Annotated in this window: 53 protein-coding genes (2 of these 53 only partly in view); 30 read left to right on the top strand and 23 right to left on the bottom strand. The window is 69.6% G+C overall.

Annotated elements, in window-relative coordinates; genetic code table 11:
• The 8 genes from ACZZ98_RS03250 to ACZZ98_RS03215 all read right to left on the bottom strand — a co-directional run.
• A protein-coding gene (locus ACZZ98_RS03250) for a VIT1/CCC1 transporter family protein (RefSeq protein WP_463514924.1) crosses the window boundary here: on the bottom strand, positions 1-157 show its beginning. It extends 566 nt beyond the left edge of the window; 157 of the gene's 723 nt are visible here — the first part of the coding sequence; the start codon lies at positions 155-157; its stop codon lies beyond the left edge, outside the window.
• Positions 150-458: a 4a-hydroxytetrahydrobiopterin dehydratase gene (locus tag ACZZ98_RS03245; RefSeq protein WP_463514923.1), complete on the bottom strand. Its 309-nt coding sequence runs from the start codon at positions 456-458 to the stop codon at positions 150-152. Before ACZZ98_RS03245 ends, ACZZ98_RS03250 begins: the two co-directional genes overlap by 8 nt.
• A 146-nt stretch (positions 459-604) precedes the next feature.
• Positions 605-1462 (bottom strand): trypsin-like serine protease, encoded by an 858-nt coding sequence (locus tag ACZZ98_RS03240; RefSeq protein ID WP_463514922.1) that lies wholly within the window; start codon positions 1460-1462, stop codon positions 605-607.
• Between the two features lie 88 nt (positions 1463-1550).
• The gene (locus tag ACZZ98_RS03235) at positions 1551-2702 is read right to left on the bottom strand and encodes an ABC transporter ATP-binding protein (protein ID WP_463517712.1); all 1152 of its coding nucleotides are present in this window, start codon (positions 2700-2702) and stop codon (positions 1551-1553) included.
• Positions 2703-2722: 20 nt separating this feature from the next.
• Complete coding sequence (locus ACZZ98_RS03230; RefSeq protein ID WP_463514921.1) at positions 2723-3760, bottom strand: ABC transporter ATP-binding protein; 1038 nt, start codon at positions 3758-3760, stop codon at positions 2723-2725.
• A gap of 7 nt (positions 3761-3767) precedes the next feature.
• Positions 3768-4787: an ABC transporter permease gene (locus tag ACZZ98_RS03225; RefSeq protein WP_463514920.1), complete on the bottom strand. Its 1020-nt coding sequence runs from the start codon at positions 4785-4787 to the stop codon at positions 3768-3770.
• Between the two features lie 4 nt (positions 4788-4791).
• Positions 4792-5802: an ABC transporter permease gene (locus ACZZ98_RS03220; protein ID WP_463514919.1), complete on the bottom strand. Its 1011-nt coding sequence runs from the start codon at positions 5800-5802 to the stop codon at positions 4792-4794.
• A 171-nt stretch (positions 5803-5973) separates the two neighbouring features.
• A complete protein-coding gene (locus ACZZ98_RS03215; RefSeq protein WP_463514918.1) occupies positions 5974-7572 on the bottom strand; it encodes an ABC transporter substrate-binding protein in 1599 nt (532 codons plus the stop codon).
• A 196-nt stretch (positions 7573-7768) separates the two neighbouring features.
• Here ACZZ98_RS03215 and ACZZ98_RS03210 point away from each other — a divergent pair, with 196 nt between their 5' ends.
• Genes ACZZ98_RS03210 through ACZZ98_RS03185 form a run of 6 tightly spaced genes read left to right on the top strand, consistent with a single transcriptional unit; the run spans position 7769 to position 15117 of the window.
• Entirely contained in the window at positions 7769-8224 is a 456-nt protein-coding gene (locus ACZZ98_RS03210; RefSeq protein WP_463514917.1) for a (deoxy)nucleoside triphosphate pyrophosphohydrolase, read from the top strand.
• A 25-nt stretch (positions 8225-8249) separates the two neighbouring features.
• Positions 8250-10151 carry a translational GTPase TypA gene (typA, locus tag ACZZ98_RS03205; protein ID WP_463514916.1) on the top strand — a complete coding sequence of 634 codons (1902 nt, stop codon included), beginning with the start codon at positions 8250-8252 and terminating at the stop codon, positions 10149-10151.
• 40 nt (positions 10152-10191) lie between these two features.
• Positions 10192-11997, top strand: a complete 1806-nt coding sequence (locus tag ACZZ98_RS03200) for an ABC transporter substrate-binding protein (RefSeq protein ID WP_463514915.1) — start codon at positions 10192-10194, stop codon at positions 11995-11997.
• Positions 11994-12860, top strand: a complete 867-nt coding sequence (gene mshB, locus ACZZ98_RS03195) for an N-acetyl-1-D-myo-inositol-2-amino-2-deoxy-alpha-D-glucopyranoside deacetylase (RefSeq protein WP_463514914.1) — start codon at positions 11994-11996, stop codon at positions 12858-12860. The genes ACZZ98_RS03200 and mshB overlap by 4 nt, the downstream gene beginning before the upstream one ends.
• 23 nt (positions 12861-12883) lie before the next feature.
• The gene (locus ACZZ98_RS03190; RefSeq protein WP_463514913.1) at positions 12884-13363 is read left to right on the top strand and encodes a flavin reductase family protein; all 480 of its coding nucleotides are present in this window, start codon (positions 12884-12886) and stop codon (positions 13361-13363) included.
• 38 nt (positions 13364-13401) lie between these two features.
• Positions 13402-15117 (top strand): VanW family protein, encoded by a 1716-nt coding sequence (locus ACZZ98_RS03185; protein WP_463514912.1) that lies wholly within the window; start codon positions 13402-13404, stop codon positions 15115-15117.
• A gap of 8 nt (positions 15118-15125) precedes the next feature.
• On the opposite strand, the gene ACZZ98_RS03180 is transcribed toward ACZZ98_RS03185, so the two are convergent.
• Positions 15126-16175 (bottom strand): GNAT family N-acetyltransferase, encoded by a 1050-nt coding sequence (locus ACZZ98_RS03180; protein WP_463514911.1) that lies wholly within the window; start codon positions 16173-16175, stop codon positions 15126-15128.
• A gap of 20 nt (positions 16176-16195) precedes the next feature.
• On the opposite strand from ACZZ98_RS03180, the gene fdxA reads away from it, so the two are divergent.
• From fdxA to ACZZ98_RS03165, 3 genes are all read left to right on the top strand, one after another.
• Positions 16196-16522, top strand: coding sequence for a ferredoxin (fdxA, locus tag ACZZ98_RS03175; protein ID WP_353952951.1), 327 nt, complete (start codon positions 16196-16198; stop codon positions 16520-16522).
• Between the two features lie 11 nt (positions 16523-16533).
• Positions 16534-17670, top strand: coding sequence for a succinyldiaminopimelate transaminase (gene dapC, locus ACZZ98_RS03170; RefSeq protein WP_463514910.1), 1137 nt, complete (start codon positions 16534-16536; stop codon positions 17668-17670).
• Positions 17671-17783: 113 nt separating this feature from the next.
• Positions 17784-19082: a citrate synthase gene (locus ACZZ98_RS03165; protein ID WP_463514909.1), complete on the top strand. Its 1299-nt coding sequence runs from the start codon at positions 17784-17786 to the stop codon at positions 19080-19082.
• A gap of 143 nt (positions 19083-19225) precedes the next feature.
• Here the strand turns inward: ACZZ98_RS03165 and ACZZ98_RS03160 are convergent, their stop codons facing one another.
• The 4 genes from ACZZ98_RS03160 to dapD form a co-directional block, all read right to left on the bottom strand.
• Positions 19226-21592 (bottom strand): MMPL family transporter, encoded by a 2367-nt coding sequence (locus ACZZ98_RS03160; RefSeq protein ID WP_463514908.1) that lies wholly within the window; start codon positions 21590-21592, stop codon positions 19226-19228.
• An 84-nt stretch (positions 21593-21676) separates the two neighbouring features.
• On the bottom strand, positions 21677-22258 hold the full coding sequence (locus tag ACZZ98_RS03155) for a TetR/AcrR family transcriptional regulator (RefSeq protein ID WP_463514907.1): 582 nt from the start codon (positions 22256-22258) through the stop codon (positions 21677-21679).
• A gap of 265 nt (positions 22259-22523) precedes the next feature.
• On the bottom strand, positions 22524-23384 hold the full coding sequence (locus ACZZ98_RS03150) for a hypothetical protein (protein WP_463514906.1): 861 nt from the start codon (positions 23382-23384) through the stop codon (positions 22524-22526).
• A gap of 20 nt (positions 23385-23404) precedes the next feature.
• The gene (dapD, locus tag ACZZ98_RS03145) at positions 23405-24328 is read right to left on the bottom strand and encodes a 2,3,4,5-tetrahydropyridine-2,6-dicarboxylate N-succinyltransferase (RefSeq protein WP_463514905.1); all 924 of its coding nucleotides are present in this window, start codon (positions 24326-24328) and stop codon (positions 23405-23407) included.
• Positions 24329-24457: 129 nt separating this feature from the next.
• Here dapD and dapE point away from each other — a divergent pair, with 129 nt between their 5' ends.
• Both dapE and ACZZ98_RS03135 read left to right on the top strand, forming a co-directional pair.
• Positions 24458-25540 carry a succinyl-diaminopimelate desuccinylase gene (gene dapE, locus ACZZ98_RS03140; protein WP_463514904.1) on the top strand — a complete coding sequence of 361 codons (1083 nt, stop codon included), beginning with the start codon at positions 24458-24460 and terminating at the stop codon, positions 25538-25540.
• A gap of 81 nt (positions 25541-25621) precedes the next feature.
• Positions 25622-26356 (top strand): LOG family protein, encoded by a 735-nt coding sequence (locus ACZZ98_RS03135; protein WP_463517711.1) that lies wholly within the window; start codon positions 25622-25624, stop codon positions 26354-26356.
• A gap of 82 nt (positions 26357-26438) precedes the next feature.
• Here ACZZ98_RS03135 and ACZZ98_RS03130 read toward each other — a convergent pair whose 3' ends face one another.
• On the bottom strand, positions 26439-26654 hold the full coding sequence (locus ACZZ98_RS03130; protein ID WP_463514903.1) for a hypothetical protein: 216 nt from the start codon (positions 26652-26654) through the stop codon (positions 26439-26441).
• Here ACZZ98_RS03130 and ACZZ98_RS03125 point away from each other — a divergent pair.
• From ACZZ98_RS03125 to ACZZ98_RS03105, 5 genes are all read left to right on the top strand, one after another.
• Complete coding sequence (locus ACZZ98_RS03125) at positions 26653-27072, top strand: SRPBCC family protein (protein ID WP_463514902.1); 420 nt, start codon at positions 26653-26655, stop codon at positions 27070-27072. The two genes, ACZZ98_RS03130 and ACZZ98_RS03125, sit on opposite strands and share 2 nt — an antisense overlap.
• On the top strand, positions 27069-29192 hold the full coding sequence (locus ACZZ98_RS03120) for a glycosyltransferase family protein (RefSeq protein ID WP_463514901.1): 2124 nt from the start codon (positions 27069-27071) through the stop codon (positions 29190-29192). Before ACZZ98_RS03125 ends, ACZZ98_RS03120 begins: the two co-directional genes overlap by 4 nt.
• A complete protein-coding gene (locus ACZZ98_RS03115) occupies positions 29189-30490 on the top strand; it encodes a hypothetical protein (protein WP_463514900.1) in 1302 nt (433 codons plus the stop codon). The genes ACZZ98_RS03120 and ACZZ98_RS03115 overlap by 4 nt, the downstream gene beginning before the upstream one ends.
• A 122-nt stretch (positions 30491-30612) precedes the next feature.
• Complete coding sequence (locus tag ACZZ98_RS03110) at positions 30613-30789, top strand: DUF3117 domain-containing protein (RefSeq protein WP_082569572.1); 177 nt, start codon at positions 30613-30615, stop codon at positions 30787-30789.
• 76 nt (positions 30790-30865) lie between these two features.
• A complete protein-coding gene (locus ACZZ98_RS03105) occupies positions 30866-32380 on the top strand; it encodes a leucyl aminopeptidase family protein (RefSeq protein ID WP_463514899.1) in 1515 nt (504 codons plus the stop codon).
• A 386-nt stretch (positions 32381-32766) separates the two neighbouring features.
• Here ACZZ98_RS03105 and ACZZ98_RS03100 read toward each other — a convergent pair whose 3' ends face one another.
• Complete coding sequence (locus ACZZ98_RS03100; RefSeq protein WP_463514898.1) at positions 32767-33402, bottom strand: O-methyltransferase; 636 nt, start codon at positions 33400-33402, stop codon at positions 32767-32769.
• 102 nt (positions 33403-33504) lie between these two features.
• Here ACZZ98_RS03100 and sigE point away from each other — a divergent pair, with 102 nt between their 5' ends.
• Genes sigE through ACZZ98_RS03080 form a run of 4 tightly spaced genes read left to right on the top strand, consistent with a single transcriptional unit; the run spans position 33505 to position 36661 of the window.
• Entirely contained in the window at positions 33505-34152 is a 648-nt protein-coding gene (gene sigE, locus ACZZ98_RS03095) for an RNA polymerase sigma factor SigE (protein WP_463514897.1), read from the top strand.
• Positions 34149-34718, top strand: coding sequence for an anti-sigma factor (locus ACZZ98_RS03090; RefSeq protein WP_463514896.1), 570 nt, complete (start codon positions 34149-34151; stop codon positions 34716-34718). Before sigE ends, ACZZ98_RS03090 begins: the two co-directional genes overlap by 4 nt.
• On the top strand, positions 34715-36229 hold the full coding sequence (locus ACZZ98_RS03085; RefSeq protein ID WP_463514895.1) for a S1C family serine protease: 1515 nt from the start codon (positions 34715-34717) through the stop codon (positions 36227-36229). The genes ACZZ98_RS03090 and ACZZ98_RS03085 overlap by 4 nt, the downstream gene beginning before the upstream one ends.
• A 27-nt stretch (positions 36230-36256) precedes the next feature.
• Entirely contained in the window at positions 36257-36661 is a 405-nt protein-coding gene (locus tag ACZZ98_RS03080) for a Sec-independent protein translocase family protein (RefSeq protein WP_463514894.1), read from the top strand.
• A 90-nt stretch (positions 36662-36751) separates the two neighbouring features.
• Here the strand turns inward: ACZZ98_RS03080 and ACZZ98_RS03075 are convergent, their stop codons facing one another.
• The 4 genes from ACZZ98_RS03075 to ACZZ98_RS03060 form a co-directional block, all read right to left on the bottom strand.
• On the bottom strand, positions 36752-37897 hold the full coding sequence (locus tag ACZZ98_RS03075) for an Mrp/NBP35 family ATP-binding protein (protein ID WP_463514893.1): 1146 nt from the start codon (positions 37895-37897) through the stop codon (positions 36752-36754).
• 9 nt (positions 37898-37906) lie between these two features.
• Complete coding sequence (locus ACZZ98_RS03070; RefSeq protein ID WP_463514892.1) at positions 37907-38500, bottom strand: DUF1003 domain-containing protein; 594 nt, start codon at positions 38498-38500, stop codon at positions 37907-37909.
• Positions 38493-39773, bottom strand: coding sequence for a magnesium transporter MgtE N-terminal domain-containing protein (locus ACZZ98_RS03065; RefSeq protein ID WP_463514891.1), 1281 nt, complete (start codon positions 39771-39773; stop codon positions 38493-38495). Before ACZZ98_RS03065 ends, ACZZ98_RS03070 begins: the two co-directional genes overlap by 8 nt.
• 81 nt (positions 39774-39854) lie before the next feature.
• On the bottom strand, positions 39855-40400 hold the full coding sequence (locus ACZZ98_RS03060) for a hypothetical protein (RefSeq protein WP_463514890.1): 546 nt from the start codon (positions 40398-40400) through the stop codon (positions 39855-39857).
• A gap of 54 nt (positions 40401-40454) precedes the next feature.
• Between ACZZ98_RS03060 and ACZZ98_RS03055 the strand changes: the two genes are divergently transcribed.
• The 6 genes from ACZZ98_RS03055 (at position 40455) to ACZZ98_RS03030 (ending at position 50857) form a co-directional block, all read left to right on the top strand.
• The gene (locus ACZZ98_RS03055; protein WP_463514889.1) at positions 40455-41555 is read left to right on the top strand and encodes an HpcH/HpaI aldolase/citrate lyase family protein; all 1101 of its coding nucleotides are present in this window, start codon (positions 40455-40457) and stop codon (positions 41553-41555) included.
• Positions 41555-42424 (top strand): HpcH/HpaI aldolase/citrate lyase family protein, encoded by an 870-nt coding sequence (locus ACZZ98_RS03050; protein WP_463514888.1) that lies wholly within the window; start codon positions 41555-41557, stop codon positions 42422-42424. The genes ACZZ98_RS03055 and ACZZ98_RS03050 overlap by 1 nt, the downstream gene beginning before the upstream one ends.
• A 95-nt stretch (positions 42425-42519) precedes the next feature.
• Positions 42520-43230, top strand: coding sequence for a L,D-transpeptidase family protein (locus ACZZ98_RS03045; RefSeq protein ID WP_463514887.1), 711 nt, complete (start codon positions 42520-42522; stop codon positions 43228-43230).
• 134 nt (positions 43231-43364) lie between these two features.
• Complete coding sequence (locus tag ACZZ98_RS03040) at positions 43365-44630, top strand: ROK family transcriptional regulator (RefSeq protein ID WP_463514886.1); 1266 nt, start codon at positions 43365-43367, stop codon at positions 44628-44630.
• A gap of 375 nt (positions 44631-45005) precedes the next feature.
• On the top strand, positions 45006-49079 hold the full coding sequence (locus ACZZ98_RS03035; protein ID WP_463514885.1) for an endo-alpha-N-acetylgalactosaminidase family protein: 4074 nt from the start codon (positions 45006-45008) through the stop codon (positions 49077-49079).
• Positions 49076-50857 carry a beta-galactosidase gene (locus ACZZ98_RS03030; RefSeq protein WP_463514884.1) on the top strand — a complete coding sequence of 594 codons (1782 nt, stop codon included), beginning with the start codon at positions 49076-49078 and terminating at the stop codon, positions 50855-50857. Before ACZZ98_RS03035 ends, ACZZ98_RS03030 begins: the two co-directional genes overlap by 4 nt.
• A 10-nt stretch (positions 50858-50867) precedes the next feature.
• On the opposite strand, the gene ACZZ98_RS03025 is transcribed toward ACZZ98_RS03030, so the two are convergent.
• On the bottom strand, positions 50868-51728 hold the full coding sequence (locus ACZZ98_RS03025) for a serine protein kinase RIO (RefSeq protein ID WP_463514883.1): 861 nt from the start codon (positions 51726-51728) through the stop codon (positions 50868-50870).
• Between the two features lie 230 nt (positions 51729-51958).
• Between ACZZ98_RS03025 and ACZZ98_RS03020 the strand changes: the two genes are divergently transcribed.
• Both ACZZ98_RS03020 and ACZZ98_RS03015 read left to right on the top strand, forming a co-directional pair.
• Positions 51959-52873, top strand: coding sequence for a hypothetical protein (locus ACZZ98_RS03020; RefSeq protein WP_463514882.1), 915 nt, complete (start codon positions 51959-51961; stop codon positions 52871-52873).
• A gap of 164 nt (positions 52874-53037) precedes the next feature.
• Entirely contained in the window at positions 53038-54252 is a 1215-nt protein-coding gene (locus ACZZ98_RS03015; RefSeq protein ID WP_463514881.1) for an acyl-CoA dehydrogenase family protein, read from the top strand.
• Positions 54253-54263: 11 nt separating this feature from the next.
• Here ACZZ98_RS03015 and ACZZ98_RS03010 read toward each other — a convergent pair whose 3' ends face one another.
• Complete coding sequence (locus tag ACZZ98_RS03010; protein ID WP_463514880.1) at positions 54264-54617, bottom strand: hypothetical protein; 354 nt, start codon at positions 54615-54617, stop codon at positions 54264-54266.
• A gap of 195 nt (positions 54618-54812) precedes the next feature.
• On the opposite strand from ACZZ98_RS03010, the gene ACZZ98_RS03005 reads away from it, so the two are divergent.
• Positions 54813-55391, top strand: a complete 579-nt coding sequence (locus tag ACZZ98_RS03005; protein ID WP_463514879.1) for a YflT domain-containing protein — start codon at positions 54813-54815, stop codon at positions 55389-55391.
• 68 nt (positions 55392-55459) lie between these two features.
• Complete coding sequence (locus ACZZ98_RS03000) at positions 55460-56206, top strand: PIG-L deacetylase family protein (protein WP_463514878.1); 747 nt, start codon at positions 55460-55462, stop codon at positions 56204-56206.
• On the opposite strand, the gene ACZZ98_RS02995 is transcribed toward ACZZ98_RS03000, so the two are convergent.
• Positions 56193-56489 carry a hypothetical protein gene (locus ACZZ98_RS02995; protein ID WP_463514877.1) on the bottom strand — a complete coding sequence of 99 codons (297 nt, stop codon included), beginning with the start codon at positions 56487-56489 and terminating at the stop codon, positions 56193-56195. The two genes, ACZZ98_RS03000 and ACZZ98_RS02995, sit on opposite strands and share 14 nt — an antisense overlap.
• Positions 56490-56562: 73 nt before the next feature.
• A protein-coding gene (locus ACZZ98_RS02990; protein WP_463514876.1) for a M48 family metalloprotease crosses the window boundary here: on the bottom strand, positions 56563-57152 show its 3' portion. Its footprint extends 538 nt past the window's final position; 590 of the gene's 1128 nt are visible here — the last part of the coding sequence; its start codon lies beyond the right edge, outside the window; it ends in the stop codon at positions 56563-56565.

The raw sequence follows: 57152 nt of genomic DNA, 5'->3' as shown, positions 1-57152 counted from the left end.
GCGTCGTCGCTGCGGCCACGCCGATGACGATGCCGGCGGTCGAGACGATGCCGTCGTTGGCCCCGAGCACGGCGGCGCGCAGCCAGTTGAGGCGTTCGCCGATGCTTCCGTGGTGCGGTTCGTCGTGCTCGATGAGCTCGGTGGTGTGCTCACTCACCGGCAGCGGCACCGTGGCGTCGGGCGATCTCGATGATCCGGTGCGCCTGCTCGATGTCGAGCTGGGTCAACCCACCAGCGTCATGCGTGGTGAGCAGCCACCGGGTCGTGCGCCACCGGATGTCGATGTCGGGGTGGTGGTTCATCTCCTCCGCGACCTCGGCCGCCTCGGCGACGATCCGGACGGCCGCCGGGAAGTCCGGGGCTTCGATCGTCGCGACGATGGCATCACCCTCGCGGGACCAGAGGGGCAGGTCGGCGAGCTGGCGCTCGATCTCTTCGTCGGTCAGCAGTCGGCTCATGGGCACCAGCGTGTCCTGAATCGGGTGGCCCGTCCAGCACGGTGAGGCTTCCCTCGCAACGGGCACGGACGGCATACGACGGAGCAGGTATGCCGCGGGCCGGCTCCGCGACTGCGGAACCGGCCCACGAGAGGTTGGTGCGTGCCTCACGCAGCGGGAGCGACGCCGAACGTGGCGAGCCAGTCCTGGACGACCGGGACGTCGATCCGCTGCAGTCCGCTGAGGTAGCGGCAGTTCGACGTGTAGTTGTAGGACGTCACCGCGACCTGGTAGCCACCCTTGAACGTCGGTCCACCCGAGTCGCCGAAGCAGGTGCCGCCACCGCCGAAGGGGTCCTTGTCGTTGCCGTTGAGCTGGAGGATCTGCGGCGTGAGCTTCTGGCCCTTCGCGTCGGTGACCCGGCGCAGCAACGGGTAGGACTGCGGGGTCGGCTTCTGGGGCCCGGTCTCCGCCTGGCGCACCTCGGTGCCGTAGCCGACCGACGTGAACAACGTGTGGCTGAGGATGTCGGGCGTGAACTGGTCGAGGAAGCCCTCAGGTGCGACCTTGGCCGGCGCGATCGTGGTGATCGGCTCGTCGAGGACGATGACGCCCACGTCGTTCCAGTTCTTGCGGTCGGTGAAGTCGGAGTACTGCGGGTGGGTGTGCGCGGTGCCGGAGAGGAAGCCGGCCGCCTTGAGCTCCGCGGCGCTGTAGCCGGCGGTGGCGTCAGCCGCATCCGGGAGCGGGGACGGCGGGGCGTCGGCGATCTTGGTCCTGAAGGTCACCAAGGTCTTGCCCAGCGTGCCGTCGGTGCAGTGGGCAGCGGTGACGAGGACGGTGGGGGTGACCAGGGTGGCGGTGCAGCGGGAGCGGGCGGTCGCGTCGTAGTAGGCGATGAGGCCGACGTTGGGGTGGCGCTCGCCGTCTGGCTGTCCGCCGGTGATGGCGTGAGCAGCCAGTGCAGGACCGGCGACGAGTCCGGCGGCGACGGCAGCGGCTGCGGCCAGTCGTCGAATGTTCATGTGTGCTCCTGGTCAGGATCTGAGGCGGTGGGGATGTGGATGCTGTGGCCGATGATGCCTGGTCGCCGTGCCCCACGGAGCCGTTTGCTCACAACGCCTCGGAGAGCGATGCCGGGCCCATGAGCGAGTCCGCGCCGGTGCCGAGGTCGCTCGCATCCGTCAGGGTGGGTGCGACCTCGTGCGCAGTGATCTCGCCGGACGCGATCTGCTCGGTCCAGTGGCACGCGACCCGGTGGCCCTGGCCGACGCCCGGGATGTCCGGCACGCGCAGCACCGGCCGCTCGGTGTCGCACTTGGTCTCCTGGCGCCACGGGCAGCGCGTGTGGAACCGGCACCCCGTGGGCGGGTTCGACGGGGAGGGGAGGTCGCCGGTGAGCAGGATCTGCTCGCGGGCGTCCTCGACGACCGGGTCCGGCACCGGGACCGCCGACATGAGCGCCCGGGTGTAGGGGTGCAGGGGAGTGGCGTAGAGGTCGTCGGCCTCAGCCTCCTCGACCAGCGCCCCGAGGTACATGACGCCGATCCGGTCGCTGATGTGGCGCACGACGGCGAGGTCGTGGGCGATGACGAGGTAGGTGAGCCCGAACTCCTCCTGCAGGTCCTCGAGCAGGTTGATGACCTGCGCCTGCACCGACACGTCGAGGGCGGAGACCGGCTCGTCGGCGACGATGAGCTTGGGGTTGACCGACAGGGCCCGGGCGATGCCGATGCGCTGCCGCTGCCCGCCGGAGAACTCGTGCGGGTACTTCGCGAGGGCCGCCTCGGGCAGACCGACCGCATTGAGCAGCTCGACGAGTCGCGGGCGCGCCTCCTTGGCGCTCTTGGCGATGCCGTGCGCCTTCATGCCCTCGAAGAGGAGCGACTCCACCGACTGACGCGGGTCCAGGCTGGACAGCGGGTCCTGGAAGACCATCTGGATGTCCTGGCGCTTGCGCCGGAGCTCCTCACCCTTGAGCGAGGCGATGTCGATGCCGTCGAAGGTCACCGACCCGTCGGTGGGCGGCTCCAGGTTGAGGATGGCGCGGCCGAGCGTGGACTTGCCACAACCGGACTCGCCCACCAGCCCGTAGGTCTCTCCGTTGCGGATCGCGAGGTCGACGCCATCGACGGCGTAGACGTGGCCGATCGTCTTGTCGAAGATCACGCCGCGCTTGATGGGGAAGTGGACCTTGATGCCGCGGACGTCGACGAGGACGTCGTCCTTGTCGGTGTATGCCGTGCGCTCACGCTGCGTGGTCATGTCGCCTTCCGGTTGGGCGCTCATCGGGCCTCCTCCACGGGGTTGTGGCAGCGCAGCGCGCGACCGTGCTGCTCCACGAGCTCGGGCATGACCTGCGTGCACACGTCGATCTGGTTCGGGCACCGCGGCGCGAACGCACACGCGCTCGTCCACGGCAGGTTGTCGGACACCGAGCCGGGGATGGGGGTGAGGCGCTGGCCGCGGGGGGCGTCGAGCCTCGGGATCGACGCGAGCAGACCGTGGGTGTAGGGGTGCTTCGGCGCAGCGAAGAGCTCGTGCCGCTCACCCCGCTCGACGATACGACCGCCGTAGAGGACGTTGACCTCGTCGCAGAGACCGGCGACGACGCCGAGGTCGTGCGTGATCATGACCAACGCCGTGCCCGTGTCCTGGACGAGCTCCTTGAGCAGGGCCAGGATCTGGGCCTGGATCGTCACGTCGAGAGCGGTCGTGGGCTCGTCGGCGATGAGCAGTCGCGGCTGGCAGGCCAGGGCGATGGCGATGAGCGCGCGCTGGCGCATGCCGCCGGAGAGCTGGTGCGGGTAGTCCTTGAGCCGGCGGTCCGGATCGGGGATGCCGACGCGGTCGAGCAGCTCGCGGGCGACCGGGGTCGCTGCCTTGCGGGACATGCCCCGGTGGCGCTCGAGGACCTCGGTCACCTGGATCCCGATCGGGATGACCGGGTTGAGGGAGGACAGCGGGTCCTGGAACACCATGGCGATGTCCTTGCCCCGCTTGTCGCGCATCTGCTGGTCCGACAGCGAGAGCAGGTCGGTGCCGTCATAGGTGACGGTGCCGCTGACCTTGTTGCCCCGGTCGGGGAGCAGGCCCATGATCGCGAGCGAGGTCACCGACTTGCCGCAGCCGGACTCGCCGACGAGGCCGACCGTCTGGCCGGGGTGGACGTCGAAGTTGACGCCCTGCACGGCGTCGAACGGTTCCTGTCCCTGCCGCTGGAAGGTCACGCGCAGGTCGCGCACCGACAGCAGAGGTTCGGACGAGCTGTGCCTGCTCGAGGAACTCGAGCGTGTCGTGGGGGATACCGCGGTGTTCGTCATCTCCAGATCACCTCCGGCTCTTGGGGTCGAGTGCCTCACGTAGCGACTCACCCATGAGGGTGAAGCCGAGCGCGACGACGATGATGCACGCGGCCGGGTAGAAGGCCAGGTGCGGGTAGTCCGAGATGTACTCCTGGGCGGCGCCCAGCATCTGACCCCACTCGGGCTGGCGGTCGTCCGGGTTGCCCAGACCGAGGAAGGAGAGGGCCGCTGCGTCGATGATCGAGGTCGCAAGCACCAGCGTTGACTGGACGATGACCGGGCTCAGCGAGTTGGGCAGCATGTGCCGGAAGACGATCGCCCTCTGCTTCACGCCCAGTGCCCGGGCCGCCAGGACGTGGTCGCTCGACCGCTGGGCCAACATCGAGCCGCGCAGCAGTCGTGCGAACACCGGCACCTGCACCGTGGCGATGGCGATGATGACCGTCCACTGTGAGGGCTTGGGGGCCAGGGCCGAGATCGAGACGGCGAGCAGCAGGGACGGAATCGAGAGCATGACGTCGACGACGCGCATGACGAAGGAGTCGACCCACCCACCGAATGCTCCGGCCAACGTTCCCAGGATGAGTCCGCCAATGAGCCCGAAGAGGGTGGCGAAGACCCCGACGATGAGGGTTTGTCGTGCCCCCACGATGAGGCGGGACAGCAAGTCCCGGCCGAAGTCGTCCGACCCGAGCGGGAAGCCGGCCTCAGGGCCGGGGACGGGATTGCTGGCCCGGCTGAGGTCATCGAGGAGCTGGGGCATCCGTCGAGCTGGGTCGTTCGGTGCCGCCCACGGAGCCACGATCGCCAGAACGATGAACACGAGCGTGATGGTCGCGCCGAGGAGGAAGACGGGGTTTCGCTTCAGGCGGGACCAGGCGCTGGCGATGAGCGAGACACCGCCCGTCTCCTTGACGCGTCCAGCAGTGTCGACGTGCACGTCCCTGACGGCCGTCGCGGACGCCGTTGCGCCAGCGGTGGCGGCGAGCGAGTCGATCCGCTCCTTCTTTGAACTGGGCCGGGGGTCGATCGGGGAAGGGCTCAAGAGGTCACCTCGTCCGAACTCGGGGGTCGATGACCGCGTAGGCGATGTCGACCATCAGATTGACGAGAACATAGATGGCGGCGGCCGCCAGGATCAGCACCTGCAGCACGGCGTAGTCGCGCAGCCGGAAGGCGTCGGCCAGGGCGTTGCCGATTCCGCCGAATGCGAACACCTGCTCCGTCAGGACGGCCCCGGCGAGCAGGGCCCCGATCTGGAGGCCGATCGTCGTCGTCACAGGCAGCATCGCGTTGCGCAGGATGTGACGGCCGCGGATGATCCGGTTGGTGAGTCCCTTGGACTCGGCCGTGCGGATGTAGTCCTCGCCGACGACGTCGAGGACGGCCGCTCGGGTGATCCGGAAGATCACGGCGAAGGGAATGCTCGACAGGGCCACCGCGGGAAGGATGAGGTGTTTGAACGAGTTCCAGGCGACGTCGTACTCGCGCGTGAGCAGTCCATCCAGGACGAAGAAGCCGGTGACCCGAGTCGCCCCCAGTTGGCTGTCCTGACGACCGGACACGGGGAGCCAACCAAGCTTGATGGCGAAGATGTACTTGAGCAGGAACGCGAGGAAGAAGACCGGGACCGCAACGCCGATGAGCGAGGACACGACCGACGCGTTGTCGAGGAAGGAGCCGTGTCGGCGCGCCGCCATGTAGCCGAGCGGGATGCCCATGGAGACCGCCAGAATCATGGCGAACGTGCTCAGCTCAATGGTTGCGGGAAGCCTCGCAAAGAAGATCTCCAGCGCATCACGGCCGGGCAGGACTCCGTTGGAGACTCCGAAGTCACCCTGCATGATTCGCCCGACGAAGCTGACGTACTGCGACCAGAGCGGCTGGTCGAGTCCCAGAACCTTCTCAAGGGCAGCCCGCGACGCCGGCGTGGCGCGCTCGCCCAAGATGGCCGAGACCGGCCCACCCGGCAGCGATTTGAGCCAGAGGAACAGCAACAACGACAGAACCGCCACGACAGCGACCGTCTGAATCAAGCGCCTGACGATGAACCTCAGCACGCGAACCTCCCTGGGGAATGGCAGTGGTCATGACGGTGGCCGTCCCGGCGATCCTTCGCCGGGACGGCCACTGCGTCAATGCTGGTGAGCCGGAGCGGTCACTTGCCGCCGACGGTCACCGAGCTGAACTCCTCTGCCGTGAGAGGTGAGGCGACGACACCCTCCACGCCCTCACCCACGACGAGTGCCGGCGGGGAGTGGCTGATCGCGAGAGCCGGGAGGTACTCCTCCTGGATCTGCTGGTTGAGCTTCTCGTAGGCCGCGGTGCGCTCGGCCTCGTCGACGATCGAGTCGGCCTTGGCAAGGTCGCCGGCCAGAGTCGGACCGAAGCTTCTGCTTGGCCAGACCGAAGTTGTTCTGGGCGAGGTTGCCGAAGAACGTCCCGATGAAGTTGGCGGCCGAGTCGTAGTCGCCGGTCCAGCCGAGGAGGAACGCGTCGTAGGCGCCTGCGTCGACACCGTCGAGGTAGCCACCGTTCCAGGGCTTGGTCGACTGCTTGACCGTGATGCCGGCCGCCTCGAGGTCGGTGACCATGGCCTGGTAGAGCTTCTGCGGGTTCGGCATGTACGGACGCGAGACCTCGGACGGGTAGGCGAAGTTGAGCGTCAGACCACCGGCTGCGGTGATGGCCGCCTTGGCCGCCGCGGGATCGTACTTCGTGGCCTCGAGCGACTTGTTGTAGCCGCTGACGGTGTCGGGCATCATCTGCGTCGCGACCGTGGCGCCCTCGGGCAGCTGGGTCTTGACGAGCTGCTCGCGGTTGATGGCCTGGTAGATGGCCTTGCGCACCTTGAGGTCGAGCAGCTTGGGGTTCTTGGCCGGGTTGAGCCCGACGTAGAAGACGTTGAACGGCTTGCGGATCTCGAGCTTGTTGCCCTCGCCCTCGAGGCCCTTCCAGTCGGCCGGGTTGGGCAGGTCGTAGCCGTTGATGCTCTTGGCCTGCAGCTCCTGGCGACGGGTGCTCTCGTCGGGGATGATCTTGAAGACGATCTTGGCGTTCTTGGCCTTCTCGCCGTAGTAGTCGTCGTTGCGCACGAGGGTGACCGTCTTGTTGGCCTCGTCGTACTTGTCGAGCTTGTAGGGGCCGGTGCCGACCGGAGCAGAGGAGTAGGCCGGGAAGGTGAAGCCCTCGCCCTGTGCCGCGATCTCGTTGGCCTTGCCGGCGGTCATCGCCTTGGGCGACTGCATCGACAGCGACTCAAGGGAGAGGAAGGTCGGGAAGCCGGAGGTGGGGCGGGTGACCGAGAGGATCACGGTCTTCTCGTCCTTGGCCTCGCAGCCCTTGTAGAGCGACTCGGCTGCCTTGGCCTTGAACGCACCGAAGGTGTTGGCCCAGTACTCGCCGCGGACCTGGCCGGCGTCGTTCTGGTCAAACATGCGCTCGAAGTTCTTGCACACGGCGTCGGCGTTGAACGGCTCACCGTCGGTGAACTTCACACCTTCACGCAGGGTGAACGTCCAGTTGGTGCCCGACGCGTCCGGCTCCCACTTCTCGGCGAGCTCGGGCTCGATCTCGGCGCTGCCTGCCTTGATGCCGACCAGGCCCTCGAACATCTGGCGGGTGACCCGGAAGGTCTCACCATCAGTGGCATAGAACGGGTCCAACACGGCCGGGGCGCCAGCGGCGCCGAAGGTGAAGGTGGACGTGCCACCGTCACTGCTCGCGCCGGTGCCGGGGTCTTCTTCACGGTCGGACTGGGCGCAGGCCGTCATGGCCAGCGCGGCAGCCGTCAGCACGGCGATCGGGGTCGCCTTGCGCTTGAACGTCATCGATACCTCGCTTGGATGTGCGAACCTCGAGAGCCACGGTTGACCCCCGAAGGATGGTGCGACCGTCTGCAGGGAAGCGGCTGTGGCGTGCCTCTCTGCACCGGTCGGGTTGACCATAGCGACATTCATCCGTCGCGGTCCGGCGCTCGCACATTGTTTATCGGAGTGAGACCCAGAGGTCAGGAGGAGCTGCCGCGTGAGCACGGACGACACGAAGGACCCCGTCGAGGTGGTCGCGGGGGCGGTGGTCGACGATCTGGGGCGGCCCAGCCTGCTGCTGGCGGCCCGCCGCACCGAGCCAGCGGACCTCGCGGGGGGCTGGGAGCTGCCCGGTGGCAAGGTCGACCGGGGCGAGAGCCTGGTCGATGCCCTCCACCGTGAGCTCGCGGAGGAGCTGGGTGTCGAGGTCGTCGTGGGCGACCTCGTCGAGGGCCCGCTGGACCGGGGACGCTGGTCGCTCGGCACGGCATACGTCATGTCTGTGTTCTTCGCCCGGATCACCGACGGTGCGCCCGAACCGCTCGAGGACCACGACCAGCTGCGCTGGCTGACGACGGATGACCTGTATGCCGTGGAGTGGCTTCCGGCGGACCTCCCGATCGTCCGTGCGATCGAGGCGCTGGCGGCCGATTCCCGCCGTTTTCGTCAATAGCGCAAGTCCTGAGAGACTTGGCATCATGCCCATCACTACTCGCGACGACATCCGTAACGTCGCCATCGTCGCGCACGTCGACCACGGAAAGACCACTCTGGTCGACAAGATGCTCTGGGAGTCCGGTGCCTTCGAGGCCCGTGCCACCGTCGAGTCCACCGGCGAACGCGTCATGGACTCCGGTGACCTCGAGCGCGAGAAGGGGATCACGATCCTCGCCAAGAACACCGCGGTGCACTACGCGGGCAAGGCCGCGGTCGACGCCGGCCTGGCCGACGGCCTGACGATCAACATCATCGACACCCCCGGTCACGCCGACTTCGGTGGCGAGGTCGAGCGCGGTCTGTCCATGGTCGACGGCGTCGTCCTCCTCGTCGACGCGTCCGAGGGCCCCCTGCCGCAGACGCGCTTCGTCCTGCGCAAGGCCCTCGCCGCGCACATGCCCGTCATCCTCTGCATCAACAAGGTGGACCGCCCGGACTCCCGCATCCAGGAGGTCGTCGACGAGGTCTACGAGCTCTTCATGGACCTCGACGCCACCGAGGAGCAGATCGAGTTCCCGATCGTCTACGCCTCCGCCAAGAACGCCCGCGCGTCGATGACCCGTCCCGACAACGGTGGCCTGCCCGACGGTGAGGACCTCACGGCACTCTTCGCCACGATCATCGACACGATCCCCGCGCCGACCTACGACACCGAGACGCCCCTGCAGGCGCACGTCACCAACCTCGACGCGTCCAACTTCCTCGGTCGCCTCGCTCTCCTGCGCGTCTTCAACGGCGAGATCAAGAAGGGCCAGCAGGTCGCGTGGTGCAAGCACGACGGCACCATCGAGCGCGTCAAGATCACCGAGCTGCTCATGACCGAGGCCCTCGAGCGCAAGCCGCTCGAGGACGGCAAGTCTGCTCGCCCCGGCGACATCATCGCCATCGCCGGCATCCCCGACATCATGATCGGTGACACGATCGCCGACGCCGAGAACCCCATCGCCCTCCCGATCATCACGGTCGACGAGCCGGCGATCTCGATGACGATCGGCACCAACACCAGCCCGATGGTCGGCAAGGTCCGTGGCTCCAAGGTCACCGCCCGCATGGTCAAGGACCGCCTCGACAAGGAGCTCGTCGGCAACGTCTCGCTCCGGGTCCTGCCCACCGAGCGCCCCGACGCATGGGAGGTCCAGGGTCGTGGCGAGCTGGCCTTGGCGATCCTCGTCGAGCAGATGAAGCGAGAGGGCTTCGAGCTCACCGTCGGCAAGCCGCAGGTGGTCACCCAGCAGATCGACGGCAAGCTGCACGAGCCGGTCGAGCGCCTCACCATCGACACCCCGGACGAGTACCTCGGCGCCATCACCCAGCTCCTCGCGGCGCGCAAGGGCCGCATGGAGCAGATGACCAATCACGGCACCGGCTGGGTCCGCATGGAGTTCCTCGTGCCCTCGCGCGGCCTCATCGGGTTCCGCACGCAGTTCCTCACCGACACCCGTGGTGCCGGCATCGCGCACCACGTGTTCGAGTCCTACGAGCCGTGGTTCGGCACCATCACGACGCGCACGTCGGGCTCGCTCGTCGCCGACCGCACCGGCCCGGTGACCGCCTACTCGATGGTCAACCTGCAGGAGCGCGGCACGCTGTTCGTCGAGCCCGCGACCGAGGTCTACGAGGGCATGATCGTCGGCGAGAACTCCCGCGCCGACGACATGGACGTCAACATCACCAAGGAGAAGAAGCTCACCAACGTGCGCGCCTCCTCCGCCGACAACTTCGAGAAGGTCGTCCCGCCGCGCCGCCTGACCCTCGAGCAGGCACTGGAGTTCTGCCGCGAGGACGAGTGCGTCGAGGTGACGCCCGAGGCCGTCCGCATCCGCAAGGTCGAGCTCGACCAGACCGTCCGCGGCCGCACGGCCTCCCGCGGTCGCAAGGCCTGACCTGACGCGCCACCACGACCCCTCCCAGGAAGTGCAGCACGTGAGCAGCCCCACCCGACGCCACCAGCCACCGCCGCAGCGGACTCGCGTCCGGGCGCTGGTCGGGCTGTTCGTCGTGGTGGTGCTGGGTGCGGTCGGGGGATGCAGTGTCCTCGACGACGGTGACCCGCCGACGACGCCGGCGGTGACCGCGTCCCACGAGCGCACCGACGAGCGCGGCGGCACCCTCAAGGCGCTCTCGCTGGGGCCGGTGCTCAGCTGGGACCCCCAGCGCATCGGAGCCCGTGACGACGCAGCCTTCGCCGGGCGCACCTTCCTCCGGACCCTGACCGCCTACCAGCCCAGCACGGACGCGCGGACCCAGTCGCGTCTCGTGGGTGACCTCGCGACCGACACGGGCACGCCCAACAAGAACCTCACCGCCTGGTCGTTCACCCTGCGCGAGGGCATCGCCTGGGAGGACGGGAGCGCCGTCACGTGCGAGGACGTCAAGTACGGCATCTCGCGCACGTTCAGCACCGACGTCATCACCGGTGGTTCGACCGACGCCCTCGCCGTCCTCTCCGTTCCCAAGAAGCCGGACGGCCAGCCCATCTATGCCGGCCCGTTCGTCAAGGCGGCATCGAACGACCCCGGCCGCGCGGCATACGACAAGGCAGTCGTCTGTCGTGGCACGACGATCACGTTCACGCTCAGCGCGCCCGTGAGCGACTTCAACGAGATGGTGACCCAGGCGGCGTTCGCCCCGGTGAAGAAGTCGACCGACAAGGGCGGGGACGGCACCTTCAACGTCTTCTCCAACGGTCCCTACAAGCTGGCCGCGCCGTGGCGCGCGTCCACCGGTGGCTCGTGGGTCCGCAACCCGCACTGGAGGGCTGCGACCGACGAGGTGCGCGAGGCCTACCCGAACACCATCGAGTACCAGGAAGGCATCGAGACCCAGACCGTCGCGCAGCAGATCATGGCGGACGGTGACAACTCGAGGTCCGCCGTCGCGCTCGGCTCCGCACCTCCCGCCATCCAGCAGCACATCCTCACGGTCGATGCGCTCAAGGAGCGATCCGTGACGGCCGGCACGGGGCTCGTCGACTACCTCGTGCCCAACGTCAGGAGCAAGGTCTTCGCCAAGGTCGAGGCACGCCAGGCCCTGGCCGTCGCGACCAACCGGGGTGCCTACGTCACCGCCCTCGGTGGTGGGTCCACCGGTCGGCCGACCGCCTCCCTCATCCCCGAGGCGCTGCCCGCGGCGCACGCTGCAGACCCCCTCAAGGCGGGCGACCGCGGCGATGCCGGGCAGGCCAAGGTGCTCCTGGGCAAGGCCGGCCTCACCCTGCCGGTGCCGATCAGGGTGGCCTACCGCTCGAGCCCCGTGGCCGACAAGGCGATGGCCTCGCTCGTCGCGGGCTGGACCGAGGCGGGGTTCGCTCCGAAGCTCACCCCGATCAAGGACGAGTACTTCACCGCCATCACCCAACCGGCCGCTGCAGCGTCCTACGACGTCTTCTGGTCGAACTGGGCGCCGGCCTGGGCCTCGGCCAGCACGATCCTGCCGGCCCTGTTCGACAGCTCGATCAACATCACCCCGTCCGGACCGGGGCGGGACTACGGCTACTTCGTCGACCCCAAGGTCAATGCCGAGATCGTGCGGATCAACACCATCGCCGACCGCGCGGACCGTGAGGAGGCCTGGACCGCCCTCGACGTCCGGCTCCAGACCCTCGGCGCCTACATCGGCCTCGCAGAGCGCCGCTCCCTCTACATCGCCGGAAGCGACGTCCGCAACCTCTCGGCCAACGAGGTCACCGGTGGGGTCGTCGAGTTCGCTGACATCGCGGTCCGACAATGAGCCGGCTCCTCTTCGTCCACGCGCATCCGGACGACGAGACCCTGGCGACCGGTGTCGCGATCCTCCACCACGTGGCCCGCGGAGACGACGTCCATGTCCTGACCTGCACGCTGGGCGAGGAGGGAGAGGTCATCCCCGCGCCGCTGGCCCATCTCGAGGGCGCCCCCGGCGACCCGCTGGCCGAGCATCGTCGGGGCGAGCTCGCGGGTGCCGTCTCGGTGCTCGGGGTGACCCACCACTATCTCGGCGCGCACGCCGAGGGTGGGCGGCCGGCATACCGGGACTCCGGCATGGTCGGGTCGGTCGCGTTCGAGCACCCACGTGCCTTCGCGAGCGCCGACTTCCTCGAGGTCGCCGAGCTGATGCGCTCCACCGTCGGCGAGATCGCCCCGGACGTCGTCGTCACCTATGACTCCGAGGGCGGCTACGGCCACCCCGACCACATCCGCGTGCACGACGCCGTGCGTGCCGCCGTGGCCGAGCTGCCCGCCGGCCCGGCGCTCTTCGTCGCGCTCACTCCTCGCTCGTGGGTGGTCGAGGACCGTGAGTGGCTCGCGGCCCACGTCCCCAGTGAGACGGGGTATGCCGTTCCGTCGCCGTCCGATCCGATGGCACCGTCCGTGGTCGACGACGCCGCGGTGACCCATGCCGTGGTCGACCCCGAGGTCGTGCCTCGACAGGAGCAGGCGCTGCGGTTCCACGCGACCCAGGTCGTCGTCGGTGACGGCTGGTTCGCGCTCTCCAACAACATCGCCGCTCGGCTGGCCGGGCGAGAGGGCTACTCGCTCCTGGATCCCTCGACCGGTGCCCTCGTGCCCGGTGGTGGCGGTCGTCGACCCGGGCTCGTCGGGGGCGACCGGTGACGGCGACGGGGGAGGGGGCAGGCGTGGACGTCGACACCTACCGCCATGCCATGGGGCGCCTGGCCAGGGGCGTCACCGTGCTGACCACGACGGCGTCCGGCCAGGACCACGCCCTCACGGCCAACTCGGTCACGAGCGTCTCTCTCGACCCCGTGCTCCTGCTCGTCTGCATCGAGACCGATGCGCGATTCCACGACGCGGTCCTGGAGTCCCGGGTCTTCGGTGTGAGCCTGCTGGCGGCCGGTCAGCGGGGGCTCGCGGCGTGGTTCGCGACGCCGGGTCGCCCCCTGCCCGGACAGCTGGACCGCGCCCCGCACACGCGGGGCGCGACCGGCGTGCCTCTGCTCGACGGGGCGCTGGCCTCGCTCGAGTGTCGCGTGCGTGACGTGCACCCCGCGGGCGACCACAGCATCATCGTCGCGACGGTCGACTCGGCCCGCCTGGCGGGCGATCCGCAGGCGGCCCTCGTACACTTCCGCGGACAGTACTCCGCGCTGCCCTGAACCTCGCCTGACCTCACCCGACTGACCAAGGACCACCGATGACCGACATTTTCGACCAGCCGCAGGGGCCGCCCCGGCGCCGTGGCGGCGCCATCGCGGCCGTCGTGGGGGCCTTCGTCCTGCTCGTGGCCGGCTATGTCGGGGTCGCGGCATACACCAGTGGTCGGATGCCCAGTGACACCAAGGTGGGTGGCGTGCAGGTCGGGGGCCTCGAGCCGGCGCAGGCACGCAAGGCGCTCGCCGCCGCCGTCGCCGAGCGTGGCGCGACGCCGGTCACGCTCACGGCCGGTGGCAAGTCGGCCACCCTTGCGCCGGCGGACGCCGGTCTGAGCATCGACATCGACACCTCCATCGGCGACCTCTCCGGCTTCAGCCTCAACCCGGCCGACGTCGTGGGCCACCTCACCGGCGGGGTGACCCGAAGCCTCGAGACCGACGTCGACGAGGCCAAGCTCAAGGCCAGCGTCACCAAGGCGTCCAAGGCGCTCGCGGTGCCTGCCAAGGAGGGCTCGATCTCCGTGGCCGGCGGCAAGGTGAGGATGACCGAGCCGGTCAAGGGCCAGGCGCTCGAGATCGACCGCACGGTCGAGGCGATCGCCCAGTCGTGGCCGCGCAGCACACCCATCGTGGCCCCCGTCACCGTGGCCATGCCCAAGGTCTCCGCCGAGGAGCTGCAACGCGTGAGGACCGAGTTCGCCGACAAGGCGATGTCCGGCCCCATCGCCGTGAAGGCCGGCGACAAGACGTTCGAGATCAGTGCGGCGACCCTCGCTCCCGCGATCACCTTCCCGGCGGACTCCGAGGGGAGGATCACCCCGGCGTTCGACGAGAAGGTCATCATCGCCGCCGTCAGCAGGGCGGCGGACCGGGCCGACGCCACCTCCGATGCCCGCGACGCGACAGTCTCGTTCCCCAGCGGCCAGCCGACCGTCATCCCCTCACGGACCGGCGTCGCGCTGGAGACGAGCAAGATCGTCGCGCCCGTGACGGCAGCACTGACCTCACCGGAGCGGGCCGCGATCGTCCCGGTGAAGGTCTCGCAGCCGAAGTTCACCACCGAGAAGGCCAGGGCCACGCTGCCCAAGGGCATGATCTCGACCTTCACGACCTACTTCCCGGCCAACGGAGGTGGGCGGGTCGCCAACATCCGGCTCGCCGCGAGGACGCTCAACGGCACCTATGTCGCACCCGGAGCCACCTTCAGCCTCAACGAGGTCCTGGGACGCCGCACCCCGGAGAAGGGGTACCAGAAGGGCGGGGTCATCCAGGACGGACGACTCAGCGAGAACTACGGCGGTGGCATCTCGCAGGTCTCGACGACGCTGTTCAACGCGGCCTTCTTCGCCGGCGTGAAGTTCGAGCAGTACATGGCGCACGGCTTCTACATCTCGCGCTACCCCGAGGGCCGCGAGGCGACGATCTCCTATCCCTACCCCGACAACCGTTGGACCAACAACACGGACGGCGGCATCCACATCCGTGCCTCCTCGACGGGTGGGCAGGTGACCGTGGCGTTCTACGGGACCAAGAAGTGGGATGTCGTCGCGTCCAAGAGCCCGCGGCGCAACATCGTCACGCCGAAGAAGATCAACGACCCGTCGCCGAAGTGCATCACCCAGAACCCTGTCCCCGGTTTCGACGTCACCGTGACGAGAATCTTCAAGCAGGGTGGCGCGACGGTGAAGACCGAGCCCTTCAACACGCACTACAACCCCGAGGACGACGTCACCTGCACGCATCCCGACGCCAAGTGACGTGAGGCTCAGGCGGCGGGTCGGCTCGTCAGGTAGACGTCGCTGGAGTGCCGCTGGAACCCGAGCCGCTCGTAGAGGCGGATGGCCGTGGCGTTGTCCGCCTCGACCTGCAGGTGCATGAGCCGTATGCCGTCCGCCCTGGCCTGAGCGGCCAGCCGGCTCGTGAGGTGGGCAGCCAGTCCTCGGCCACGAAACGCCGGGTCGGTCCAGACGGCGCCCAGGCCGGCCCAGCCGTGGGCGATGCCCAGTCGGCCGATCGCCACGGGCCGGGGGTCGCGGACGCCCGGTGTGCTGAGGCCGAGCTGCTGCGCGAGACCCCCACCGAGGGCGATGCGTGCGAAGAGCTGCCGCGGGCTGCCCTCCAGGACACCCGCGACGGCCTCCGGGACCACGGCCCTGCTCTGGCCGTAGGCCTCCAGCCACGCGTCGTCGAGCGCCTCACTCATCCGGACGTCCGGCCCTGCCGGATCGACGCCGGCGACGGTGTCGGTCGTGGCGGTGAGGCTGAGGGTGCGGTCGGCGACGGTCCAGCCGCGCGAGAGCAGCTCCGCGCCGAGGGGGTCCTCCGCCGGTTCGAACGCGGTGGGCCCACTCAGGGACATGCGGGCCGGAAGTCCGCGCACGGCATACCAGGCCTCCACGCGGTCGACCGCCGCCACGAGCGGCAGGCCCGGATCGCCCATGGGGAGAACGGAGTTGCCGCGTTGGGTGAAGCCGCGCGAGGCCCGCAGCTCCCACTCGCCCAGAGCCTCGCGCTCCAACGCACCCCAGCTCGGCCCCATGACGCGCTGGAGGTCGGCGACCGAGATCGCGAGGTGCGGAGCCCCGCGGCGACTCGGTCTGGGTGGGATCTCCTTCGCCGCGTGGATCCGGTCGCGGGCGATGACGACATCACCCTTGCGCGTCGCTACCGTGACGTCGTGCTCGGTGCGGGCCACTAGCTCGCCGACGGAGTCGGTCATCGACGGGGTGCCGGCCGCCGCGTGGCCTGAGGGGTCGAGCCGCCAGCGCACGACGACACGGGCACCGATGTGGACGGCGTCGAAGGAGGCAGGCACGAGCGGCATACTATGGCCGCATGACGTACGTGATCGCGCAGCCTTGTGTCGACCTCAAGGACAAGGCCTGCATCGAGGAGTGTCCCGTCGACTGCATCTACGAGGGCGAGCGCTCGCTCTACATCCACCCCGACGAGTGCGTCGACTGTGGTGCGTGCGAGCCGGTCTGCCCCGTGGAGGCCATCTACTACGAGGACGACACCCCGGAGCAGTGGGCCGACTACTACAAGGCCAACGTCGAGTTCTTCGACGACCTCGGCAGCCCGGGCGGCGCCGCCAAGATGGGCCTCATCAACAAGGACCACCCGTTGATCGCGGACCTGCCGCCGCAGTCGCACGACGAGTGATCTGAGCCTCGTTGCTGCACCTGCCCGACTTCCCATGGGACTCGCTCGCTCCGGTCAAGGAGCGGGCGAGTTCTGTTGCCACCCCTGACGGTCTCGGACTGGTCGACCTGTCGGTCGGCACCCCCGTCGACGCGACACCCGAGGTCGTGCAGGAGGCCCTGCGCTCGGCGTCGGACGCACCCGGCTATCCCCAGACCTGGGGCACGCCGGCGCTGCGCGAGGCCGTGGCCCGCTGGTTCGCGACCCGGCGCGGAGTGCCGGACGTCGACCCTGACGGGGTGCTGCCGACGATCGGGAGCAAGGAGCTCGTGGCGTGGCTGCCGACACTGCTCGGGCTCGGCCCCGGCGACGTGGTCGGCTTCCCCTCGGCGGCCTACCCGACCTACGACGTCGGTGCGCGCCTCGCCGGCGCCACGCCCCAGGTGGTGGACGGCCTCGCCGCTCTCGGCCCGCTGACGTCGTCGACCACCCCACGGCTGCTGTGGCTCAACACTCCGGGCAACCCGACCGGACAGGTGCTGGGCGTCGAGCACCTCGCCAAGGTCGTGGCCTGGGCCCGTCAGCACGGGGTCGTCGTCGCGAGCGACGAGTGCTACGCCGAGCTCGACTGGCGCAGCGACCGTGGCAGGTCGACCACCCCGACGACACCGTCCATCCTCGACCCGCGGGTCACGGGCGGCTCGCATCAGGGCCTGCTCTGCGTCTACTCCCTCTCGAAGCAGTCCAACCTCGCCGGCTATCGCGCGGCGTTCGTCGCGGGGGACCCCCGGCTCGTCAGGCAGATCCTCGAGGTGCGCAAGCACGCCGGCATGATCGTCCCGTGGCCGGTCCAGGCCGCGATCACCGCGGCGGTCGGGGACGTGGGTCATGTCGAGGCACAGAAGGCCGTGTATGCCGCGCGTCGAGAGGTCCTGCTGGCCGGCGTGCGTGCCTTCGGGCTCGAGACGACCCACAGCGAGGCCGGCCTCTACCTGTGGGCCACGGCCGGGGAGGACGCCTGGGTGACGTTGGAGCGGCTGGCTGCACGCGGCATACTCGCGGCTCCGGGGACCTTCTACGGCGCTGCCGGACGACAGCACGTGCGGATCGCTCTCACGGCACCGGACGAGCGGATCCGGGCCGCGGCCGCACGCCTCTCGACCGGCTGAGGCCACGGGTGGGCGGACGCTCTTTTCGTCGTCACGGACCTCTGGGGTAGCGTCAATGGTGCGCGAGCGACGCCCACTGCGACCTCGCCCGAGACGTGAGGAATGAAGACACGATGAGCACAGACGCAGCCGCTGCCGCGACCTTCCAGGTCCGCGACCGGGAACTCAGCTTCCCCCTCATCAAGGCCACCGAGGGCAACAACGGTTACGACATCTCGGCCCTGCTCAAGGAGACCGGCGACACCACCCTCGACATCGGGTTCGTCAACACGGCTTCGTGCAACAGCGCCATCACCTACATCGACGGCGACGCGGGCATCCTGCGCTACCGCGGATACCCGATCGAGCAGCTCGCGCAGGGGTCGACCTTCCTCGAGACGTCCTACCTGCTCATCTACGGCGAGCTGCCCTCCCAGGCCGAGCTCGACGACTTCACCGACCGGGTCCGCCAGCACACGATGCTGCACGAGGACCTCAAGTCGTTCTTCGGTGGCTTCCCGCGCGACGCCCACCCCATGCCGGTCCTGTCGTCGGCGGTGTCGGCGCTGGGCACCTTCTACCAGGACAGCCTCGACCCGTTCGACAAGGAGCAGGTCGAGATCTCGACGATCCGGCTCCTCGCCAAGCTTCCGACGATCGCGGCCTACGCCTACAAGAAGAGCATCGGCCAGCCGTTCCTCTACCCGGACAACGAGCTCTCGCTCACCGAGAACTTCCTCCGGATGACGTTCGGCGTCCCGGCGACCGACTACGACATCGACCCGGACATGGTGAAGGCCCTCGACCAGCTGCTCATCCTGCACGCCGACCACGAGCAGAACTGCTCGACCTCCACGGTGCGCCTCGTCGGCTCGGCCCACGCCAACCTCTTCAACTCCGTGTCGGCCGGCATCCACGCCCTCTCCGGACCGCTGCACGGTGGCGCCAACTCGGCGGTGCTCGAGATGCTCGACGGCATCGTCAAGAGCGGCGGTGACGTCGACACCTTCGTCAAGAAGGTCAAGAACAAGGAGGACGGCGTCAAGCTCATGGGCTTCGGCCACCGGGTCTACAAGAACTACGACCCGCGCGCGGCGATCATCAAGAAGACCACCGACGCGATCCTCAGCAAGGACGGCGTGCGGGACCCGCTCCTCGACATCGCCCTGCAGCTCGAGCAGCGCGCGCTGGAGGACGACTACTTCATCGAGCGCAAGCTCTACCCGAACGTCGACTTCTACACCGGCCTGATCTACAAGGCCATGGGCTTCCCGACCAAGATGTTCACGGTGCTGTTCGCCCTGGGCCGCCTCCCCGGCTGGATCGCGCAGTGGCGCGAGATGATCGAGGACCCCGACACCAAGATCGGCCGCCCGCGCCAGATCTACACCGGCGCCACGGAGCGCGAGTACCGCGCCATCACCAGCCGCTGACCAGCTTGCGCACCCCGTGAGGGGGACCTGAAGGGCCCGGAGGGACATGTCCCTCCGGGCCCTTTGCTCTTCCTCCGGCAGCGGATCGTCAGACAGGTATGCCGCCCGCGCGAGGAGCGTGGACGGCATACCTTCGTCGTGCGTCAGGGGCGGTGGCGACCGGCGCCGACGAGCTCGTGCTTCTCGGGCTCGTCCGCGTCGGGGGAGTCGGCGAACGTCTCGGACGAAGGAGTCTGGCCGGGCCGGCCGAGCTTCTGCCCCTCGACATCGACGTCGGGGAGGATCCGGTCGAGCCAGCGCGGCAGCCACCACGCCTTGTCGCCCATGAGGTACATGAGGGCCGGGATGAGGGTCATCCGCACGATCACCGCGTCGAAGAAGACCGCAGCCGCGAGGGCGAAGCCGATCGACTGGATGAGCGGCTCGTCCTGGAGCATGAAGGCGGCGAAGACCGAGATCATGATGGCGGCCGCAGCGGCGACGACGCGGGCGCCGTGGCGGAACCCGTCGACGACGGCGTCACGGGCGCTCTCGCCGTGCACGAAGGCCTCGCGCATCCGGGTCACGAGGAAGACCTGGTAGTCCATCGCCAGCCCGAAGACGATGCCGATGACGAGGATCGGCATGAAGCTCATGAGTGGCGCGCCGTCGAAGAACCCGCCGACGCCCTCCTGGAACACCAGGATCGTCGTCCCGAGCGTCGCGAGCACCGAGAGGAGGAACCCGAGGGTGGCCGTCAGCGGCACGAGGATGGAGCGGAAGACGATCATCAGCAGGATGAACGCGAGCCCGACGACGACGGCGAGGTAGGGGAGCAGGGCGCTCTGCAGCTTCTCGGACACGTCGGTCTGGATGGCGGTCAGGCCGGTGACACCGACCGTGGCGCCGGTCCGGGCCTCGATGTCGGCGCTGGTGCCGCGCAGGTCCTCGAGCAACGTCAGCGTGGCCTCGTCGTCCGGGCCGCTCCGGGGGGTGATGAGGATCTGGGCGCCGGTGCTCTCCTCGTTCATGCCGACGATCTGGGCATTGGCCACGTCGCTCTGGCCGGCGGCCCAGTCGACGACCTCGCCGTAGGCGGCGGAGCGCTCGGCAGGGTCGCTGATCTGACGCCCGTCGACGACGAGGACGAGCGGACCCTGACGCCCGGCGCCGAACGCGTCGGTCATGAGGTCGGCAGCCTTGCGCTGGGTCGTCTCGACCGGAGAGGTCGAGTCGGAGGGCAGGGCGAGGTGCAGGTCCTTCATGGGGATGGCCAACGTGCCGAGCACGACGACGGCGAGCACGGCGACGAGAGCCGGCGCCCGACCGACGAGCCGGGCCCAACGGACCCCGTTGTTGTTGACGACCTCTCCGTCGTCGGACCGCACCTTGCGGACGCGACCGGCGAACGCCTTGCCCTTGAGCATCCCGAGGATGGCCGGGGTGAGTGTGAGGGCGATGAGCACCGACACGAGGACCGTCGCAGCGGCCGCGAGGCCCATGGTCGTGAGGAACGGGATCCTGACGAGGGCGAGGGCGGAGAGGGCGATGATCACGGTGAGTCCCGCGAAGACCACGGCCGAGCCGGCGGTGCCCAAGGCGCGTCCGGCCGCCTCGGCCCGGTCGTCGGTGTGTCGCAGCTCGCTGCGGTAGCGGCTGAGGATGAACAACGCGTAGTCGATGCCGACGGCCAGGCCGAGCATCGTCGCTAGGGTCGGCGTCATTGTGCCGAGCTCCCAGAACGCGGTCCCCCCGACGACGAGGAGCGCGCCGATGCCGACACCGATGACCGCGGTGACGAGGGGCAGGCCTGCGGCCACGAGCGAGCCGAAGGTGAGGATGAGGACGAGGGCGGCGATGGCTATGCCGATGAGCTCGGACGTCCCGCCGGGTGGGGCGAAGCTCTGCATCCCGGCACCGTTGACCTCGGCCGTGAGTCCTTGCTCACGCGCGGTGTCCAGCGCGCCCAGGACGGCGTCCTGGGTCTCCGGCGCGACATCGGTGACGGTCTTCACGTCGAAGGTCCAGGTGATCGTGCCGATGCGCCCGTCAGCACTCAACGGAGAGAGGGCAGCAGCGTTGGCCTCGGCCTCCGCGACGGGCGTGCCCGCCTCGGTCGCGGCCTTGAGCATCTGCTCGCGCTGACCGGTTGCGGAGTCGACCGGGCTCACGAGCTGAGCGGCGCCGGGGGTGTCCTGCGGGGGCATCTGCGGGAGGGCCTTGAGGTCGGCGAGCAGCGCTTCCACCTTCGCCGCGTTCGCCGGGTCGGCGAGCTTCTGGCCCTCCGGTGCGGCGATGACGACGGTGGCCGTGGCCTGGTCGAAGGCGTCCCCGGTCTGCGGGAAGAGCTCCTGCTGGAGCTGCGCCGCCTGCTCCGACGGGATCCCGGGGATGGAGAACTTGTCGATCATCGGCTTCGAGATCGACGTCGCCACCCCGCCGATGGCGACGAGTGCGACGAGCCAGGCCGCGATGAAGTACGGCCAGCGACGGTATGCCGTCCGGCCCAGTCGATAGAGGTATGTCGCCATGGCGAAGCTGCTCCTTGTGGTGGAGGTGTGGGTGAAGAGGAAGCGAACGGCCGCGCGGCCGAGCTGGGTGGGTGCGCGGACCGGTCAGGAGAGAAGGCGGGTGGCTTCGTCGACACCAGCCATGAAGTCGGTGGGGAAGTCGCGGTCCTCATCGCTGAGGAACGAGGTCATCGAGTGGTGGAAGAGGCCCACGATGATCGCGACCGCCACCCGTGCCCGAGGGTGGCCGGAGGGAAGTCCTTCACGCTGCTCGATGGCCTCGCGCACCTGGCTGACCATCCCCTCGAACCGCTCCTTGGCGACGGTGATGAGTCGCGGGTTGCGCTCGAAGAGGGCGTGGATGCGGTGCCAGTCCTCCCGCGTCGGCTCCTCGCGCGTGTAGATGTTGGTCACCAGATGACCGAGGTCGCGCAGGAGGTGCCCCTCCGGTCCGCCGGCGACGAACACGGCCACGTCGTCCGGGCTGATGCAGTCCGGGCTGTCGAGGACGGCCGCTTCCTTGCCGGGGAAGTAGTTGAACAACGTCCGCCGAGAGACCCCGACCTGCTCAGCAAGCTCGTCGAGGGTGAACCCGTCGAAGCCGTGCTCGATGGCCAGCTCCTGCGCACACCTCGAGATCCGGCGAGACGTCTGCTCCCGCCGCGAAACTGCACTCTCACCAGCCATAGTGCAAGTTTGCACTGACACCCCACATAGTGCAAATCGCGTTCCTGGACGTGCTTCATGGCGGTAACGAGCAGAGGTGACTTACGGGGCTGGGAGGTGAGGAGCGAAAGGGAGTGTGCACGTGTCGGTTCGCCGCTGGCTGGGTCTGGCGGGAGCCGGGAGCGCGCTCAGCGCGCGGACGGCGGATGGGACTGCGGCGAACCGACACGTGCACGCGACTCCACAACGCAACGGAACGGCATACGCCGGCTGTTGCGAGCCAGCGTCAGGTGAGGTGGAGGATGACCTGCTGCGCGGGAGCAGGGGAGTCCGTTGGCTGCCACTCCCACGCGTCGGAGTCCCGGCTGCGCGTCCAGCGGCGGTCACCGATGGTCACGCCGGTGATGCCGGTGTCCACGGCCTTTGCGACCGACCAGGAGGCGATGGACCACGCCATCTGGTCACTGGGCGCCTTCACGGTCAGGGTGCCCTGGCCCGCGGTCGCCTTGAGGGCGTACTCGTTGTCGAGGAGGCGTTCGACGAGGGCGACGTCGGCCTCGCCCTCGGGGTCGTCGAGCCGGCAGGCGACGCCGCGGGGGGAGTGACCGGCCAGCGAGGACGCCAGGATGCGGCCCTCCTGCTCGTGGTCGGCGTAGGCCTCGGGATAGGCGCTGCGCTGGACCTTCTGGGCGACCACCGTGATGGTGCCGGTCTCCCAGTCCTTGACCTTGACGAGGGCGTCGTAGAACTTGTTCGTCGTGTACTCGGGGTCGAGGATCTCCTCGACGGTGCCCCACCCCTGCGACGGACGCTGCTGGAACAGGCCGACGGAGTCGCGGTCGCCGTAGCGGATGTTGCGCAGCTTGGACTCCTGGATCGCCGTCGCCAGGGCGATGGTCGCGGCCCGTGCGGGAAGCCCCCGACGCAGGGCGATCGCGGTGATCGTGGCGGCGTTGCTCATCTGGTCCGGGTCGAAGTCGACCGAGTTCCCCGCTGCCGTCGCCTGGCACCGCGGACCCAGGACGCTCTGGAACAGGTTGCGCCCGCCGAACCACGCTCCCAGACCGACGAGCGCCACGAGGCTGAGGACGAGGGCGCGGGCGACCCAACGGGGGGCGCGAGCGGGCTGGTCCTCGGCAAGGGTCATGCGGCCGCGGGTCGAGCGCATCAGTCGTTGGCGTGGAGGACGGAGTTGAGGACGATGCCGTGGCCGTCGCGCGGACGCGCCTCGACCGTGCCCGTCACGGAGTTGCGCAGGAAGAGCAGGTTCGACTGGCCGGAGAGCTCGCTCGCCCTGGTGACGGTGGCGTCGGGAAGCGTCACCTTGGTGCCGGCCGTGACATAGAGCCCGGCCTCGATGACGCAGTCGTCGCCGAGGGCGATGCCCAGACCCGACTCGGCGCCGAGCAGGCAGCGCTCGCCGATCGACACGCGTTCGGTGCCGCCACCCGAGAGGGTGCCCATCGTCGATGCCCCGCCGCCGATGTCGGAGCCGTCACCGACGACGACGCCCTGGGAGATGCGGCCCTCCACCATGGACGTGCCGAGGGTGCCGGCGTTGAAGTTGACGAATCCCTCGTGCATGACGGTCGTGCCGCTGGCGAGGTGTGCCCCCAGCCGCACCCGGTCGGCGTCGGCGATGCGGACGCCCGAGGGCACGACGTAGTCGGTCATGCGCGGGAACTTGTCGATGCCGAAGACCTGCACCGGGCCCCTGGCCAGCAGAGCGAGCCGGGTGAGCTCGAACCCGTCGACGGCGCACGGCCCCTGGCTGGTCCACACGACGTTGGTCAGCGCCCCGAAGAGGCCGTCGAGGTTGGTCGAGTTGGGCGACACGAGTCGGTGCGAGAGCAGGTGCAGACGCAGCCATGCATCGGCGGTGTCCGTCGGTGCGCCATCGAGGTCGATCTCCACCAGTCGCACCTCGCGGGTCACACCGCGCGCGTCGTCGGACACGGCCAGGTCGGCCAGGCCGCTCGGCTCCTGCGCATCGCCTGCGTCTCCCAGGGCGGGTGCCGGGAACCACACGTCGAGGACGGTGTCGCCGTGGAGAGTGAGGAGGCCGAAGCCGTGTGCCGTGCGCGCAGTCATGCCGCCAAGCCTAGGGCGCCGCTCCTCGGCGGAGGTCACGCCCTTCCCCGTCCGCCGATCCATGCAGGTCAGCCGCCGATCGGCCCTCCCGAGGGGGCCGACCGACCAGTCGTCGGTAGGGTCTCGCGTATGCCGCTCGACCTCACTGCCGATGTAGTCACCCTCACCGCTGCGCTCTGCGACATCGAGTCGGTGAGCCTGGGTGAGGGCGCCGTCTGTGACGCGATCGAGGAGGCGCTGCGACCCCTGCAGCACCTCACCGTGACGCGGATTGGCAACACCGTCATCGCCCGCACCGAGCTCGGCCACGGCGAGCGGGTCGTGCTCGCCGGGCACATCGACACCGTGCCCCTCACGGACCCACCCAACCTCCCGACGCGCCGACTCCCCGGCGCCGACGGCGAGGGCGAGGTCCTCTGGGGGCGGGGCACGGTGGACATGAAGGGTGGCGTCGCCGTCCAGCTGCGGCTCGCCGCAACGGTTCCCGCGCCGAGCCGTGACGTCACCTACGTCTTCTACGAGGGCGAGGAGATCGAGAGCGAGTTCAACGGGCTGCTCCACATCCAGCAGCAGCGACCCGAGCTCATCGAGGACGCCGACTTCGCCGTCCTCCTCGAGCCCACCGGAGCCATCGTCGAGGGCGGCTGCAAGGGCACGTTGCGCATCGACCTCACGACCAAGGGTGCAGCCGCCCACTCGGCGCGACCGTGGAACGGACACAACGCGATCCACGACGCAGCCGAGATCCTCGGTCGGCTCACGGCATACGAGCCGAGGACGGTGGTCGTCGACGGGCTCGAGTACCGCGAGGCGCTCAACGCCGTCAGCATCTCCGGTGGCATCGCCGGCAACGTCATCCCCGACCGGTGCACGGTGTCGGTCAACTACCGCTACGCCCCCGACACCGACGAGGACCAGGCAGTGGCGCACATGCACGAGGTCTTCGACGGGCTGACCTTCGAGATCACCGACAACGCCGGGGGAGCGCGACCGGGTCTCGACCTGCCCGCGGCCAAGGCGTTCGTCGAGGCACTCGGCGTGGACGTCGTCGCCAAGCAGGGCTGGACCGATGTGGCCCGCTTCCAGGCGATGGGTCTGCCCGCGGTGAACTTCGGTCCGGGCGATCCCAACTTCGCCCACCACGACGAGGAGCGGTGCCCCGTCGACCAGCTCGTGTCGTGCGAGGCCGCGATGCTCAGGTGGCTCGCCTAGGTTGGTGCGGTGACTGACTCCGTGACTGACGCACCAGAGCCCTGGGACGACGCGCAGGACTACTTCAAGGGTCCCGTCGTCATGCGGCGATCCAAGGTGCCCGAGGAGACGACCGACCAACGCCTCCTCGACAGCAGCGGCTCCGCCGACTGGGTCCACACGGACCCGTGGCGGGTCATGCGCATCCAGTCCGAGTTCGTCGAGGGCTTCGGCGCGCTGGCCGAGCTGGGACCGGCCGTGAGCGTCTTCGGCTCGGCCCGCACCCGGGAGGACGACCCGACCTACGAGCTCGGTGAACGGGTCGGCTCGGCCCTCGTCCGCGCTGGGTATGCCGTGATCACCGGTGGCGGTCCAGGTGCCATGGAGGCGGCCAACAAGGGTGCGTGCGAGGCGGGCGGGGCCTCGGTCGGCCTGGGCATCGAGCTGCCCTTCGAGACGGGACTCAACAAGTACGTCGACCTCGGCGTGAACTTCCGGTACTTCTTCGCTCGCAAGACGATGTTCGTCAAGTACGCGCAGGGGTTCATCGTCCTGCCCGGGGGCTTCGGCACCCTCGACGAGCTCTTCGAGGCGATCACCCTCGTCCAGACGCAGAAGGTGACGTCGTTCCCGATCATCCTCATGGGCACGACCTACTGGCAGGGGCTTCTCGACTGGCTCCGGTCGTCCGCCCTCACGGCCGGGACGGTCAGTGCCAAGGACCTGGCACTCATCACCCTGACCGATGACGTCGACGAAGCCGTCGCGGCCATCGTCGCGTCGGATCGGGCGCAGGCGCCCGAGGGCGCCGAGGGCAGTGGAACCCACCCCGAGTGAGCGCCACCTAGGATCAGCCACGTGGAATGGGTTGCCCTCGGACTTCTCGCCGTCGCCGTCGTCGTGGTCACGGTGGGCGTCGTCACGGGTCGGCTCGACGCCCCCGCACTGCCTGCACCCACGTCCACGACCCCGCCGCTCGAGCTTCCCACCGACCCTGACCAGCGCCGACGTCGACCACCTGAGCCTGGGCACGACGCTCTACGGCTACGTCCCGGCAGACGTCGACGCCGCCCTCGACGAGCGTCGGGATCGCCTCGCCGAGCAGGAGCGGGTCCTTGCGGAGCGGGACGGTCATGTTCACCCTGACGCGTGAGTCGCCGCTGCCGCCCACGGAGCTGTGGTCGCGCGTCGCCGCCCTCGCGGAGCACACCGAGACCGTCCCGTTGACCACCACCCTGGCTGACCCGGGTGAGCCGGCCCTGGGGTGGCGGTTCACCGTGCGGACGGCCCTGGGGCCGCTCCGCTTCGACGACACGATGGTCGTCGAGGACTGGGACGCGCCTCATCGGTGGCGCATTCGCAAGACCGGCCGCCTCGGTGGCTGGGCGCAGGTCGACGTCACTCCGTATGCCGGTGGCTCGCGCCTGACGTGGACCGAGGAGCTGTGGCTCGGGGTGCCTGGGCTGCGGCGCGTGACGAGGGCGGCCGGAGACCTGGTCGGCCCTCTCGTCTTCGGTCGCGTGGTCGACCGTCTCGTGTCGGACCGCTCATGATGTGGGCGCTGCTCCTCAGCGCCCCGGTGGTCGTGGCTGCTCTCGCGATGGCGTGGTTCCTCGGGCGGCGTCCGGCAGGGGGCACGGGAGAACGCGCCGGCGGCGACGAGGACGAGGCGTTCGGCCTCCAGCTCATCGGCTACCCCGTCGCGCGGGTCGACGAGGTGCTGGAGCACCTGGACGCCCAGATCGCCACCAACGACCTCCGCCTGGGCAACAGACCCTCTTCTAAGTCTGGGGATCCGGAAGCAACGGCAGTCCCCGGAGACCACACGGAAGGGGCGTCCCGGACGTCCCCCGTTGCGTCTGCGGGCCCGGTCGCAGGAGCGACCACGTCCACGGACACAGGCGCGGGAGACGCGGGCGCAAGGGTGAGGTGGGGGTGGGTCGACCTCGCCGTCGTCGCGGCCTATCTCGGCACCGCACTCCACGTCCTCAGCGACCTCGTGGGGCGCACGTCCACGGGCTACCTCTCGCAGGGGGTCCAGGACCACCAGGCGTTCGAGTGGTACTTCGGGGCGTCGGCCCACAACGTCGCGACGTTGTCGAACCCGCTCTTCAGCGATCGTCAGAACTACCCCGACGGCGTCAACCTCATGGCCAACGCCGCGGTCACCGGCCTCGGTATCCCGCTCGCACCCCTCACCCTCGCCACGAGCGCCCACGTCACCTTCTTCGTCGTCGAGCTGCTCGGGCTGGCAGGCACGGCTGCTGCCTGGTACTGGTTCATCCGCCGACGCGGCCTCGGGCGCACGGCTGCCGCGGTCGGCGGGTGGTTCGTCGGGTTCGCCCCGGCGATGGTGTCGCACGCCAACGGCCACCCGAACTTCGTCGCCCTCTTCCTCATCCCCGTCATCGTCGACCGGGTCCTGCGTCTGGCGCAGGGCGATGGGCGCCGACGCATCCGTGACGGTGTGGTCCTCGGGCTCCTCGTCACCTGGCAGATCTTCATCGGCGAGGAACCGTTGCTGCTCGCGGCGATCGGGATGGCGATCGCCGGCCTCGTGCTCCTCGCCCACCGCAGGCTCGACGTCGCGCGGGCGCTCCCGGGGGTGGGACTGGGCGCGGCGCTCTGCCTCGCACTCGTCGCCGTCCCGCTCTGGTGGCAGTTCGCCGGTCGACAGAGCTACACCTCGATCTTCCACCTGCCGGGCGGCAACGACCTCGCGGCGCTGTGGGGCCGCGCGACCCGCACCGTCGGTGCCGACCCCTTTGCCTCTGCTGCGGTGTCGATGAACCGCACCGAGGAGAACGCCTTCTTCGGCGTGCCGCTCTGGCTGCTCGCCGGGGTGATCGTGCTGGCCCTGGTTCGCCGCCCCGCCGTCCAGGCGCTCGCGGCGGTGGTCCTGCTCAGCACCTGGCTCTCGCTGGGAGAGGAGGTGCTCCTCCACGGCCGGCCCACCGGCATACCCGGTCTGTGGGCGCTGTTCGACGAGCTGCCCGTCCTCGAGAACGTGCTGCCCACCCGCTTCGTCATGATCGCCGTACCTGCACTCGGGGGCCTGCTCGCCATCGCCATCGACGCCGCGATGAAGATGTCCCCGCTCCGCCGCGACGACGCCGACGAGCTCGAGCTGCCTGCCTGGCTCCCACGGTTGGGTGGGTGGCTCGTGACCGCAGCTGCTGTCGTCGCCCTGCTGCCCGTCTTCCCGACCGCGCTCCGCGTCGACCCGCGCCCGCCGGTGCCGACCTTCTTCACCGGCGACGCGTGGCGCGACTGGAGCCATGGCGGCTCGATCCTCGCCGTCCCCCCGACCGACATCGTCGACGCCCGGGCGTTCGACTGGCAGCTGGCCGCGGACACCATGGCCTTCCCGATCGTGGAGGGCTACTTCGTGGGCCCCAACGGTCGGCCCGACCGTGGCGGTCAGTACGGCGCCGTCCGCCGTCCCTTCTCACTCTGGCTCTATGACGTCAACGCGGCCAACGCCGTCACACCCGCGACCGAGGCGCAGCGGCTCCAGTTCGCCGAGGACCTCCGGGCGTGGCGAACCGATGCCGTCGTGCTGCCCATGCGCACCGAGACGACGGCCCTGCGGGACTCGCTCGTCACGGTGCTCGGCGACCCGGTCCAGGTCGAGGACGTGTTCGTGTGGGACGTGCGCGAGCTGCGGTCATGAGTGCCGACACCCGGTCGGTGAACGAGGCCCCCGCGACCTCGCGCTCCCTCCTCACTCTCGCCGGACGCTCGCAGCTGACCGCCCTCGCCCTGGCGCACCCGGTCCGGACGATCCTCGTCGTCTACCTCGTCTCCCGGCTCGTCGCACTCGCCGCGATGTGGGTCGCCGCCACGTGGTTCCAGAACCCTGCCGGCGTGGGTCACCTCGACCCGACCGTCGGCGACCTCCTCGTCCTCTGGGACAGCGAGTGGTATGAAACCGTTGCGACACAGGGCTATCCGGTTCCTCTGCCGGCAGACCCCGCATCGGGCAAGCTCACCTACAGCGCCTGGGCCTTCTATCCGCTGTTCCCCCTCCTCGTGAAGGGACTGATGCTGCTGGGCATCCCCTTCACGGTCGCCGCGGTCGGCCTCAACGTCGTCCTGGGCGGTCTCGGGGCCGTCCTCATCTGGGCCCTGTTCCGTCATGGGCTCCATGCCGACCCCCAGCCGGGACGCGAACGGCTCGCCCTCGTGGCCGCCTGCCTCTGGTGCTTCTACCCGGCGACCGGGGTGATGCTCAAGGCCTACACCGAGCCGCTCGCGATCGTGCTCGTCGCAGCCTCGCTCCTGTATCTCATGCGACGCCGGTATGCCGTGGTCGCCCTGCTCGCGGTGCCGTTGGGCTTCACGCGTGGAGTCGCCGCAGCGATCGGCTTCGCGGCCCTCATCCACCTCATCGTCCGGGTTCGGGAGGACCGCGCCGCGGGCGTCCTGCCGTTGCGGGGCCAACGGGTCACGGCCTCGGCCATGCTCGTCGTGATCGGGCTGTCCGGCATCGCCTGGCCGGTGATCGTCGGTGCCGTGAGCGGCATACCGACCGCCTTCCTCGACGTGCAGGCGGCATGGGGACAGGACCCCGCGTCGGGACCGTTCGTCCTCTGGCTGCAGTGGGCGTGGGATGCCCGCGGCGTCTTCGGCGCGGCGGTCCTCGTCGCCCTCTGCGGGACCTACGTCGGACTCATCCTCGGTCGGCACGGGCGATGGATCCCGGTGGAGGTGCGGGCGTGGGCCGTCGCCTACCCGCTCTACCTCTTCGCCGTGGTCCGACCGATCACGAGCATGTGGCGCTTCCTGCTGCTGGACTTCCCCATCGCCGCCCTCCTCGCGAGCGTCGCGATGCGGACCTCGACGGGGGAGCGGATCGTGACGCACTGGCGCAGGCGGGTGGCGATCCTCCTGGTGCCCATCCTCGGCGGTCTCGTCTGGTGGACGTGCGCCCTGCTGACCTACATGCCGTGGGGGTCGCGACCGCCGTGATCGACCCCGGATTTCGCTCCCACCTCGCGGACAGGAATAATGGATCGGGACACCGGTGCGCCAACGCCGGCACGTGAACACGTGACGCACGACTGTGCGTCGCGGCAACGAAGGGAACACCCATGGCGGCAATGAAGCCCAGGACGGGCGACGGCCCTCTCGAGGTCACCAAGGAGGGTCGCGGCATCGTGCTCCGCATGCCTCTGGAGGGTGGTGGCCGACTCGTCGTCGAGATGACGCCGGACGAGGTGCGAGCGCTGGGTCAGGCCATCGACGACTGCGAGGCACTGAAGAAGTGACTCGTCGACTCTGACGTGTTGAGAGGGCCCGCACCGACATGGTGGGGGCCCTCTCGTCGTCGGTAGGGTCGAGTGCGTGCCTGCCGAAGATCTCCTCGCCCCGACCCTGCCCTCCTGGACGACCGCCGACGGACCCCTCGCCGACGTCCTCGCCGATCTCGACCCGACCGACCTCGCGCTCGTCGTGGGCGTCGTCGACGGGGACGGGCCCTGGGAGAGTCGCGCCCACGCCGCGCTGACCGAGGCCGGCTTCGCACCGGACGAGCTGGCCGACACCCACGAGCCCTCGACGGCTGCAGGAGCCACGACGACGGTCCGTATGCCGCGTGGCGAGCTTCCCGTGCGGGTGCTGGTGCTCGTCGGGCTGGGTGACGCAGGTCCTGCCGACCTGCGGGCCGCGGGCGCCGCTGCGGGGCGGGCCACCCGGGGTCGCGCCCAGGTCGTGGTCCTGGCCCCGTCGTCCGACGAGACCGGGCAGGCAGCGTTCGTCGAGGGCACGGTCCTCGGCGGGTGGGCGCCGGCGAGGTTCACGGGGGGCGGATGGACCTCGGGGACCGACGTCGCTGCGGCGGTGGTTCTCGTCGCCGTCGAGGGCGATGTCGTGGAGCGGGCAGTGGCTCGGGCTCGCGCCACCCTGCTCGCCCGCAACCTCGCCAACACTCCCTCGAACATCAAGAACCCTGCCTGGATGGCTCGACAGGCCCGCACCGTTGCGTCGCGCGCCGGCCTCGACGTCAAGGTCTGGGACGAGAAGGCCCTCGCCGCAGGCGGATTCGGCGGTCTGCTCGCTGTCGGCGGGGGTTCTGCGACACCGCCGCGGCTCGTCCAGCTCGGATACACCCCCGAGGGGTCGAACGCCTCGACCCCGCACGTCGTCCTCGTCGGCAAGGGCATCACCTTCGACTCCGGTGGCCTGCAGGTGAAGCCGGCCGACGGGATGCTCGCCATGAAGACCGACATGTCCGGGTCCGCGATCGTCCTGGCCGTCCTCGCGGCCTGCCGCGACCTCGACGTGCCGGTCCGGGTGACCGGCCTCCTGGCCCTCGCCGAGAACATGGTGGACGGGGCGGCATACCGGCCCGGTGACGTCGTCACGCACTTCGGTGGGACGACCACCGAGATCGGCAACACCGACGCCGAGGGACGCATCGTCCTCGCGGACGCGCTGGCCTATGCCGATGCCGAGCTCGACCCGGACGTGCTCGTCGACATCGCCACCCTCACGGGCGCGGCCAGGGTGGCGCTGGCACGCAGCATGGCGCCGGTCTATGCCACCGACGGCGCGCTCTCCGAGGAGCTGCGTGCCGCCGGCGAGACAGCAGGTGAGACGCTCTGGCCCTTCCCGCTGGTGCAGGCCTACCGTCAGGCACTGGAGTCCGAGGTGGCCGACATCAACCACATCGGGCCCTCGGTCGGAGGCGGGTCGATCACGGCAGCACTCTTCCTCCGGGAGTTCGTGGGGGAGCGTCGCTGGGCCCACCTCGACATCGCCGGCCCCGGCCGGTCCGATGTCGACTCCGGAGTCCACGGCAAGGGTGGGACGGGGTTCGGTGCACGACTGCTGCTGCGATGGTTGGAAGGTCTTTCATGAACGCCGGATACGGGCTGGCAGTGCGTTGGTCCCTCGAGGACGCCCCTGAGAACGCCCCTGACCTGCTCCGCGAGTACGTCGTGGGGACGTCGATCGCCCGCTTCATGTTCCTCGACGGGCTGGCCTTCAAGGTGTGGCGCATGCGCGAGGGCGAGTGGTTCGAGGGGACCTACGTGTTCGACAGCGAGCAGGAGCGCAAGGTCTTCCGCGAGGAGTTCGAGGCCACCGCCGGCGAGTCCAAGGGGACCGAGCTGCATCGGCTCGTCACCCATCGCGATCGAGGAGTTCGAGGTCGTGGCGATCGCCGAGGGGCCGGCCGGCTTCCGTCGCGGCGCCGGGCCCCGGGTCGACGCGCACGCGTAGCCCTCTACGCGAAGTCGGGGGCCTCAGCGCTTGACGGCGATGAGCAGTCCGTCACTGACCGGCAGCAGCGCCGGCAGGAGGTCGTCGTTGTCGCGCAGCGACTTGCCGAGGTCCCGAAGGATGCTGGTCTCGCCGTCGCGGGCCGCAGGGTCGGCGACCTTGTCGTGCCACAGCATGTTGTCCAGCGCCAGCACGCCGCCGCTGCGCAGCAGCCGGATCCCGTGCTCGACGTATGCCGGATAGCTCGCCTTGTCGGCGTCGATGAGCACCATGTCGTAGGCACCGTCGGTCATGCGGGGCAACACGTCGGTGGCGCGTCCCGAGATGACGCGGGTCCGCTGCGTCGGGTAGCCGGCGGCGGCGTAGGCCTCACGAGCGGCCTTCTGGTGCTCCGGGGAGATGTCGATGGTGGTGAGGACGCCGTCCTGGGGCATCCCGGCGAGGAGCCACAGGCCCGAGGTGCCGGCCCCGGTGCCCACCTCGATGACGTGCTTGGCACCGATGGCCGCCGTGAGAAGTCGCAGGGTCGCGCCCGCACCCGTCCCGACGGGGGTCGCGGCCTCGAACGCGAGACCGCGAGAGCGTGCCTGCTCGATCACCTCGGGCTCGGGGACGAAGTCCTCGGCGTACGACCAGCTCGCGGGCTTGAGGGTGCTCATGGGCGGCAACCCTACTCGGGCGGGGACGCCCGAACGGACTCACAGCCGGCGTACAGGGTTCTCCGGAACATTTCCCGGCTCCGGCGCGTAGACACCTGTGACATGAGCAGCCAGGTGGCCACCGAGCAGGGGACGACGATGACGAGCGACGCAGGTGCGGCCACGGGGGAGTGGACACCGCCGTCGTGGGAGCAGATCGTCGAGGAGCACTCCGCCCGGGTCTACCGCCTCGCCTATCGGCTCACCGGCAACGTGCACGACGCCGAGGACCTCACCCAGGACGTCTTCATCCGCGTCTTCCGCTCGCTGCACACCTATCGCCCGGGCACGTTCGAGGGCTGGCTGCACCGCATCACCACCAACGTCTTCCTCGACAAGATGCGCCGCAAGCAGCGCATCCGGTTCGACGCGCTCTCGGACGAGTCGGCAGCCCGGCTGCCCGCCCGCGAGGCAGGACCCGAGCAGACCTTCGCCGACACGCACTTCGACGATGACGTGCAGCGTGCGCTCGACTCCCTCGCGCCCGACTTCCGGGCCGCGGTGGTGCTCTGCGACATCGAGGGTCTGTCCTACGAGGAGATCGCGGCGACGCTCGACATCAAGCTGGGCACCGTGCGCTCCCGCATCCACCGCGGTCGCGCCCAGCTCAGGGAGGCCCTGGCCCACCGTGCCCCCGAGGTGCGCAACGCCCCCGCGTCCTCGCAGTCACTCCGGCCGGGGCTCCTCACGCCCGCGCGGGGTGCCGTGTGATCCACCTGTCGCGTCCCTCGCGCTGCCGGCTCGACGAGCTCCCCGACTACGTGTCGGGCCAGCTCTCGGCCCAGCGCACCCTCGACTGGGACCGGCACCTCATCTCGTGCGTGGGTTGCCAGCACGCCGTCGCCGGCGAGCGCCGCCTCCAGTCACTGCTGTCGTCGGGCTGCCCGTCGATGCCCGGCAGCCTCCACGCACAGCTGGTCGCGCTCGCGTCGTCGATGCCCGGACCCGCCATCCCCCAGACGAGCGAGCGCGCACCACTCGAGATGGTGGCGCCGTCCGCCCCACCGGCACACCGCAGTCCGCTGCGGTCGGCCGCGATCGCCACCGCCGCAGCAGGGGCCACGGCAGCGGTCGCCTGGACCCTCACCATCGCCGGGACGGGGGCGGTCACCACGACCGTCACGTCGGTCGGTGGCGCGTCCCCGTCGGTGCGCCCCGCGGTCGGCTCACCTGGTCCGTCCGTGGGTGGTCTGAGGACCCGCAGTGTCTCCACCGGGTGGATGAGCAGCACCTCTGTTCGGAATCTTGACCTGTGCGAGGCAGAATCGCGGGCATGACCGAGGACAGCGAACGCCACGACGAGGCAGAGCAGCCCCGCGTCGATCCGGACCACACGCAAGAGGTCGACCTGAGCCACACCCAGGAGTTCGGTCCACCTCCGGGTCAGCCGCCGCTGTTGCCGCCGCACGAACCCACCCGCGACTCCGGGTGGGGCGACCGTGCGCCCACCTTCGGCGAACCTGCCCCTCGCTACACACAGCCGGCCTCGAACTACGCCCCGCCAGCCTCGCCCTTCGCCCCGCCGCCCCGGGACCAGGCTGCGACGGAGTCGAGCCACGGCGGCCTGCCACCGGCCAACGGTCCGCAGGGCTGGGGCTCGGGTGAGCACACGGCATACCCGCAGAATCCGTATGCCGCGTCAGCGGCTCACAGCCCCGCTGCTCGTGACCGCAAGCGCGGACCGGGGTGGTTGGGGGTCTTCCTCATCGCGGGGCTCGCTGCCCTGCTCGCGGGGCTGGGTGGTGGTCTGCTCGGCGGCTGGCTGGGAGCCACCGACCGCTTCGACGGCCTGGACGTGACGAGCTCCGAGGCGAGTGGTCCGACGCCCGAGCCCGGCGCCGGCGCGACGGCGCGACCGGACGGCTCGGTGGCCAACATCGCCGCCAAGGCCATCCCCAGCGTCGTGACCATCCGGGTCGAGGCAGATGCGGGCGACGGCACCGGGTCGGGCTGGGTGCTCGACGACAAGGGCCACATCGTCACCAACAACCACGTCGTCTCGGCGGCTGCCACCCAGGGCGAGATCACGGTCGTCCTCACCAACGGCAAGCAGGCCAAGGCGACCATCGTCGGCCGCGACGTGTCCTATGACCTCGCCGTCCTCAAGGTCGACCGCACCGACCTCACGCCGCTGCCGCTCGGCGACTCGGCCAAGGTCGTCGTCGGCGACCCGGTCATCGCCGTGGGCGCGCCGTTGGGCCTGGAGTCGACCGTGACGACGGGCATCGTGTCGGCGCTCAACCGCCCGGTCACCCCGGGCGAGGCCGACGACCAGTCGTTCATCAACGCGATCCAGACCGACGCAGCGATCAACCCCGGCAACTCCGGTGGTCCGCTCCTCGACATGGAGGGTCGCGTCATCGGGATCAACTCCGCCATCGCCCGCGTCGCCGGCAACGCCATCGGCGGGCAGAGCGGCAACATCGGTGTCGGTTTCGCCATCCCCAGTGCCCAGGTCAAGATCACGGTGGACCAGCTGATCCGCACGGGCAAGGCCGAGCACCCGATCATCGGTGTCCTGCTCGACCGTGAGTACCAGGGTGAGGGCGTGCGGATCGCCGAGGACTCCGGGGACACCCCCGCGGTAACGCCCGACGGACCGGCTGCCAAGGCTGGTCTCAAGGCCGGTGACGTCATCACCGCCTTCGAGGGCCGGCCGATGATCGACCCCGACGCCCTCGTCGTCGCGATCCGGTCCAAACCGGTCGGATCGACGGTCACCCTGACCGTGCTGCGTGACGGCAAGCCCCGGGATGTCAAGATGGTCCTCCAGGGCAGAAGCGACTGACGCGCGTCACAGCGCACAGGAGGACGCGTGTTCGGCATCAACGGGTGGGAGATCGTTCTCCTTGCCCTCATCGCTGTCTTCGTGCTCGGGCCGGAGCGGTTGCCCGAGTATGCCCAGAAGCTCGCCCAGCTCATCAAGAAGGGGCGGGTCATGGCCGAGGGCGCCAAGGGGCAGCTCAAGGACCAGCTGGGCCCGGATTACGAGGACATCAACTGGCGCCAGTACGACCCGCGCCAGTACGACCCCCGGCGGATCGTGCGCGAAGCACTGATCGAGCCCCTCGAGGATGCCGCGTCAGGCCTGAAGTCGGACGGCAACAACCCCGACATGGGCGAGGTCGACGTCCTTGACGACAGCGCGGTGAGCTTCGGGTCGGACGAGGGTGGCTGGGACCCGCTGCGTCCCACGCCCTACGACGTCGACGCCACCTGACTCAAACCCCGACTTATTGCGAGTTCGGCTCACACCGCTCGGGCCGAAGGCCCTCCCGCGGGTGAGCCGAACTCGCAATAAGTCGGCCTGTCAGCGGCCGGAGGGCGTGAGGCCGAGGGAGCGGCCCGCCAGGCCACGTGAGCGGGTGCCGAGCTCGCGGGCGATGCCGCGCAGGGCCACTGCCGCGGGTGAGGTTGACTCGCTGAGCACCACGGGCGTGCCCTGGTCGGAGCCGATGCGCAGCGTGGTGTCGAGCGGGATCTGTCCGAGCAGGGGCACGGGGGCGCCGATGCTGCGGGTGAGCGAGTCCGCGACGATCTGACCACCACCGGAGCCGAAGATCTCCTGGCGGGAGCCGTCGGGCAGCTCGAGCCATGACATGTTCTCGATGACGCCGGCGACGCGCTGGTGGGTCTGGATGGCGATCGCGCCGGCACGCTCGGCGACCTCGGCCGCGGCCTGCTGCGGGGTGGTCACGACGAGGATCTCGGCACCGGGGATGAGCTGGGCGACCGAGATCGCGATGTCGCCGGTGCCCGGGGGGAGGTCGAGGAGCAGGATGTCGAGGTCGCCCCAGAAGACGTCGGCGAGGAACTGCTGGAGGGCCCGGTGGAGCATCGGTCCACGCCAGACGACGGGCTGGTTGCCGGGCACGAACATGCCGATCGAGATGACCTTCACCTCGTGCGCGATGGGCGGCAGGATCATCTCGTCGACCTGCGTGGGTCGCTGCTCGACACCGAGCATGCGCGGGATGGAGAAGCCGTAGATGTCGGCGTCGACGACACCGACCTTGAGGCCCTGCTGGGCCAGCGCGGCGGCGAGGTTGGCCGTGATCGAGGACTTGCCGACGCCGCCCTTGCCGGACGCCACGGCATACACGCGGGTCAGGCTGCCCGGCTTGGCGAAGGGAATCTCCTTCTCGGCTGCGCCGCCACGGAGGTTGGTGCGCAGCTCGGCGCGCTGCTCCTCGGACATCACCCCGAGGGTGACGTCGACGGCGGTCACCCCGGCGACCTTGAGGAGGGCGTTGGTGGTGTCGTTGGTGAGCGTCTCCTTGAGCGGGCAGCCCGCGATCGTCAGGAGGATCGTCACGGCGACGCGTCCGGTGTCGTCACACTCCACGGCCTCGACCATGCCGAGCTCGGTGATCGGCTTGCGGATCTCGGGGTCGTTGACGGTGGCGAGAGCGGCGCGCAGCGCCTCGTCGCTCACAGGTGCAGCAGTGACAGGCATTGCTCCATGCTAGGTCGAGCGCCGCGATCCACCCTCATCGGTCCGGCGCTTCTGGGTGTCTGACGCGTCACGCCTGCCGGCCGTCTCCGTCTTGGCAAGCCGGCCGATGACGAGTCCTCGCTCCTCCATCTCGTCGAGGAGGTCACGCAGCTCACCACGCACGAAGTCACGGGTGGCGGAGTCGCGCATCGCGATGCGCAGCGCGGCCACCTCCCGGGTGAGGAACTCGGTGTCGGCGAGGTTGCGCTCGTCCCGGGTCCGGTCCTGCTCCAGCATCACGCGGTCGCGGTCGGCCTGGCGGTTCTGCGCGAGCAGGATGAGGGGCGCGGCATACGACGCCTGCAGGCTGAGCATGAGGGTGAGGAAGATGAAGGGGTACTCGTCGAAGCGCCAGTCCTGCGGCGCGGCCAGGTTCCACACGACCCACGCGAGGACGAAGAACGTCATGCCGATGAGGAAGTACGCCGTCCCCATGTAGCGCGCGAACTTCTCGGACAGCACACCGAACGCCTCCGAGCTGAAGGCCTCCGGTCGGGTGAGGAACTGGCGGCGGGCCTCGCGGGGCTGGTCCAGACGAGGCGCGCGGTCACGACGCTCAGCCATGGGTGGTCACCTCGTGCCGGTCGTCGCGCCAGTCGTCGGGCAGCAGGTGGTCGAGGACGTCGTCGACGGTGACGGCGCCCACGAGCAGGCCGTTCTCGTCGACCACCGGGAGAGCGACGAGGTCGTAGGTCGCGAGCAGCCGGGTGACCTGACCCATGGTGGCCTCGGTCGTGACGGGCTCGACGTCCTTGTCGAGGATGGTGCCCACGGAGGCGTGTGGCGGCTCGCGCAGCAGCCGCTGGATGTGGACCATCCCGAGGAACTTGCCGGTGGGGGTCTCCAGGGGCGGGCGACAGACGAAGACGGTGCAGGCCATCGTCGTCGACAGCTCCTGGCGCCGGACCACGGCCAGCGCCTCGGCGATCGACGCGTCCGGCCCGAGGATGACCGGCTCGGTGGTCATGAGACCGCCGGCGGTGTTCTCGTCATAGGTCAGCAGGCGTCGGAGGTCGGCGGCCTCGTCGGGCTCCATGAGCTGCAGCAGCTCCTCCTGGCGCTCGGCGGGCAGCTCGGCGAGGAGGTCGGCGGCGTCGTCGGGCTCCATGGCCTCGAGGACGTCGGCGACCCGGTCGTTGCCGAGTCCGGAGATGAGCTCGACCTGCTCGTCCTCGGGCAGCTCCTCGAGGACGTCGGCGAGCTGGTCGTCGGCGAGGGCCGCGGCGACCTCGGCCCGTCGCTTGACCGGCAGGTCGTGGATGGCCTCGGCGAGGTCGGCGGGCTTGAGGTCCTCGTAGTGCTCGAGCAGCCGGGCGGCGCTCTGCTCGTCGGCCGTGTCGCGCAGGCCCGTGACGTCCTCGACGGGGACGACGAACGTCTCACCTCGGCGGCGCCCGAGACGGGTCAGCGGGGTGCGGCTGGACGTGCGGCGGACGAAGACACGCGTCACCGACCAGCTGCGGGCGTGGTTCTGCTCGAGCCCGATGTCCTCGACGGTGGCCTCGACGGTCTCGCCCTGCTCGTCACGCACCTGGACGTGGCGCTCGATGAGCTCGGCGAGGACGAGGGTCTCGTTGGGACGCTGCTCGAAACGACGCATGTTGACCAGGCCGGTCGTGATGACCTGCCCGCCATCGACGGAGGTGACACGCGTCATCGGCACGAAGACGCGGCGGCGGCCCGGCACCTCGACGACGAGACCGATGACTCGAGGTCTGGACCGCTGCACGCTGAAGGTCAGGACGACGTCCCGAACGCGACCGACCGGGTCGCCCAGGGGGTCGAACACGGCCAGCTCGGCCAGTCGGCCCACGAAGACTCGGGTGCTCGTGCTCACGACGACAGGCTAGTCGTGTCCGCGGCGGTGCCAGTGCCACGACCCGGTTCGGCGCGCGTCGTGGAGGCGGCCTGGGCGGAGTCAGCTGCCTCCGCGACCGCGCCAGTGCCACGGGCGCCAGCGGGCGGTCGTGCCGCGGGCGGGGGAGACGGTCACGCGACCCGACCCGGCGGCATACCCTCCAGGGCCTTCCTCGGGTATGCCGTGTGGTGTGAGGACGTGGATCGTGGCACCTTCCCGCCACCGGGCGAGGACGTCGCCGGTCGCGTTGAGCCGCTTGGCCAGCAGGACCTCGGCGGCGCGGTCCCACTCCGGTGAGGTCGGGTCGAGGGAGCGCACGGTCGCTCTGAGCCGGAGGAGCCGGGCGCCGGTGTCCTTGCTGCGCAGGATGACCGTCACCTCGTCGGGGAGGAAGGGGAGCGTCTGCTCGCCGATGCCCGAGACGACGTGGACGGCGGGCCCGGCGCCACGAGGATCCTCGTCGTCGTGCCACACGAACCAGACGGCGTGGGTGCTGCCGTCCGGGATCTCGATCCACAGCACGCTGGACTTGCTGGCGGCCTCGGCCAGGAGGCGCGTGACATTGACGGAAGTCTGTCCGGGGGTCGGGATCGGCGAGCCGCTCACGGCGTGAACTGTCTCATAACGCGCGGCCCGTCCGCACTGCTAGCGTCCGGCAGCATGCGCTCACCCAAGGACTTCTTCGGCCCGCTCGCGGTCGGTGCCCCGGCGCCGGTGCGCGAGGTGCCGGCCCTCCCCAGCCGGATGATCCACTTCTTCGACCCCAGCAACGAGAAGATGGCGGCCAAGGTCCCCGGCATGGTGGGCACGGTCGACGTCCTCCTCGGCAACCTCGAGGACGCCGTCAGGGCCGACCGCAAGGAAGCCGCCCGTCAGGGCCTCGTCGACATCGCCAGGGCGACCGACTTCGGCGACAGCACCCAGCTCTGGACCCGCATCAACAGCCTCGACAGCCCGTGGGTCCTCGACGACCTCGTCACCCTCGTCACGGAGATCGGCGACAAGCTCGACGTCATCATGGTGCCCAAGGTCCAGGGGCCCGAGGACATCCACTACGTCGACCGGATCCTCGCCCAGCTCGAGGCACGTGCGGGGCTCACGCGCCCGATCCTCGTCCACGCGATCCTCGAGACGGCGCGGGGCGTTGCCAACGTCGAGGAGATCGCCGGTGCGTCGCCGCGCATGCAGGGGATCAGCCTCGGCCCGGCGGACCTCGCCGCCGACCGTCGCATGAAGACCACCCGCGTGGGTGGCGGACACCCTGGCTACCTCGTCCGTCAGGACCCGGCCAAGGACGTGGCTGAGGGCGTGGACCCGATCACCGCCGAGCGCGCGACCTACCAGCAGGACCTTTGGCACTACACGATCGCCCGCATGGTCGACGCCTGTGCGATGCACGGGATCCTCCCGTACTACGGCCCCTTCGGGGACATCAAGGACGTCGTGGCGTGCGAGGACCAGTTCCGCAACGCCTTCCTCCTCGGCTGCGTCGGCACCTGGACGCTGCACCCGGTGCAGATCGACATCGCCAAGCGCGTCTTCAGCCCCTCCGCCGAGGACGTCGCGCACGCGCGCCGGGTCAAGGAGGCCATGGGTGACGGCACCGGCGCCGTCATGCTCGACGGCAGGATGGAGGACGACGCCTCGCTCAAGCAGTGCCTCGTCATCCTCGAGCTGGCCGAACGACTGAGTGCGAGCGACCCGGAGCTTGCCTCCCTGTATGCCGTGCCGGCACCGAACGCTGACGGTGAGACGTCCTGATGGGTGGGCAGGCTGCATACACGCCCCGTCGTTCGGTGCTCTACATGCCGGGCTCCAACGAGCGCGCGCTCGAGAAGGCCAAGACCCTGCCGGTCGACGGGCTCATCCTCGACCTCGAGGACGCGGTCGCACCTGACCACAAGGAGGCTGCGCGTGAGAACGCCTGTGCCGCAGCCGCATCGGGGGAGTACGGCAACCGCGAGGTGACGATCCGGGTCAACGGCATCGGCACCCGGTGGCACGAGGCCGACCTCGCGGCTGCCGCTGAGGCCGGACCCGCCGGCGTCGTCGTGCCCAAGGTCGGCTCGGCCGACGAGGTGCGCTCGCTCGTGGCCGGGCTCGAGGCCGCGGGGGCGCCGGAGCACACGAAGCTCTGGGCGATGATCGAGACGCCCCGGGCCGTCTTCGACGTGCGTGAGATCGCGGCCGCATCACCGCGACTCGCAGTCCTCGTGCTCGGCACCAACGACCTCGTCAAGGAGCTGCACGCCGACCACGTCCCCGGGCGCGGGCCGCTCGTCACCGCGCTGCAGCTGTCGCTGCTCGCGGCTCGGGAGGCGGGCATCGCCATCCTCGACGGCGTGCACAACGACGTGAAGAACGTCGAGGGCTTCGAGGCGGAGTGCGTGCAGGGTCGTGACTTCGGTTTTGACGGCAAGACCCTCATCCACCCGGCGCAGGTCGAGCCGTGCAACGCGATCTTTGCACCGAGCGAGGAGGCGGTGAGCGAGGCCCGGGGTGTCCTTGAGGCGTGGGAGGCCGGAGCAGGCAGTGGTGTCGTCACGCACAACGGCCGGATGGTCGAGAACCTGCACGTCGAGATGGCGCGTCGGGTCCTCGCCATTCACGACGTGATCTCCAAGCGCTAGAGTTCGTTCTCGAGCATCTGCGTGTCAGCGCAGGCCCGGCCCGCTCTGGTGCGTCTCCGGGAGTCACGGGGAGCAGGACGAAGGGCAGGGCGGTCATGGACATCCAGCGACACGAGGTCAGCCGCAGGGCGGCCATGGCTGCACTGGTCGGGGCCGGAGCCGTCGGCGCGGCGGGAGCCGTCACGAGCCCGGCGCACGCGGCCACGGTCCGCACCCTCGAGCGCGGCCACAGCGGCGCCGACGTCCTTGCGTTGCAGAAGCGACTGGTGCAGCTGAGGTACTGGTGCGGGACGCCGGACGGGACGTTCGGGCACCTGACCCAGCAGGCCGTGTGGGCCCTGCAGAAGGTCGCCGGGGTGAGCCGCACCGGCAAGGTCGGCTCGGTCGAGCGCTCGCTCCTCAGCCGAGGCGCTCGCACACGCCCGAGGTCGACCAGCGGGAACGTGCTCGAGGTCGACCTCAAGCGTCAGCTGCTCTTCGTCGTCAGCAACGGCGCACTGCTCTACACGCTCAACACCAGCACCGGCAGTGGCGAGCGCTACTACTCGGGCTCGAGCTGGAAGACGGCTCGCACGCCCACCGGGAGCTACTCGATCTACTACCGCTGGCCCAACGGCTGGCAGAACGGATCGCTCGGCTCCATGTGGCGGCCGACGTACTGGAAGGGCGACTTCGCGATCCACGGATCCCAGTCCATCCCGCCCTACCCCGCCTCGCACGGCTGCTGCCGGGTGAGCACCGCGGCGCAGGACATGCTCTGGGCCCAGGGTCGCGTCGCCATCGGTCGCAGGGTCTGGGTCTACTGACCGCGACCGGCCCGCTCTGATCGTTCGGCCGAAGGCCGAACGAGCCAGGCCGGGACCGGTGGCCGGATACCATGAGAAGGCCGGGCTTCCGCCCGCTGTCTCCGGGCTCGCCCGGCCACCGTCGGAGGAGCGCCGTGTCGACCCAGACCAGTGTCACGCAGTCGCGGTCCATGCGGGCGGCCCCACGATCGGGGCGCCTGGACCAGGCCCAGATGCGGGCCGCCAACATGGGCCTCATCCTGCGTCACCTGCGGATCCACGGCGGGCGCTCGCGAGCCACCCTGGCCGCCGAGACGGGCCTGTCCAAGGCCACCACGTCGGGTCTCGTCAGCGACCTTGCTGAGCGCGGGCTCGTGCGGGAGGGCGAGATCCATCGCGGGGGTTCGGTCGGGCGGCCGGGTCTCACCGTGAACCTCGACGGCCGACGCGTCGCCGGCCTGGGACTGGAGATCTCCATCGACTACGTCGCGGTGACCGCGGTGGACCTGACCGGAACCGTCATCCGCGAGAGCATCACCCCGATGGACGTCCCACGGCTCGCGGTCGAGGTCGTGCTCGACCGCGTGGCGGCCATCGCCCGTCGGATGGTCGAGTCCCTCCGGGCGTCCGGACACATCGTCGTCGGCTTCACGGTCGCCCCTCCCGGGGTCATCGACTACGAGGCAGGCATGGTCCGATTCGCCCCCAACCTCGGGTGGCGAGCGGTCGCCCTCGCCGCGGGCCTCTCTGAGCGAATGGGCCCTGGCTGCCCCCGGATCCAGCTCGAGAACGACGCCAAGCTGGCCGCTGTCGCGGAGTATGCCGTGTACGCCGACTCCGAGGTCCAAGACCTCGTCTACCTCTCGGGCGAGGTCGGCGTGGGGGCGGGCATCATCGCCGAGGGACGACTGGTGAGGGGTTGGTCGGGCTTCTCGGGAGAGGTGGGCCACCTCGCCCTCGGACCCGGCGAGCTGCAGTGCAGCTGCGGTCGCCGCGGGTGCTGGGAGCTCGTCGTGGGTCTGCACCACTTCCTGCACCTCGCCGCTCCCGAGGGGGACGTCGTTCATGACTCGAGCCGGTCGATGGAGGACCGCCTCGAAATCCTGCGCGAGCGGGCGACCTCCGGAGACGAGCGCACTCTCGCCGCTCTGGGTGCCATCGCAGGTGATCTCATCCGGGGGCTGTCGATCCTCGTCGACGTGCTCAACCCCCGGCTCATCGTGCTCGGCGGCTACTTCGCCGCGTTCGGGGAGCACCTCATCGCTCCGGTGCAGTCTGCTCTGGACGAGCGCCGCATGGACGAGGGGAGCGAGGTCGTCGTCGCTGCCTCGGCCCTCGGGCTCAGCGCTGCCTCCCGGGGTGGCGCACTCGCCGCTCTGGAGGGCGTCTTCGAGGACCCCACGACGGTCCCCGCTGCCTGACCGGGCCGCCGCCCTGACCATCGAGACGTGGTCAGGGGGTTGACGCTCACATGCCCGGCTGCCATAGTTCGTTCATCGAGTGAACGTATTAGACAGAGGCGGTTGTCATGCGCAGGTCCCATCACACTTCCCGGCGGCTCGCCGCCGTGACAAGCGTCTGTGCGGTGGCGCTCGGCGCCCTCGCGACCACCCCCGCGTGGGCGGCTTCCGCCGCGCCGGCGTCCCCCGTGGCTGCCGACGCGAGCGGTGCGCCGGTCGTCATCGCGTCCGCCGAACTCGAGGTGCAGCTGGACCCGACCTTCCCCCAGACGCTGGGTTACAGGTCCGTCGCGTCAGGCGCTGTCCTCGGCGGCCAGTCCGACCAGCTGAGCCTCGGTGACGATCAACGGGACGCCCCGCGTCGCGTTGGCGACGGTCACGTCGGGAGCCGGCTCCGCGGCTTACACACTCACGTTCGCCGACCTCCCCGGGGTGCGCATCGAGCTCACCGTGGCGGTCGAGGGCAGCGTCCTCACCTGGCAGGTGACCAGGGTGACCGACTCGGCCACGGTCAAGGTCGGCACGCTCGACATCCCGGGGCTCGACCTCGTGTCGGTCTCGAGTGCCCAGACCGGAGCCACCACGGCCTTCACCCAGATCGACACCAACTCGACCCGCAACGCGGACGTCATCACGCCGGTCAGGGGCAGCGACGCCGTCCAGAGCGCCCCTGTCGGTGCGGCCTACGGCATCGTCAACACGGCACAGCTCGCCGCCTCCGTCGAGACCAACGGCACCTACGACAAGCCGACCGGGGCCACGACCAAGGACAACGGCCGGCTCTGGCACCAGGTGCGGGCCGGCGCGGACGGTTCCAAGCGGGTCGGCATCGCCCCGGGACAGTGGACCGTGCGGGGCGAGGGCGCCCCGGCGCAGAGCGAGCTCCCGTGGGCCAAGGTCGTCGTCACCGGGGACCGCAACGCCGACGCCGCCGTCAGCTGGCAGGACGGAGCCATCGCCTTCCGCGACATCGCCTACGTCCCGGCCGGTTCGGAGGACGTGCCGAACCGCGTCGTCCAGCGGATCCCCTTCAACTTCAGCAGCCTGGCCACCCACCCGTTCCTGCGCACCCTCGACGACACGAAGCGGATCGCCGCGGCGACGGATGGGCTCGGCCAGTTTGCCCTCCTCAAGGGCTACGGCGCAGAGGGCCACGACAGTGCGCACCCCGACTACGGCGGCAACTACAACGAGCGCGCCGGAGGTCTGAAGGACCTCAACACCCTGCTGACCGAAGGCGAGGAGGTGGGTGCCGACTTCGGTGTCCACGTCAACGCCACCGAGTCCTACCCCGAGGCGCGCGCCTTCAGCGAGGAGCTCGTGGACAAGACAAAGCCCGGCTGGAACTGGCTCAACCAGAGCTACTACATGAACCAGCGTCCGGACCTCAACTCCGGCGACCTCCTGCGGCGCACCCAGCAGCTGCACGACGAGACCTCCGGCAAGCTCGACGCCCTCTACTGGGACGTCTACTACGGCTACGGCTGGATCCCCGACTCGATGAACCAGGCCCTGCGCAAGCAGGGGTGGCAGATGGGCTCGGAGTGGGCCTACGCGATGGAGCGCGACAACATCTGGTCGCACTGGGCCGTCGACCGCAACTACGGCGGCGTCACCAACAAGGGCGTCAATAGCACGATCGTCCGGTTCATCCGCAACGGTCAGAAGGACGTCTTCAACCCGCACCCCGTCCTCGGTGGCTCGACGATCGTCGAGGCCGAGGGCTGGACCGGTCACCACGACTGGAACGCGCTGATCGAGAACGTCTGGGCCAACCAGCTCCCGACGAAGTTCCTCCAGCACTTCGACATCACGAAGTGGACCGAGGCCACCGGCAGGACCGACATCGCGTTCGAGGGTGGGGTGCGCGGCACGTCCCAAGGCGGTGCGCGGCAGCTCTTCGTCGCCGACGCCAAGGTCCTTGACGGCGATGCATACCTCCTCCCGTGGGGAGACGAGACGCCGCACCAGCCGACGAAGGCCTACCACTACAACGCCGACGGTGGCACGACCACGTGGAAGCTTGCTCCGAAGCTGCGCAGCGCGAAGTCCTTCACCGTCTACGAGCTGAGCGAGACGGGGCGGACCAAGGTGGGCACCGTTGCGAACAGCAAGAACACGGTGACACTCACCGCCAAGGCGAACACGGCATACGTGATCTACCCGAACCAGGCACCGGCGCAGGTGGATCCGTCCTATGGCTTCGGCACACCGCTCAAGGACCCGGGCTTCAACGCGAGCATGCTCGACGCCTGGAACCCGACCGGCACCGTCACGCAGGCTCGGACAGCGACCGGGCAGCGTGTCGCCAGCCTCGGCTCCGGCGCGTCCGCCATCTCGCAGCCGCTCGCTGGTCTGACGCCCGGCAAGACGTATGCCGCATCGGTCTGGATGCAGGTCGCCCCCGGCGCCACCCGGCCGACGAGCCTGTCGGTGAAGGGTTCCGGCGTCGATGTCGCGAACTCCATCGAACGGTCGAGCGTGCGCAACGCGGAGGCCTCCAACGAGCTGCTGGGCACCAACTTCCAGCGGGTCCGGGTGCTCTTCACCGCCCCCGCCGACGGACGAGCCACGCTCGCCGTGACGGCTGGCGCGGGCACAGCAGCGGTCCTCGTCGACGACGCCCGGGTCGTCGTCACGACGGAGACGGCACCGACCGGCAACGTCGTGGCGAAGCAGGACTACGAGGGCGTCGACCAGGGCTGGTGGCCCTTCGTCTCCGGACCGGCACAGGCCGGGGGAGATGCCCGCACCCACATCTCGCGGATCCACGCGCCCTACACGCAGGCCGGTTGGAACGGCAAGCTCGTCGACGACGTCCTCGACGGCGAGTGGTCGCTCAAGGCGCACGAGGAGGCGACCGGCCTGACCTATCGCACCTGGGCCGGCACCGTGCCCTTCGAGGAGGGACACCGCTACAAGGTGGAGTTCGACCACCAGAACGCCACCGCCGGCGCGTACTCGTTCGTCACCGGCGTCGACCAGGTGGTCGAGGGTGCGGCCCGGACGTCCGAGCTGACGGCCGAGACCTTCGGCCAGCAGCGCACCACGGGTCACTTCGCCCGTGAGTTCACTGCTGGGTCCTGTGGTGACACGTTCATCGGGCTGCGGCGCAACGCCGTCGGTTCGAGCCAGGCGGACTTCGTCCTCGACAACCTGCGGGTCACCGACCTCGGGGTCTCCGACTCCGCAGGTGCGTGCGCCCGCCTCGAGATCACCGGTCCGAGCGGCGGCGTCGTGCCCGGCGAGGTGAGCCAGGCGTCGACGAGCTTCACCAATGTCGAGACGGAAGCAGCGGCCGACGTCAAGGTCTCGCTCGAGGCGCCCCAAGGCTGGACCGTGACACCGACGACCGCGGCGACGTTCGCCACGGTTGCGCCCGGTGCGACGGTGAAGACCACCTGGCGCATCGTCGCTTCGCCGGGGATCGCCGGCAACCACACGCTGAGCGCGACGGCGACCTACGAGGTCGACGGGGAGGTGCGCACGCTCACGTCGAGCATCACCGTCGCCACGCTCCCGGCCGGGCTCATCCCCCAGTCGCGCCTCTCGGTGGCCGGTGTGAGTGATGCCGAACCCGGCTCCGGTGACGGCTCGGCCGGTGCCGCGATCGACGGCAACCCCGGCACCATGTGGCACTCGGCCTGGTCCACGGTGAACCCGGATGCCCCCTACCCGCACTGGATCACGCTGGACCTCGGTGAGGACTACGACGTCGACGGCTTCGACTACCAGGTGCGCGTCGGCAACGGCTCGATGAAGGGCTACGAGGTCTACGTGAGCAGCGACAACGCGACGTGGGGTGCGCCGGTCAAGGCGGGCAGCTTCACCAGCACCACCGCGGTGCAGCACCTCACCTTCCCGGTCAAGCGAGGGCGCTACGTCAAGCTCGTCGGGCTGAGCTCGATCAACGGCGCGGTCTTCGGTGGGGCCAGCGAGCTGGGCGTCTGGGGCAAGCGGGTCAACCAGCCGGCGCTGCCGTTGCCCAAGCAGGACATGAGGATCCACTCCTTCGACTCGCAGGAGGTCGATGGCGAGGATGGCGCAGCAGCCAACGTCCTGGACGGTGACCCGTCGACGATCTGGCACACCGAGTGGTCGGCGAGGGAAACGGCATACCCCCACTTCGTCGCCGTCGACCTCGGTGGCACGCACCAGCTCTCGTCGATCGCGGTCCAGGGCCGCGCGTCCGGCACCAACGGTCGGATCAAGGACTACGAGATCTACGTGTCCACCGACGGGACGACGTGGGGAAGCGCTGTGGCCAGAGGTGCCTTCACGACGGCGGTGACTCCCCAGAAGGTGACGTTCGCGTCACCGCAGGAGGCGCGCTTCGTCAAGGTCGTCGGGCTCAGCTCCCACAATGGGCTGGCGTTCGCGGCGATCGCCGAGCTGGACTTCCACGAGTGACGGCACGGGGTGACGGACGGGCCCTTCTGACGGTCGAGGAGGGCCGGTTCGTCCGAGGCGGCGAGCCGCACCAGGTGATCAGCGGGGCCATCCACTACTTCCGGATCCACCCCGACCTCTGGGAGGACCGCCTCCGGCGGCTGGCGGCAATGGGGCTCAACACCATCGAGACCTATGTCGCCTGGAACTTCCACGAGCGGGTGCGCGGCGAGGTCGACTTCACCGGCCCGCGCGACCTGGCGCGGTTCATCACCCTCGCCGGGAAGCTCGGTCTCGACGTCATCGTCCGACCCGGGCCCTACATCTGCGCGGAGTGGGACTTCGGTGGCCTGCCGGCATGGCTGCTGGCCGAGCCGGGCGTTGCCCTGCGCACGAGCGACCCGGCGTTCCTCGTGGCAGTGGACGCGTGGTTCGACGCCGTCGTGCCCGTCATCCGCCCGCTGCTGGCGACCGCCGGTGGACCGGTGGTGGCGGTGCAGGTCGAGAACGAGTACGGCTCCTACGGTGACGACGCGGCATACCTTCAGCACTGTCGAAAAGGCTTGCTGGACAGGGGTGTCGACGTCCTGCTCTTCACCTCGGACGGCCCTGGTTCGGACTGGCTCGAGAGCGGCACCATCCCCGGGGTGCTCGCAACCGTGAACTTCGGGTCACGCGTCGACGAGGCCTTCGCCGAGCTGCGCAAGGTCCAGCCGACCGGCCCGGACATGGTCATGGAGTTCTGGAACGGCTGGTTCGACCACTGGGGCGAGGCGCACCACACCCGCAGCGCCGAGGACGCAGCCGGAGTGCTCGACGACATCCTGCGTGCTGGCGGCAGCGTCAACCTCTACATGGCCCACGGTGGCACGAACTTCGGACTCTGGTCCGGCTCCAACATCCACGAAGGCAGGCTCCAGCCGACGGTCACGAGCTATGACTACGACGCGGCGGTCGGCGAGGCGGGGGAGCTGCGACCCAAGTTCCACGCCTTCCGCGACGTCATCAGCCGGTATGCCGCGGGGCAGCTCCCGGAGCCGCCGCCACCTCCGCAGCGGCTGGCTCCGCAGACGGTCCGCGTCGATGGATGGGTGGCCCTGCTCGACTCCCTCGAGGTCTTCGACGAGCCCGTGGCCGGGCCGGTGCCGAAGTCGATGGAGGCGCTGGGCCAGGACCACGGCCTGGTGCACTATCGCGGGACGGCACTGGTGCCACCGGACGGCCGCACGCTCGAGCTCGACGGTCTCGCGGACCGGGCCACCGTCCTCGCGGACGGTGCCCTGCTCGGGCGGCTCGACCGGAACGACGACAGCCACTCGTTGCCCCTCACGCCTCGACCCGACGGTGGTCGGACGACGTTCGACGTCATCGTCGAGAACCAGGGCCGGGTCAACTTCGGCGCCGAGATCGGTGAGTGGAAGGGACTGCGCGGCGTGCGCGTGGCCCACCGCAACGTCCACGGCTGGGAGTCGACCGCCCTCCGGATCGACGACCCGGCCATGGCTGCTCGGCTCCACTTCGGGAGTGCCGTCGTCGGCGCTGACCGCGGGCCCGTCTTCGCTCGCGCCACGATCGGCGTCGACGCACCGGCCGACGGGTTCCTGGCTCTGCCCGGCTGGGGCAAGGGCTTCGTCTGGCTCAACGGCACCTTGTTGGGTCGCTACTGGGGGATCGGACCCCAGGTGACGTTGTATGCGCCAGCACCCCTGTGGCACAGGGGGTCCAACGTGATCGTCGTCCTCGAGATGGAGCTCGTGGGCACCGAGGTCGAGGTCCGTGCGGAGCCCGACCTCGGCTGAACCGACCGAGTCACCAGCTGCTTCCTGCGGCACGGGCCGCCGCGTCCCCGAAGAGCAGGTCGGCGTCGACGTCGAGCCCGCGCCGGCGAAACCAGTCGCACATCACCCTGATGTCGCGCTCGAGGAACTCGAAGCCGTGCGGGTTGCCGACCACGTCGACGATCTGCGGCCAGTCGATGACGACGAGCCGGTCATGGTGGACGAGGACGTTGTAGGGCGAGAGGTCGCCGTGCGCCCAGCCCTCCTCGGCGAGGGTGAGGACGACGTCGCGGAACTCCTCGAACAGCTGGGGCAGCAGGCCCGTGGACGGCTTGGTCTGGACGAGGCGAGGAGCAGCGGTTCGCCCGTCGCCGATGAACTCCATGAGCATCTCGGTCTCGCTGAGCTGCACCGGATAGGGGACCGGGAGGCCCAGCTCCCAGAGCCGACCCAGCGCGTCGAACTCGGCGGCCGCCCACTGACCGGCGATCATGGCGCGCCCGAACTCGGTGCGACGCGCCATCGCTCGTGTCTCGCGGCTCTTGCGGACGCGTCGGCCCTCGAGGTAGCCGCCGTCGCGGTGGAAGAGCCGGTTCTCACTCCCGCGGTATCTCTTGGCAGCAAGCAGGCTGTCCCGGGCTGGTGTGGCCGTGGCAGTCAGGGTGCTCGGGACCCAGCGCCGGACCAGGTGGACGTCTGCCTCCTTGCCGGTCTTGAGGACGCCGAGGTCCTCCTCGACTGCGCCGAGGGCGGTGATGACCCAGTCGGGTCGGGGGGTGGGGCCGTGCATCGCACCGTCCCAGGAAGACCAGCGCTCACCCTCCGGCGGGGCGTCGGGGGAGCTGTCAGTGGCGAAGAGCGGTGACTCGGTGGTGCTGTCGTGCAAGGGCATGGTGGGACTCCGTGGAGAGAAGGTGCAGGGCGCGGGAACGGCCCAGGACAGTCGTGGACATGTCGTGCCTCCTCGGAGTCGGTGCATGGCGGCGTATGCCGTGCGGTCGAGGACCAGCGTCCCAGATCCGGTGACAGGGGCGCCACCGAATTTCCGCCGCGACCGGTCCGCCGGGCGTAGCCTCGAGAGTGACGTCGAAGGCGCCGCTCCTCCTGCCGAAAGGGACTTCCATGCGTCGCACCGCCCTGCTAGCGCTCGCTGTCGTTGCTGCAGCCCTCATGGCGGTCACGCCAGCCGCAGCCATCAACACCTACAACTCGGCCCCGGCACCGGAGCGCACGGAGGTCGGCGCGTTCGTCGGCCTCTACGACCGTGACGGTGACGGCTACCTCGACCGGCTCACCTGGTACTGCAGCGGAACGATGGTCGACGACGACACCTACCTCACGGCAGCACACTGCACGACCGGTGGGCTTCCCGACGACCGCTACTTCGTCAGCCTCGAGCAGGACGTCCAAGGCCTGCTCGATGCCTATGACGTCGACCACGGCCCACGACCGACCGACCCTGCAGCGCTCGAGGCCTACCTCGAGACCAAGACCCAGTACTTCCTCGACCAGGGCTGGATCGTCGAGGGTACGCCGCACCAGGACCCCGCCTACCCGGGCAACGGTGCCGACAGCCACGACATCGGCGTCGTCGACTTCGCCGACTGGGACGTCACACCCCAGGACGTGTGGGACTTCACCCCGGCCACCCTGCCCACGGCCGGCCAGCTCGCTGATCTGGGTTCTCGTGCGCTGGACGTCGCCGACTGGCTGACCGTCGGCTACGGCACCAGCGAGGCGGTGCGCGGCCCGGGCGGCCACACCCACCCGGGCGGTGGTGAGCGGCTCAAGGCGAAGGTCGACCTCAACGCGATCAACCCGACCTGGGTCCGGCTGGCGATGAACGCGTCGCGAGGTCTCGGCGGCGCCTGCTACGGAGATTCGGGCGGACCCAACTTCGTCGAGCTGGACGGCGAGCTCGTGCTCGCCTCGACGACGATCACCGGTGACGGGCCCTGCTACGCCACCAACGTCACCTACCGGCTCGACACCGAGGGCGCGCGGGACTTCCTCGAGCCCTTCGTCGACCTGCCCTGACCTCGGGTCGCCACTGAGCCGGCAGATCGGGTGTGCCCACTCGATGTGCCGGCTCCGGCGGTTTCGGGTGGGGGGACTCACACCCGGGATCGGTGGGCGCGGAGGGGGGCGGACGGCATACTCGAAAGGTCTGTCCACACCCCCGACGAAGGTGGCTTCCACGCATGTCTCGGCTCCAGCGCACTGACGGTCTCACCGACGAGCAGAGCGAGCTGATCAAGCTCGTGCGGCAGTTCGTCGAGGAGCAGATCCTCCCGGTGGCGCAGCAGCTCGAGCATGCTGACGAGTACCCCACCGAGATCGTCGAGGGCATGAAGGAGATGGGGATCTTCGGGCTGATGATCCCGGAGGAGTACGGCGGCTTGGGGGAGTCGCTGCTGACCTACGCGCTGTGCGTAGAGGAGATCGCCCGCGGCTGGATGTCGGTGTCCGGCATCATCAACACGCACTTCATCGTGGCCTACATGCTGCTGCAGCACGGCACCGAGGAGCAGAAGCAGCGCTACCTCCCGCGCATGGCGACCGGCGAGGTCCGGGGCGCGTTCTCGATGTCGGAGCCGGGGCTGGGGTCCGATGTGGCCGCGATCACGTCCAAGGCGATCGCGGGCGAGGGGGAGGGTGAGGACCAGAAGTGGACGGTCAACGCCCAGAAGATGTGGCTGACCAATGGTGGTTCGTCGAACCTCGTGGCCGTTCTCGTCAAGACCGACCTCGGTGACTCCGACTCGCCCTACAAGAACATGACGACGTTCCTCGTCGAGAAGGAGCCCGGCTTCGGGCAGACCGCACCGGGTGTCACGGTGCCGGGCAAGATCGACAAGATGGGCTACAAGGGCGTCGACACAACCGAACTCATCCTCGAGGGACATGAGACAACCTCTGCGCAGATCCTCGGCGGGGTGCCCGGCAAGGGTTTCTACCAGATGATGGACGGTGTCGAGGTCGGCCGCGTCAACGTCGCCGCCCGTGCCTGTGGCCTCGCCCGTCGTGCCTTCGAGCTCGGCATCGCCTACGCCCAGCAGCGCGAGACCTTCGGCAAGCAGATCGCGCAGCACCAGGCGATCATGTTCCGCCTCGCCGACATGGCGACCAAGGTCGAGGCCGGCCACCAGATGATGGTCAAGGCCGCACGGATCAAGGACGCCGGGCAGCGCAACGACCTCGAGGCCGGCATGGCCAAGTACCTCGCCGCCGAGTACTGCCACGACGTCGTGGAGCAGTGCTTCCGCATCCACGGCGGCTACGGATACTCCAAGGAGTACGAGATCGAGAGGCTGTACCGCGAAGCGCCGATGCTGCTCATCGGTGAGGGCACCGCCGAGATCCAGAAGATGATCATCGGTCGCCGGCTGTTGGAGGAGTACGCGCTCAAGCGCTGAGCCAGTCGGTGCTACTCGTCGTCCGCGTGCCGTGCTTCGTGGTCCGTCGGCTCGATCCTCCGGAAGCTCATGCGCAGCAGATAGCCGCCCGCCGCCAGGAAGGCCAGAGCGAGGAGGGGTGCTGTGCTGCGCATCATCTGGCCACGAAGGCCGTCGAAGATGAACGCGTGGGGCTCAAGCCGTGCGGCAAACACCACAGCGGCGCCTGATGCGGCGAAGAGCAGCAGCCCCATCGCCAGGGTCCGGACGCCTGGGGGTCGGCGTCGGCCGAACACAGAGGTCGGCAGGAAGATCACCGCCCCGCCGAGGAACATCAGGAACGCGCCGCTCTCCGCGATCGGTTCGTCGGTCGTGAAGATCGTCACTGCCGAGATAGCGGCTGCGACCCCACAGACGAGGACCGCCAAGATCGCGGTCCACCGTGGGACGCCCCAAGCCCCGCTACCGACCCATACGCCTTCCTGGCGCCCGCCGCCTCCCATGGACACATCATGCCGTCCGGCGTATGCCGGTCAGGCACCTCACAGCCGTCGTCCAGTCCCAAGTGGGAGACTGAGGTCATGAGCACCCAACCGACGCGCGGTCTCGGGCCCGCGGCCGCTGCCCGGATCCTGTCCCTCGAGTACCCCATGTCCCTCGGCGTGCACGACACCTATGCGTCGGCGCAGAAGGTCGTGGACTACCTGTCCGACCACGAGTTCCCCGTCGAGAACGTCCTCATCGTCGGCACCGACCTCAAGCAGCTCGAGCGGGTCACGGGCCGCCTGACGCGCAGTCGCATCCTGCTCGGTGGACTGCTGTCCGGCGCCTGGCTGGGACTGCTCATCGGCCTGATCTTCGCGCTGTTCGACACGAGTGGCTTCTCGTGGACCTCCGTCGTCGCCACGGTGGTCTTCGGGTCCGTGTTCGGTGCCATCTGGGCGCTGGTCGGCTACTCGCTCACCGGTGGTCAGCGGGACTTCACGTCCGTGACCCAGGTCGTCGCGACGAAGTACGAAGTGCTCACCGAGCACAGGCACGCCACCCGTGGGCGTGAGCTCATCGCCGAGATGGACCCCATGGCAGCGGCTCAGGCAGAGGCGCAGCGGGCGCAAGAAGCGGCTCGCCGGACCCACCCCGGGACTTCGGCGACGGGCTGACCGTCCCGCTCGGCTGGTGATGCGCAACGGGCTGATGGACGCCCGCCAGCAGGTCTAGCCTGAGAGCCATGGATGCGCCCCGGAACGCCCCGCTGGAACCGCTGACCGAGGACTTCTCCTCGGTCCTGTGCGTCGTCGCCCACCCCGACGACATCGAGTACGGCACAGCCGCGGCCGTCGCCAGGTGGACCGCGGCGGGCAAGACGGTCACCTACTTCCTGCTCACCCGCGGTGAGGCCGGCATCGACACGATGTCCCCGGCCGAGGCGGGTCCGGCGCGGGAGGCCGAGGAGCGCGCGAGTGCCGCGGTGGTCGGGGTCACCGAGGTGGACTTCGGCAACCACAAGGACGGGAACGTCGAGTACTCCCTGGACCTGCGCCGCGACATCGCCCGCGAGATCCGGCGCAGGAAGCCCGAATTCGTCATCACCGGCGACTACGGGAACCGGTTCGTGCAGGGCATGCTCAACCAGGCCGACCACCGGGCGGTGGGACTGGCCTGCGCCGACGCCGTGGCGGACGCCGGCAACCGGTGGATCTTCCCCGAGCTCGTCAACGAGGGCTTCGAGCCGTGGAACGTCGGGATGCTCGCGTTCGCGGGGTCGATGAACCCGACGCACTACGTCGACGTCGGAGACCAGGTCGCGGTGGCCGTGGCGTCCCTCGAGGAGCACGCGGCCTACAACTCCGCGTTGCCGGACGAGTTCCCGAAGCCGGACCAGCTCGTGCCGATGATCCTCGAGATGGGCGCCCAGGCAGCGCAGGCCGACGGTGTGACACACGCCGTCGCGCTCGACGTCGTCAACCGCCGCTGACGGCCTCGGACGATGTCTGGGGCGCGGCACCCGGCAACGGTGTGTCGAGGTCGAGGCCGAGGTCACTGACGTACGTCGTCAGCTCGCCGAGCTTGGCAGGGTCAACGACGACCGCAGCGACCAGGTCACGCAACCGAATCTCGCGACCGTCGACATGGACAAGGTCCCACAGCTCGCTCCAGTCGACCACGAACCGGGCCAGTCCCGAAGCGGTCAACGTCGACGCGATGGAGGTCGTGACGAAGTCCGTGACCTGCTGCCCGGCGACCTCGTCACGCTGCAACGTCAGGACATCCGAGGGGACGAGGGGGGCGAAGGCGGCCCGGGTCTCGGGTCTGGGCGCGAGCGCGATGACGTCACCGATGGTGCGAGCTCTCGGGCGAAGGCCGGTCTCGTCCAGGTAGGCGTTGGTGCGTCCGGTGCTGATCGCACGCCCGGCGAGGTCGACGACCTCGTCCCACGAGGCGACGGGGTCGGAGTCGCCGGTGAGTCGGAAGCTCGATGGGGTCGAACGCCGTGATCCCACCCTCGAGAAGTTCGTATGCCGGTGTGTCGCCGTCGGCCGGGGAGGGCGCGGCGCTGGTTGCCATCGCCTCGAAGGCCGCGATGCGAGCCCGTATCGGCGGGTGGGTGTCGGACCAGTTGCCGGTGGAGTCCGACTGGAGGACTTCCTCTGCCGTGCTGTAGATCAAGGTGCTGCGAGCGGACATGGTCCTGATGAGTCCTTCGGCGATCGGCGCTCGCCGTGCGGCGGGGCCGGCGAGGGCGAAGTGGGACTGCAGGTAGACGTTCATCCCCAGGTCGGCTTCCACGACCCGCCGCAACGCCGACGCAGCGGTCGCAGGGTCGGTGAGCCGCGCGGCATACGTGTCGGCCTCCCACTCGTGGTCCCGCGAGGAGGCCGCCGTGACTCGGCCGGCGAGCTTGGCGTAGCTGCGCATGGCCC

Source organism: Knoellia sp. AC549, from assembly GCF_979258975.1.
The sequence above is the reverse complement of the archived record's forward strand: the minus strand, read 5'-3'. Positions and strand labels throughout refer to the sequence as shown.

What these genes read in the sequence shown, in the direction of transcription:
- ACZZ98_RS03075 (WP_463514893.1), bottom strand. Translation starts at nt 37,897, where the DNA reads ATGCCTGTCACTGCTGCACCTGTGAGCGACGAGGCGCTGCGCGCCGCT.
- mshB (WP_463514914.1), top strand. Translation starts at nt 11,994, where the DNA reads ATGAGCCGGCTCCTCTTCGTCCACGCGCATCCGGACGACGAGACCCTG.
- typA (WP_463514916.1), top strand. Translation starts at nt 8,250, where the DNA reads ATGCCCATCACTACTCGCGACGACATCCGTAACGTCGCCATCGTCGCG.
- ACZZ98_RS03155 (WP_463514907.1), bottom strand. Translation starts at nt 22,258, where the DNA reads ATGGCTGGTGAGAGTGCAGTTTCGCGGCGGGAGCAGACGTCTCGCCGG.
- ACZZ98_RS03240 (WP_463514922.1), bottom strand. Translation starts at nt 1,462, where the DNA reads ATGAACATTCGACGACTGGCCGCAGCCGCTGCCGTCGCCGCCGGACTC.
- ACZZ98_RS03245 (WP_463514923.1), bottom strand. Translation starts at nt 458, where the DNA reads ATGAGCCGACTGCTGACCGACGAAGAGATCGAGCGCCAGCTCGCCGAC.
- ACZZ98_RS03215 (WP_463514918.1), bottom strand. Translation starts at nt 7,572, where the DNA reads ATGACGTTCAAGCGCAAGGCGACCCCGATCGCCGTGCTGACGGCTGCC.
- ACZZ98_RS03070 (WP_463514892.1), bottom strand. Translation starts at nt 38,500, where the DNA reads ATGGCTGAGCGTCGTGACCGCGCGCCTCGTCTGGACCAGCCCCGCGAG.
- ACZZ98_RS03115 (WP_463514900.1), top strand. Translation starts at nt 29,189, where the DNA reads ATGAGTGCCGACACCCGGTCGGTGAACGAGGCCCCCGCGACCTCGCGC.
- ACZZ98_RS03000 (WP_463514878.1), top strand. Translation starts at nt 55,460, where the DNA reads ATGGATGCGCCCCGGAACGCCCCGCTGGAACCGCTGACCGAGGACTTC.
- ACZZ98_RS03130 (WP_463514903.1), bottom strand. Translation starts at nt 26,654, where the DNA reads ATGACCGTCCCGCTCCGCAAGGACCCGCTCCTGCTCGGCGAGGCGATC.
- ACZZ98_RS03235 (WP_463517712.1), bottom strand. Translation starts at nt 2,702, where the DNA reads ATGACCACGCAGCGTGAGCGCACGGCATACACCGACAAGGACGACGTC.
- ACZZ98_RS03185 (WP_463514912.1), top strand. Translation starts at nt 13,402, where the DNA reads ATGACCGACATTTTCGACCAGCCGCAGGGGCCGCCCCGGCGCCGTGGC.
- ACZZ98_RS03160 (WP_463514908.1), bottom strand. Translation starts at nt 21,592, where the DNA reads ATGGCGACATACCTCTATCGACTGGGCCGGACGGCATACCGTCGCTGG.
- ACZZ98_RS03020 (WP_463514882.1), top strand. Translation starts at nt 51,959, where the DNA reads ATGCGTCGCACCGCCCTGCTAGCGCTCGCTGTCGTTGCTGCAGCCCTC.
- ACZZ98_RS03125 (WP_463514902.1), top strand. Translation starts at nt 26,653, where the DNA reads ATGTTCACCCTGACGCGTGAGTCGCCGCTGCCGCCCACGGAGCTGTGG.
- ACZZ98_RS03135 (WP_463517711.1), top strand. Translation starts at nt 25,622, where the DNA reads ATGCGGCGATCCAAGGTGCCCGAGGAGACGACCGACCAACGCCTCCTC.
- fdxA (WP_353952951.1), top strand. Translation starts at nt 16,196, where the DNA reads ATGACGTACGTGATCGCGCAGCCTTGTGTCGACCTCAAGGACAAGGCC.
- ACZZ98_RS03015 (WP_463514881.1), top strand. Translation starts at nt 53,038, where the DNA reads ATGTCTCGGCTCCAGCGCACTGACGGTCTCACCGACGAGCAGAGCGAG.
- ACZZ98_RS03025 (WP_463514883.1), bottom strand. Translation starts at nt 51,728, where the DNA reads ATGCCCTTGCACGACAGCACCACCGAGTCACCGCTCTTCGCCACTGAC.
- ACZZ98_RS03085 (WP_463514895.1), top strand. Translation starts at nt 34,715, where the DNA reads ATGACCGAGGACAGCGAACGCCACGACGAGGCAGAGCAGCCCCGCGTC.
- ACZZ98_RS03110 (WP_082569572.1), top strand. Translation starts at nt 30,613, where the DNA reads ATGGCGGCAATGAAGCCCAGGACGGGCGACGGCCCTCTCGAGGTCACC.
- ACZZ98_RS03230 (WP_463514921.1), bottom strand. Translation starts at nt 3,760, where the DNA reads ATGACGAACACCGCGGTATCCCCCACGACACGCTCGAGTTCCTCGAGC.
- ACZZ98_RS03120 (WP_463514901.1), top strand. Translation starts at nt 27,069, where the DNA reads ATGATGTGGGCGCTGCTCCTCAGCGCCCCGGTGGTCGTGGCTGCTCTC.
- ACZZ98_RS03050 (WP_463514888.1), top strand. Translation starts at nt 41,555, where the DNA reads ATGGGTGGGCAGGCTGCATACACGCCCCGTCGTTCGGTGCTCTACATG.
- sigE (WP_463514897.1), top strand. Translation starts at nt 33,505, where the DNA reads ATGAGCAGCCAGGTGGCCACCGAGCAGGGGACGACGATGACGAGCGAC.
- ACZZ98_RS03165 (WP_463514909.1), top strand. Translation starts at nt 17,784, where the DNA reads ATGAGCACAGACGCAGCCGCTGCCGCGACCTTCCAGGTCCGCGACCGG.
- ACZZ98_RS03045 (WP_463514887.1), top strand. Translation starts at nt 42,520, where the DNA reads ATGGACATCCAGCGACACGAGGTCAGCCGCAGGGCGGCCATGGCTGCA.
- ACZZ98_RS03100 (WP_463514898.1), bottom strand. Translation starts at nt 33,402, where the DNA reads ATGAGCACCCTCAAGCCCGCGAGCTGGTCGTACGCCGAGGACTTCGTC.
- ACZZ98_RS03150 (WP_463514906.1), bottom strand. Translation starts at nt 23,384, where the DNA reads ATGACCCTTGCCGAGGACCAGCCCGCTCGCGCCCCCCGTTGGGTCGCC.
- dapD (WP_463514905.1), bottom strand. Translation starts at nt 24,328, where the DNA reads ATGACTGCGCGCACGGCACACGGCTTCGGCCTCCTCACTCTCCACGGC.
- ACZZ98_RS03055 (WP_463514889.1), top strand. Translation starts at nt 40,455, where the DNA reads ATGCGCTCACCCAAGGACTTCTTCGGCCCGCTCGCGGTCGGTGCCCCG.
- ACZZ98_RS03005 (WP_463514879.1), top strand. Translation starts at nt 54,813, where the DNA reads ATGAGCACCCAACCGACGCGCGGTCTCGGGCCCGCGGCCGCTGCCCGG.
- dapE (WP_463514904.1), top strand. Translation starts at nt 24,458, where the DNA reads ATGCCGCTCGACCTCACTGCCGATGTAGTCACCCTCACCGCTGCGCTC.